53 protein-coding genes and 2 pseudogenes (2 of these 55 cut by a window edge) are annotated in these 56,209 nt (G+C 62.9%); 35 read left to right on the top strand and 20 right to left on the bottom strand.

Annotation, left to right across the window (positions count from 1 at the left end):
• Both BJ994_RS14450 and BJ994_RS14445 read right to left on the bottom strand, forming a co-directional pair.
• Positions 1 to 1,119, bottom strand: partial view of a glycerate kinase gene (locus BJ994_RS14450; RefSeq protein ID WP_167995136.1) — the 5' portion only. The gene continues 3 nt to the left of window position 1, outside the view; only the first 1,119 of its 1,122 coding nucleotides appear in the window; the start codon lies at positions 1,117 to 1,119; its stop codon lies off the left edge, out of view.
• Entirely contained in the window at positions 1,116 to 2,123 is a 1,008-nt protein-coding gene (locus BJ994_RS14445; protein WP_167995135.1) for a substrate-binding domain-containing protein, read from the bottom strand. Before BJ994_RS14445 ends, BJ994_RS14450 begins: the two co-directional genes overlap by 4 nt.
• Before the next feature lie 196 nt (positions 2,124 to 2,319).
• Here BJ994_RS14445 and BJ994_RS14440 point away from each other — a divergent pair, with 196 nt between their 5' ends.
• The 9 genes from BJ994_RS14440 to BJ994_RS14400 all read left to right on the top strand — a co-directional run bounded on the left by BJ994_RS14440 (position 2,320) and on the right by BJ994_RS14400 (position 12,575).
• Positions 2,320 to 3,456: a Gfo/Idh/MocA family protein gene (locus BJ994_RS14440; RefSeq protein ID WP_167996042.1), complete on the top strand. Its 1,137-nt coding sequence runs from the start codon at positions 2,320 to 2,322 to the stop codon at positions 3,454 to 3,456.
• On the top strand, positions 3,453 to 4,667 hold the full coding sequence (locus BJ994_RS14435; protein ID WP_167995134.1) for a dihydrodipicolinate synthase family protein: 1,215 nt from the start codon (positions 3,453 to 3,455) through the stop codon (positions 4,665 to 4,667). The genes BJ994_RS14440 and BJ994_RS14435 overlap by 4 nt, the downstream gene beginning before the upstream one ends.
• Positions 4,664 to 5,539, top strand: coding sequence for a sugar phosphate isomerase/epimerase family protein (locus BJ994_RS14430; RefSeq protein ID WP_167995133.1), 876 nt, complete (start codon positions 4,664 to 4,666; stop codon positions 5,537 to 5,539). The genes BJ994_RS14435 and BJ994_RS14430 overlap by 4 nt, the downstream gene beginning before the upstream one ends.
• A gap of 171 nt (positions 5,540 to 5,710) precedes the next feature.
• On the top strand, positions 5,711 to 6,232 hold the full coding sequence (locus BJ994_RS14425; protein ID WP_167995132.1) for a mycothiol transferase: 522 nt from the start codon (positions 5,711 to 5,713) through the stop codon (positions 6,230 to 6,232).
• Between the two features lie 257 nt (positions 6,233 to 6,489).
• Positions 6,490 to 7,521: an ABC transporter permease gene (locus BJ994_RS14420; protein WP_167995130.1), complete on the top strand. Its 1,032-nt coding sequence runs from the start codon at positions 6,490 to 6,492 to the stop codon at positions 7,519 to 7,521.
• Positions 7,522 to 7,551: 30 nt separating this feature from the next.
• Positions 7,552 to 8,475, top strand: coding sequence for a carbohydrate ABC transporter permease (locus tag BJ994_RS14415; protein WP_167995129.1), 924 nt, complete (start codon positions 7,552 to 7,554; stop codon positions 8,473 to 8,475).
• 71 nt (positions 8,476 to 8,546) lie between these two features.
• Positions 8,547 to 10,208 carry a type 2 periplasmic-binding domain-containing protein gene (locus tag BJ994_RS14410; RefSeq protein ID WP_167995128.1) on the top strand — a complete coding sequence of 554 codons (1,662 nt, stop codon included), beginning with the start codon at positions 8,547 to 8,549 and terminating at the stop codon, positions 10,206 to 10,208.
• A 121-nt stretch (positions 10,209 to 10,329) separates the two neighbouring features.
• Positions 10,330 to 11,367, top strand: coding sequence for a LacI family DNA-binding transcriptional regulator (locus BJ994_RS14405; protein WP_167995127.1), 1,038 nt, complete (start codon positions 10,330 to 10,332; stop codon positions 11,365 to 11,367).
• Between the two features lie 23 nt (positions 11,368 to 11,390).
• Complete coding sequence (locus tag BJ994_RS14400; protein ID WP_167995126.1) at positions 11,391 to 12,575, top strand: Gfo/Idh/MocA family oxidoreductase; 1,185 nt, start codon at positions 11,391 to 11,393, stop codon at positions 12,573 to 12,575.
• A gap of 4 nt (positions 12,576 to 12,579) precedes the next feature.
• On the opposite strand, the gene BJ994_RS14395 is transcribed toward BJ994_RS14400, so the two are convergent.
• Positions 12,580 to 13,224, bottom strand: coding sequence for an alpha-ketoglutarate-dependent dioxygenase AlkB family protein (locus BJ994_RS14395; RefSeq protein WP_167995125.1), 645 nt, complete (start codon positions 13,222 to 13,224; stop codon positions 12,580 to 12,582).
• A gap of 88 nt (positions 13,225 to 13,312) precedes the next feature.
• Here BJ994_RS14395 and BJ994_RS14390 point away from each other — a divergent pair, with 88 nt between their 5' ends.
• From BJ994_RS14390 to BJ994_RS18575, 8 genes and pseudogenes are all read left to right on the top strand, one after another.
• Positions 13,313 to 13,717, top strand: a complete 405-nt coding sequence (locus tag BJ994_RS14390; RefSeq protein ID WP_167995124.1) for a VOC family protein — start codon at positions 13,313 to 13,315, stop codon at positions 13,715 to 13,717.
• A gap of 168 nt (positions 13,718 to 13,885) precedes the next feature.
• Positions 13,886 to 14,710, top strand: a complete 825-nt coding sequence (locus tag BJ994_RS14385; RefSeq protein ID WP_167995123.1) for an N-acyl homoserine lactonase family protein — start codon at positions 13,886 to 13,888, stop codon at positions 14,708 to 14,710.
• On the top strand, positions 14,707 to 15,564 hold the full coding sequence (locus BJ994_RS14380) for an SDR family NAD(P)-dependent oxidoreductase (RefSeq protein WP_342450387.1): 858 nt from the start codon (positions 14,707 to 14,709) through the stop codon (positions 15,562 to 15,564). Before BJ994_RS14385 ends, BJ994_RS14380 begins: the two co-directional genes overlap by 4 nt.
• Positions 15,561 to 16,493: an NAD(P)-dependent oxidoreductase gene (locus tag BJ994_RS14375; RefSeq protein WP_167995121.1), complete on the top strand. Its 933-nt coding sequence runs from the start codon at positions 15,561 to 15,563 to the stop codon at positions 16,491 to 16,493. The genes BJ994_RS14380 and BJ994_RS14375 overlap by 4 nt, the downstream gene beginning before the upstream one ends.
• Positions 16,490 to 16,894, top strand: coding sequence for a cupin domain-containing protein (locus BJ994_RS14370; RefSeq protein ID WP_167995120.1), 405 nt, complete (start codon positions 16,490 to 16,492; stop codon positions 16,892 to 16,894). The genes BJ994_RS14375 and BJ994_RS14370 overlap by 4 nt, the downstream gene beginning before the upstream one ends.
• Before the next feature lie 2 nt (positions 16,895 to 16,896).
• Positions 16,897 to 17,301 carry a 4-carboxymuconolactone decarboxylase gene (gene pcaC, locus BJ994_RS14365; protein ID WP_167995119.1) on the top strand — a complete coding sequence of 135 codons (405 nt, stop codon included), beginning with the start codon at positions 16,897 to 16,899 and terminating at the stop codon, positions 17,299 to 17,301.
• Positions 17,298 to 18,194 (top strand): NAD(P)-dependent oxidoreductase, encoded by an 897-nt coding sequence (locus BJ994_RS14360; RefSeq protein WP_167995118.1) that lies wholly within the window; start codon positions 17,298 to 17,300, stop codon positions 18,192 to 18,194. The genes pcaC and BJ994_RS14360 overlap by 4 nt, the downstream gene beginning before the upstream one ends.
• 157 nt (positions 18,195 to 18,351) lie before the next feature.
• Positions 18,352 to 18,879: pseudogene (locus BJ994_RS18575) on the top strand (aldehyde dehydrogenase family protein); the annotation flags it as partial.
• Positions 18,880 to 19,105: 226 nt separating this feature from the next.
• On the opposite strand, the pseudogene BJ994_RS18220 reads toward BJ994_RS18575, so the two are convergent.
• The 7 genes and pseudogenes from BJ994_RS18220 to BJ994_RS14315 all read right to left on the bottom strand — a co-directional run.
• Positions 19,106 to 19,505: pseudogene (locus BJ994_RS18220) on the bottom strand (IS1634 family transposase); the annotation flags it as partial.
• Positions 19,506 to 20,205: 700 nt separating this feature from the next.
• Positions 20,206 to 22,164 carry a TRAP transporter permease gene (locus BJ994_RS14350; protein ID WP_167995117.1) on the bottom strand — a complete coding sequence of 653 codons (1,959 nt, stop codon included), beginning with the start codon at positions 22,162 to 22,164 and terminating at the stop codon, positions 20,206 to 20,208.
• A gap of 131 nt (positions 22,165 to 22,295) precedes the next feature.
• The gene (locus BJ994_RS14345) at positions 22,296 to 23,297 is read right to left on the bottom strand and encodes a TAXI family TRAP transporter solute-binding subunit (RefSeq protein WP_167995116.1); all 1,002 of its coding nucleotides are present in this window, start codon (positions 23,295 to 23,297) and stop codon (positions 22,296 to 22,298) included.
• An 888-nt stretch (positions 23,298 to 24,185) separates the two neighbouring features.
• Positions 24,186 to 24,899: a GntR family transcriptional regulator gene (locus BJ994_RS14335; RefSeq protein ID WP_167995115.1), complete on the bottom strand. Its 714-nt coding sequence runs from the start codon at positions 24,897 to 24,899 to the stop codon at positions 24,186 to 24,188.
• 214 nt (positions 24,900 to 25,113) lie between these two features.
• Positions 25,114 to 25,875 (bottom strand): metallophosphoesterase family protein, encoded by a 762-nt coding sequence (locus BJ994_RS14330; protein WP_342450385.1) that lies wholly within the window; start codon positions 25,873 to 25,875, stop codon positions 25,114 to 25,116.
• A gap of 4 nt (positions 25,876 to 25,879) precedes the next feature.
• Positions 25,880 to 26,605, bottom strand: a complete 726-nt coding sequence (locus BJ994_RS14325; protein ID WP_167996039.1) for an MBL fold metallo-hydrolase — start codon at positions 26,603 to 26,605, stop codon at positions 25,880 to 25,882.
• Positions 26,606 to 26,662: 57 nt separating this feature from the next.
• Positions 26,663 to 27,556: a phosphoribosyltransferase gene (locus tag BJ994_RS14315; RefSeq protein WP_209066895.1), complete on the bottom strand. Its 894-nt coding sequence runs from the start codon at positions 27,554 to 27,556 to the stop codon at positions 26,663 to 26,665.
• A gap of 114 nt (positions 27,557 to 27,670) precedes the next feature.
• On the opposite strand from BJ994_RS14315, the gene BJ994_RS14310 reads away from it, so the two are divergent.
• From BJ994_RS14310 to BJ994_RS14300, 3 genes are read left to right on the top strand one after another with little or no spacing between them, the layout of a single operon-like run.
• The gene (locus tag BJ994_RS14310) at positions 27,671 to 27,889 is read left to right on the top strand and encodes a hypothetical protein (protein WP_167995113.1); all 219 of its coding nucleotides are present in this window, start codon (positions 27,671 to 27,673) and stop codon (positions 27,887 to 27,889) included.
• Entirely contained in the window at positions 27,890 to 29,029 is a 1,140-nt protein-coding gene (locus BJ994_RS14305; RefSeq protein WP_167995112.1) for a baeRF2 domain-containing protein, read from the top strand.
• Positions 29,029 to 30,804, top strand: a complete 1,776-nt coding sequence (locus tag BJ994_RS14300; protein WP_167995111.1) for a thiamine pyrophosphate-requiring protein — start codon at positions 29,029 to 29,031, stop codon at positions 30,802 to 30,804. Before BJ994_RS14305 ends, BJ994_RS14300 begins: the two co-directional genes overlap by 1 nt.
• Before the next feature lie 94 nt (positions 30,805 to 30,898).
• Here the strand turns inward: BJ994_RS14300 and BJ994_RS14295 are convergent, their stop codons facing one another.
• On the bottom strand, positions 30,899 to 31,705 hold the full coding sequence (locus BJ994_RS14295) for a phosphatase PAP2 family protein (RefSeq protein ID WP_167995110.1): 807 nt from the start codon (positions 31,703 to 31,705) through the stop codon (positions 30,899 to 30,901).
• A gap of 76 nt (positions 31,706 to 31,781) precedes the next feature.
• On the opposite strand from BJ994_RS14295, the gene BJ994_RS14290 reads away from it, so the two are divergent.
• From BJ994_RS14290 to BJ994_RS14275, 4 genes are read left to right on the top strand one after another with little or no spacing between them, the layout of a single operon-like run.
• Complete coding sequence (locus tag BJ994_RS14290; RefSeq protein ID WP_167995109.1) at positions 31,782 to 32,576, top strand: ABC-2 family transporter protein; 795 nt, start codon at positions 31,782 to 31,784, stop codon at positions 32,574 to 32,576.
• Positions 32,569 to 33,384 carry an ABC-2 family transporter protein gene (locus tag BJ994_RS14285; RefSeq protein WP_167995108.1) on the top strand — a complete coding sequence of 272 codons (816 nt, stop codon included), beginning with the start codon at positions 32,569 to 32,571 and terminating at the stop codon, positions 33,382 to 33,384. Before BJ994_RS14290 ends, BJ994_RS14285 begins: the two co-directional genes overlap by 8 nt.
• Position 33,385: 1 nt before the next feature.
• On the top strand, positions 33,386 to 34,363 hold the full coding sequence (locus BJ994_RS14280; protein WP_167995107.1) for an ABC transporter ATP-binding protein: 978 nt from the start codon (positions 33,386 to 33,388) through the stop codon (positions 34,361 to 34,363).
• 23 nt (positions 34,364 to 34,386) lie between these two features.
• The gene (locus BJ994_RS14275; RefSeq protein WP_167995106.1) at positions 34,387 to 35,022 is read left to right on the top strand and encodes a pyridoxine/pyridoxamine 5'-phosphate oxidase; all 636 of its coding nucleotides are present in this window, start codon (positions 34,387 to 34,389) and stop codon (positions 35,020 to 35,022) included.
• 73 nt (positions 35,023 to 35,095) lie between these two features.
• On the opposite strand, the gene BJ994_RS14270 is transcribed toward BJ994_RS14275, so the two are convergent.
• Positions 35,096 to 35,929 (bottom strand): aldo/keto reductase, encoded by an 834-nt coding sequence (locus BJ994_RS14270; protein ID WP_167995105.1) that lies wholly within the window; start codon positions 35,927 to 35,929, stop codon positions 35,096 to 35,098.
• 138 nt (positions 35,930 to 36,067) lie between these two features.
• Between BJ994_RS14270 and BJ994_RS14265 the strand changes: the two genes are divergently transcribed.
• Entirely contained in the window at positions 36,068 to 37,141 is a 1,074-nt protein-coding gene (locus BJ994_RS14265; protein ID WP_483413537.1) for a DNA polymerase IV, read from the top strand.
• A gap of 132 nt (positions 37,142 to 37,273) precedes the next feature.
• On the opposite strand, the gene putP is transcribed toward BJ994_RS14265, so the two are convergent.
• The gene (putP, locus tag BJ994_RS14260; protein ID WP_167995103.1) at positions 37,274 to 38,773 is read right to left on the bottom strand and encodes a sodium/proline symporter PutP; all 1,500 of its coding nucleotides are present in this window, start codon (positions 38,771 to 38,773) and stop codon (positions 37,274 to 37,276) included.
• 134 nt (positions 38,774 to 38,907) lie between these two features.
• Between putP and BJ994_RS14255 the strand changes: the two genes are divergently transcribed.
• Entirely contained in the window at positions 38,908 to 39,459 is a 552-nt protein-coding gene (locus BJ994_RS14255) for an acyl-CoA thioesterase (RefSeq protein WP_167995102.1), read from the top strand.
• Positions 39,460 to 39,567: 108 nt separating this feature from the next.
• On the opposite strand, the gene BJ994_RS14250 is transcribed toward BJ994_RS14255, so the two are convergent.
• Both BJ994_RS14250 and BJ994_RS14245 read right to left on the bottom strand, forming a co-directional pair.
• The gene (locus BJ994_RS14250) at positions 39,568 to 39,720 is read right to left on the bottom strand and encodes a hypothetical protein (RefSeq protein ID WP_167995101.1); all 153 of its coding nucleotides are present in this window, start codon (positions 39,718 to 39,720) and stop codon (positions 39,568 to 39,570) included.
• Positions 39,721 to 39,807: 87 nt separating this feature from the next.
• Positions 39,808 to 41,718 carry an acyl-CoA dehydrogenase family protein gene (locus BJ994_RS14245; protein WP_167995100.1) on the bottom strand — a complete coding sequence of 637 codons (1,911 nt, stop codon included), beginning with the start codon at positions 41,716 to 41,718 and terminating at the stop codon, positions 39,808 to 39,810.
• A gap of 160 nt (positions 41,719 to 41,878) precedes the next feature.
• On the opposite strand from BJ994_RS14245, the gene BJ994_RS14240 reads away from it, so the two are divergent.
• The 3 genes from BJ994_RS14240 (at position 41,879) to malQ (ending at position 45,046) form a co-directional block, all read left to right on the top strand.
• On the top strand, positions 41,879 to 42,295 hold the full coding sequence (locus BJ994_RS14240) for a hypothetical protein (RefSeq protein WP_167995099.1): 417 nt from the start codon (positions 41,879 to 41,881) through the stop codon (positions 42,293 to 42,295).
• Between the two features lie 211 nt (positions 42,296 to 42,506).
• Positions 42,507 to 42,875, top strand: a complete 369-nt coding sequence (locus BJ994_RS14235) for a hypothetical protein (RefSeq protein WP_167995098.1) — start codon at positions 42,507 to 42,509, stop codon at positions 42,873 to 42,875.
• A gap of 107 nt (positions 42,876 to 42,982) precedes the next feature.
• The gene (gene malQ / locus BJ994_RS14230; protein ID WP_245192304.1) at positions 42,983 to 45,046 is read left to right on the top strand and encodes a 4-alpha-glucanotransferase; all 2,064 of its coding nucleotides are present in this window, start codon (positions 42,983 to 42,985) and stop codon (positions 45,044 to 45,046) included.
• A gap of 121 nt (positions 45,047 to 45,167) precedes the next feature.
• Here malQ and BJ994_RS14225 read toward each other — a convergent pair whose 3' ends face one another.
• Positions 45,168 to 45,491, bottom strand: a complete 324-nt coding sequence (locus BJ994_RS14225; RefSeq protein ID WP_167995096.1) for a hypothetical protein — start codon at positions 45,489 to 45,491, stop codon at positions 45,168 to 45,170.
• Between the two features lie 178 nt (positions 45,492 to 45,669).
• On the bottom strand, positions 45,670 to 47,160 hold the full coding sequence (locus BJ994_RS14220) for a glyceraldehyde-3-phosphate dehydrogenase (protein WP_342450384.1): 1,491 nt from the start codon (positions 47,158 to 47,160) through the stop codon (positions 45,670 to 45,672).
• 309 nt (positions 47,161 to 47,469) lie between these two features.
• Here BJ994_RS14220 and BJ994_RS14215 point away from each other — a divergent pair, with 309 nt between their 5' ends.
• The 4 genes from BJ994_RS14215 to BJ994_RS14200 all read left to right on the top strand — a co-directional run bounded on the left by BJ994_RS14215 (position 47,470) and on the right by BJ994_RS14200 (position 51,863).
• The gene (locus BJ994_RS14215; RefSeq protein ID WP_167995095.1) at positions 47,470 to 48,816 is read left to right on the top strand and encodes a histidine kinase; all 1,347 of its coding nucleotides are present in this window, start codon (positions 47,470 to 47,472) and stop codon (positions 48,814 to 48,816) included.
• Positions 48,817 to 48,916: 100 nt separating this feature from the next.
• Positions 48,917 to 49,609, top strand: coding sequence for a response regulator (locus BJ994_RS14210; protein WP_167995093.1), 693 nt, complete (start codon positions 48,917 to 48,919; stop codon positions 49,607 to 49,609).
• Positions 49,610 to 49,740: 131 nt separating this feature from the next.
• Positions 49,741 to 50,622 (top strand): ABC transporter ATP-binding protein, encoded by an 882-nt coding sequence (locus BJ994_RS14205; RefSeq protein WP_167995091.1) that lies wholly within the window; start codon positions 49,741 to 49,743, stop codon positions 50,620 to 50,622.
• Positions 50,619 to 51,863: an ABC transporter permease gene (locus BJ994_RS14200; RefSeq protein WP_342450383.1), complete on the top strand. Its 1,245-nt coding sequence runs from the start codon at positions 50,619 to 50,621 to the stop codon at positions 51,861 to 51,863. Before BJ994_RS14205 ends, BJ994_RS14200 begins: the two co-directional genes overlap by 4 nt.
• Positions 51,864 to 51,981: 118 nt before the next feature.
• On the opposite strand, the gene BJ994_RS14195 is transcribed toward BJ994_RS14200, so the two are convergent.
• The gene (locus tag BJ994_RS14195; protein ID WP_167995089.1) at positions 51,982 to 52,551 is read right to left on the bottom strand and encodes a hypothetical protein; all 570 of its coding nucleotides are present in this window, start codon (positions 52,549 to 52,551) and stop codon (positions 51,982 to 51,984) included.
• Positions 52,552 to 52,724: 173 nt separating this feature from the next.
• On the opposite strand from BJ994_RS14195, the gene BJ994_RS14190 reads away from it, so the two are divergent.
• Both BJ994_RS14190 and BJ994_RS14185 read left to right on the top strand, forming a co-directional pair.
• Complete coding sequence (locus BJ994_RS14190; RefSeq protein ID WP_209066893.1) at positions 52,725 to 53,204, top strand: antitoxin; 480 nt, start codon at positions 52,725 to 52,727, stop codon at positions 53,202 to 53,204.
• An 18-nt stretch (positions 53,205 to 53,222) separates the two neighbouring features.
• Positions 53,223 to 53,723 (top strand): DNA alkylation repair protein, encoded by a 501-nt coding sequence (locus BJ994_RS14185; protein ID WP_167995086.1) that lies wholly within the window; start codon positions 53,223 to 53,225, stop codon positions 53,721 to 53,723.
• Between the two features lie 46 nt (positions 53,724 to 53,769).
• On the opposite strand, the gene BJ994_RS14180 is transcribed toward BJ994_RS14185, so the two are convergent.
• On the bottom strand, positions 53,770 to 55,467 hold the full coding sequence (locus BJ994_RS14180; RefSeq protein WP_167995084.1) for an HNH endonuclease signature motif containing protein: 1,698 nt from the start codon (positions 55,465 to 55,467) through the stop codon (positions 53,770 to 53,772).
• Positions 55,468 to 55,864: 397 nt separating this feature from the next.
• Positions 55,865 to 56,209: the 3' end of a ribonuclease Z gene (locus tag BJ994_RS14175; protein ID WP_167995082.1), read on the bottom strand. Its footprint extends 549 nt past the window's final position; 345 of the gene's 894 nt are visible here — the last part of the coding sequence; its start codon lies beyond the right edge, outside the window; it ends in the stop codon at positions 55,865 to 55,867.

Raw genomic sequence — 56,209 nt, 5'->3', positions numbered from 1 at the left:
GGAACAGGAGAGGTAAGCCCTCATTACTTCCTCGGCGGCGACGCCCGTATACAGCGCGGCCTCCGCCATGGCAGCATCCACGGACGGCGCGGTCGCGGCCAGACTGCGGGAATGCAGTACCCCATGCCCCGCCAGTGCCTCTTCGCTGAGCGTGATGCGGCCGGCGACCGCAAGGACGGGAAGATTCCGGCGCCGGGCGCGGTCGGCCAGTCCCAGGGGAGCCTTGCCGAATTCCGACTGCGCATCCAGTGAACCTTCGCCCGTGACAACGAGATCGCAGCCCTCAAGCTTCTCCTCGAGTCCCGTAAGGTCCGCAACCAGATCGAAGCCGGGCTCCAGGGAAGCACCGGTACAGGCCACGAAGGCAGACGGGAATCCGCCCGCTGCCCCCGCTCCGGGCTGCTGCACATCCACCCCTGTCGCTTCCCGCAATACGCGAGCCCACTGGACGAGGGCCGCGTCAAGTGCCTCCTGCATCTGCGCATCCGCGCCCTTCTGGGCACCGAAGATGTAGGCGGCGCCGTCCGGCCCATGCAGCGGGTTCTGCACGTCGACGGCGATGCGCAGGCGAACGTCCTTCAACCGAGAATCGAGTCCCTCAAGGTCCAGCCGGGACGCGCGGGCCAGCGCCAGGCCGCCCAAGGGTCGCGCGGCGCCGTCGTCGTCAAGAATGCGCGCGCCCAGGGCGCGAAGAGCACCCGAGCCGCCGTCGGTCATCGCCGAACCTCCTACACCCAGCACAATCTCGGTGACTCCCGCGTCCAGGGCGGCGGCGATCAGTTCCCCGCTCCCGTAGCAGTGGGCGTCGCCTGCGGTCTGAGTGGTCGGCGAGACGAACTCAAGCCCGCTGGCACGGGCGGTCTCGATGACGGCCGTTGACCCCGTGAGTGCCCACGGTGCGGTAAGCGAGTCCGAGAGCGGTCCGCGGACAACCGTTTCGCGGCGCTCGCCGCCGGCTGCAAGGACTGCCTCAAGGGTGCCTTCGCCGCCGTCGGCGATGGGCTGCGTGGTGATCTCGGCGTCCGGAAGCGCGCGGCGGATGCCGGCGGCCATCGCCTCGGCGGCTTCGGCGCCGGTGAGGGTGCCCTTGAACTTGTCGGGGGCGATCAGAATCCTCATGCGTGCGCTCCTGCGGATTGGCGAATGATGACGGCGCCGCGGATGGTTTCCGGGGCGGGATGGTCGGGATCGAGCGCGAGGTTTGCGGCGTCCTCACCCAGCTGTTCCAGGGGAAGGCGGACCGTGGTGAGGGCGGGGAAGTAGTCGCGCAGGGTCGGGATGTCGTCGAAGCCGGTGACGAGGGCGTCCTCCGGCACAGACACCCCGACAGCGCGCAGCCCGGCGATCGCGCCGATCGCCATGACGTCATTGACGGCCAGCATGCAGACGCCGCGCTCGCCGGCGATTTCCTTCCAGCAGCGCTGTGCAGCGTCGAAGCCGCCCTCGCGGGTGAAGGCGGATTCGACGACGGCGGCGGCCTCCAGCCCAGCCTCTGCGAGCGCGTCGGTGAAGCCCTTGGCGCGGTCCCGTGCGGTATTCAGTTCGCCAGGCCCGGCCAGGATGGCGAACCGCCGGATCCCGCGGGAGACCAGTTCGGCGACGAGGGCGGCGGCGCCGTCGGCATTTCCCACCGGGACCGTCAGCCCGGCCCTGGGAGAGCCGCCGATGGTGACCACGCGTCCGCCGTTCGCTTCGTAGCGCTCGAGTTCGCGCTCAAGCTCGGGGTCCGGCGTCGTGCGCCTTGAACCCGCGAGGATGATCGCGTCGGTGCGGTGGGAGGCAAAGGCGCTGACGGCGTCGCGCTCGGCTCCCTCGGAAGGGTCGGTGCTGGCCAGCAGCACCTGGCGCCGGTAGTTTCGCGCCGCATGCTGGACGCCGCGCGCTATGGAGGAGAAGTAGGGGTCCGAGATGTCATGGACCACCAGGCCCACGAGACCCGTTGAGGAGCGAGCCAGCGCCTGGGCCTGGGCGTTCGGAACGTAGCCGAGTTCAAGGGCGGCGGCGCGCACGCGTTCGGCGATCTCCTCGGCCGGACGGCGTGAGGATCCGTTGAGGACGCGCGATGCCGTAGCGAGGGAAACCCCGGCATGCCGGGCGACACCCGAGAGGGTTACAGCGGCCACGTTGCTCCTTTGCTTCTCCCGTGAGTGTGGAGATAATCGCTCTTCCAGGTCCGCAAAGGGTGATTATCCCGACACTCAACGGAAGTTGGGTCTTGACGTACTCCTCGTCCCACTCTAAAGTGGAAAGCGCTTTCCAACAACTTTACTGATCCTTCCGGGAGTGAACGTGACAGAGACCAAGACCATCCGCATCGCGATGAATGGCATCACCGGCCGCATGGGCTACCGCCAGCACCTGCTGCGCTCCATCCTGCCCATCCGCGAACAGGGTGGAGTCACCCTCGCTGACGGCACCAAGGTGCAGGTTGAGCCCATCCTCGTAGGCCGCAACGAAGCGAAGATCCGCGACCTGGCCCAGCAGCACAAGGTGGAGCACTGGACCACTGACCTGGACGGGATCATCAATGACCCGAGCGTCGACGTCGTCTTCGACGCCTCGATGACCTCGCTCCGCGCTGCCACCCTGAAGAAGGCGATGGCCGCCGGCAAGCATGTCTACACCGAGAAGCCCACGGCCGAGACGCTGGAGGAAGCCGTTGAGCTGGCACGCATCGCGCGGGAGGCCGGCGTCACGGCGGGCGTTGTGCACGACAAGCTGTACCTGCCCGGCCTCGTGAAGCTGCGCCGCCTGGTGGACGAAGGCTTCTTCGGCCGCATCCTTTCGCTCCGCGGCGAATTCGGCTACTGGGTCTTCGAAGGTGAGCACCAGGAGGCGCAGCGCCCGTCCTGGAACTACCGCAAGGAAGACGGCGGCGGCATGACCACTGACATGTTCTGCCACTGGAACTACGTGCTTGAGGGCATCATCGGCACCGTCAAGACCGTCAACGCCAACACAGTCACCCACATCCCCACCCGCTGGGACGAGCAGGGTAAGGAATACAAGGCGACGGCCGACGACGCCGCGTACGGCATTTTCGAGCTCGAGACTCCCGCTGGCGACGCGGTCCTGGCGCAGATCAACTCCTCCTGGGCGGTCCGCGTCTACCGCGACGAACTGGTCGAATTCCAGATCGACGGAACCCACGGCTCAGCAGTCGCGGGCCTCAACAAGTGCGTCGCCCAGCAGCGCGCCCACACCCCGAAGCCAGTCTGGAACCCGGACCTGCCCGTCACCGAGTCCTTCCGCGACCAGTGGCAGGAAGTCCCCGCGAACGCTGAGCTGGACAACGGCTTCAAGCTGCAGTGGGAAGAGTTCCTCCGCGACGTCTCCGCCGGCCGCGAGCACCGCTTCGGCCTCCTCTCGGCTGCCCGCGGCGTGCAGCTGGCCGAACTGGGCCTGCAGTCCTCCGCGGAGCGCCGTACCCTGGACATCCCGGAGATCACGCTATGACCTCGCTCTACCTTCCTACTCTCGATGGTTCGCTTGAGCGTTACGAGCTTGCCGCTGCTGTTGAATGGGCAAAGCCGACCGCGCCCCTCACGGCCCGTCACGCTTACGCCGCGGCGCACGTAATCCCGCAAGTGACCGCAGACAACACCCCGGGTGCGCCCGCCGTCCTCGACTGGGACACCACGCTCAACTACCGTCGGGAGCTCTGGTCCTACGGGCTCGGCGTCGCCGACGCCATGGATACCGCCCAACGCGGCATGGGACTGGACTGGGCTGCCACGCAGGAACTGATCCGTCGTTCAGGGGCTGAGGCGGCCGCCGTCGTCGGCTCGAATGCTGACGCGACGCTCGGCAAGTCCGTGCGGGACCTACTTGCCTGCGGCGCCGGCACGGACCAGCTGGACCTGGCTTCACTGCCGTCTGGGCGCGCCGGGCTGAACGCCGTCGTCGAGGCCTACCGCGAGCAGATCAAAGTGGTGTCCGACGCCGGGGCGAAGGTCATCCTGATGGCTTCGCGGGCGCTCGCAGCGGTGGCACAGGGTCCCGCGGATTACCAGTACGTGTACGGGCTGCTCCTTGCCGAGGCCGACGAGCCGGTGATCCTGCACTGGCTTGGGACCATGTTCGACCCGGCGCTTGAGGGCTACTGGGGTTCGTCCGAGGTTTCCACGGCCACCGACATCTTCCTCGACCTGATCCGCAGCCAGCCGGAGAAGGTGGACGGCGTGAAGGTGTCGCTGCTGGATGCGGCGCACGAAACTGCGTTGCGGGCAGCGCTTCCCGCCAGTGTCCGCCTGTATACCGGTGACGATTTCAACTACCCCGAACTGATCCACGGCGACGGGACACACTACTCGGATGCGCTGCTGGGCATCTTCGCGGCGATCTATCCTGCCGCGTCGGCTGCGTTGCAGGCGTACGACGACGGCGACAACGCCCGCGGGCGAGCCATCCTCGACTCGACACGGGAACTCGGGAAGCACATCTTCAGCGCGCCGACGTTCTACTACAAGACCGGCGTCGCGTTCCTGTCCTGGGTCAACGGATACCAGCCCGGCTTCCAGATGGTGGGCGGCCTGCATTCCGGCCGGTCGGTCCTGCATCTGACCGAGACATTCCGTCTAGCGGACAAGGCGGGGCTCCTCCTCGATCCCGAGCTGGCCGCCCGCCGGTTCGAGGGGCTGCTGGCCAGCTACGGGGTGGATGCATGAGCCGCCTCTCGCTGAACACGGCGACCACGAAGAACATCACGCTAGCCGAGGCGGTTTCTCTTTCCGCGGAGGCTGGACTGCAGCACATCGGCGTCTGGCGTGACCGGGTCGCTGAGGCCGGTCTGGACAAGGCGGCGCGGCTTGTCTCCGATGCTGGTCTGTCCGTGTCCAGCCTGTGCCGGGGTGGGTTCCTTACGGCTGCCGACGACGCCGGTCAGGCCGCGGCGCTTGCCGACAACACGCAGGCGATCGTCGAAGCTGCAACGCTCGGGACCCGCGAACTGATCATGGTGGTGGGCGGTCTGCCTGCAGCCGGGTTGCTGACCGGTGGTCCCGCCGTCGATCCTTCCGCTCCCGGAGCGAAGGACGTCGCCGCTGCCCGCCAGCGGGTTGCGGACCGCATTTCGGAACTGGTGCCCGTTGCGCAGGAGCACGATGTGCGGCTGGTCCTTGAGCCGCTGCACCCGATGTATGCGGCGGATCGGGCGGTGCTTTCGACGCTGGGCCAGGCACTGGATCTGGCGGCGCCGTTCCCGTCGGCGACTGTCGGCGTCGTCGTCGATACCTTCCATGTGTGGTGGGATCCGGCGCTGGAGTCCTCGATTCAGCGGGCCGGCGCCGAGGGGCGCATCGCGTCCTACCAGGTGTGCGACTGGAACCTGCCGATCGCAGCCGATGCGCTGCTCTCCCGCGGGTATATGGGCGATGGCTATATCGACTTCGAGGCTGTGACCCGCATGGTCGCTGCTACCGGTTACGCCGGGCCGGTTGAGGTGGAGATCTTCAACCAGTCGATCTGGGATTCGGCGGCTTCGTCCGTGCTGGCGACGGTGAAGTCCCGCTATGAGACGTTGGTGGAGCCGCACCTGTAGGTCAGTCGTCCCGTTCGAGGCGTTGAGGTGAGCAAACTGGAGATCGGTGAGGGACATACTGCTCACCGGTCTCCAGTTTGCTCCCGACCGTGTCCAGGTTGCGCACCGATGCTCCAGCGTCTCCCGCAGGCCACACTCCCGCCGGACATGACGCCCCGTTAGGCTGACCCTATGAGCGGAAGCGAAGTACTCGAGGAAGCATTCGGCCGGATCTCCGATGCGGTGGCTCAGGCGCTGGACGGGCTCGGCGCCGGTCAGCTCGCCTACCGGCCCACGCTTCCGGAGGGGTCGGGGCAAGCCGGCAACAGCGTTGGCTGGCTCATCTGGCATCTGATCCGGGTGCAGGACAATCATCTGGCCGACGCCGCTGAACGGAACGAGTTGTGGCTCACCGAAGGTTGGGCGGAGAGATTCGACCTCGACCTCCCGCGGGAAGACACCGGGTACGGCCACACGTCCAACGACGTAGACAAGGTCCGAGTGGAATCCAGCCGCCAGCTGGTGGAGTACCACTCCGCCGTTCACGCCCGCAGCATGGAGTTCATCCGCGGGTTAAACGAGACGGACCTCAACCGGATTGTCGATGCGTCCTGGGATCCGCCTGTCACGATGCGGGTTCGGCTGGTCAGCGTGGTGGAGGACTGCCTGCAGCATGCCGGGCAGGCAGCGTACCTTCGGGGGCTGCTGCTCTAGATACTTTCTAGCCCCCTATGCAGTCCGGGCCGGGTATACGATTCCGCTGGCTTCCTGCCGGCGCACTGCGCGGCCGTAGCGGAACGGTGTGACCGATACCGTGCGCGTACCGGATCCTGCACGCAGCATAGTTTTTGTCGGCTCCAAATTACCGTCCGGTAACCCCTTGCAAGCTCATCGGATGATCGTTTACGCTCTGTTAAACGTTTAATCGTGTGCTAGAGATCACTACCCGAGCACGACCAAGGGAGAGATGGATGAATTCGACGACGAAGCAGGCGCCGGACGCGCTTCCGTCGCAGCGTCTTCCGGTTGCAGCGAAACCGAACAGGGTTCCAAATAAGAGGGGGAGCAAACAGCCTCAACCTTCCTCGCAGAGCTTCCGTAACAGGCTGCGCCGCGACAAGCAGATGCTGCTGATGATGGTCCCCGGCGTAGCCTTCCTGCTGCTCTTCTTCTACATCCCCATTCTGGGCAACGTCATCGCGTTCCAGGACTACCAACCGTTTTTGGGCATCGGGAACAGCATGTTCGTCGGCTGGCAGAACTTTTCAGACCTCTTCAACAACCCGGACTTCATTCGGGCGTTCTGGAATACGTTGTACCTCGCGGCCTGGCAGTTGGTTTTGCTCTTTCCCATTCCGCTGATCCTGGCGCTGATGGTCGATTCGTTGGTCAGCAACAGGGTGCGCAGAATCTTCCAAAGCATTGCGTACCTGCCGCATTTCCTGTCCTGGGTGCTCGTCATCGCGTTCTTCCAGCAGATGCTCGGCGGCGCAGGTTTCGTGAACAACGTCCTCCGGGATATGGGCCTTGACCCGATCCCGTTCATGTCCAACCCGGATACGTTCCCACTGCTGGTCGTTGTGCAAATGATCTGGAAGGACGCCGGATGGGCAATGATCATCTTCCTCGCTGCACTGGCGAGCATCGACGCCGCACTCTACGAAGCGGCGGCCGTGGACGGAGCAGGGCGATGGCGGCGCATGTGGCACATCACTCTGCCTGGTCTGCGTCCTGTCATCATCCTGTTGCTCATTCTGCGTATCGGAGACATTCTGTCCGTTGGTTTTGAGCAGTACATACTTCAGCGCGACGCCGTAGGGGCGGATGCAGCGGAAGTCCTGGACACCTTTGCCTATTACACGGGCGTTATTGGCGGCGGCTGGAGTTCAGGTGCGGCCGCGGGTCTGGCCAAAGGCGTTGTCGGAGCGCTGCTGATCTACGGCGCCAACAAGCTTGCCCACCGCTTCGGCGAAGACGGCATCTTTGCACGGAAGGTCGGCTAGCCTCCGGGCGGGCCAGGCGAAGGAGACACTATGGCATCTACATTGCTCAAGCGAAATGACAAGGCACTCAGTTTCGATCCGAAGCGCCCACCGTGGCAGGAACGCCCGTCCCTCCTGCAGCAGGCGATCAAGTCCCTGGTACTGATACTCTTCAGCCTTTCCATCCTGCTTCCCATCCTGCTGGTGGTATCCACATCGCTGGCGGACAACGAGCAGATTGTCGAGGCGGGCGGCTTCGTGCTGTGGCCGGAGCGGCCAAATCTTGACGCATACATAACCATCTTCAAGGGACCGTTGGTGCTCCAGTCGCTGGGAGTCAGCCTCTTCATAACTTCAGTGGGTACCGTGCTGGCCCTATTCGTCACGATCACCATGGCCTACGCAACCAGCCGCCCGGTACTGTTCGGGCGTCCCATCGTGATAGCGGTTCTCTTCACCCTGCTGTTCACACCGGGTCTCATTCCCTCCTTCCTGATGATCCGTCAGCTGGGCCTGCTGGACTCGCTGTGGTCACTGATCCTTCCCGGCGTGTTCGCTGCCTTCAATTTTGTGGTGATGCGTGCGTTCTTCATGAACATCCCGGGCGAACTGATCGAGAGCGCCCGAATCGACGGTGCCACCGACTGGCAGATCCTCTGGCGCATTGTGGTGCCGCTGTCGAAAGCGGTCATCGCCGTCGTCGGGCTCTTCTACGCCGTCTCTTTCTGGAACTCCTTCTTCAACGCGTTGCTCTACATCAATGACCAGAGCAAGTGGCCAATCCAGCTGCTTCTTCGAAACTTCGTGGTCCAGAGCAGTGGGGCAGCCGAGCAGTTGGGAATTTCGACGACGGCACCGCCGCAGTCGATACAGATGGCAGTTGTGGTGGTGGCTTTGGTGCCGATTCTCATGGTTTACCCATTCCTTCAGAGGCACTTCACCAAGGGCGTCATCACCGGCGCCGTCAAGGGCTAGCCGGCAAGGCGCGCCAGCAGGAAACAATCCCGTTCCCTCCCCTGAGGGAACAACAATAGAGAGGTAATTCAATGACGATCGCCACCTCAGGTCAGCCCGGGTTCAGTCGGCGCGGTTTTCTCGGTCTCGCCGGCCTGGCAGTGACAACCATAGGCCTGTCCGCATGCAGCGGCACCGGAGGAACCGGCAACGGCGGCGCGTCTGCGTCGGCAACAGTCAAGCTGCCCACGTTCAAGGAGTTCACCGGAACTACCCCCGCCATTGCAGGCAACTCCAAGGGACTGCAGGCCGCCTACTTCAAACTGCCTGATCCAATTCAGTCCGTGAAGTCCCCGCCCCTGAAAGGCACCGTCACCGGCTTGACGGAAACCTTTGAGGTAATGAGCCCGGCAATGGACGACAACCCGTTCTGGCAACGATTGAACGAAAAACTTGGCGGACGCCTCGAACTCCAGATCGCGCAGGACATCGGCGACGGGTACCCGGCGAAGTTCGCGACCGTTCTGGCAAGCAATGATCTGCCGGACATGATGTGGGTTCCGCCGAACCAGGGCATCCCCAATGTCGGAGCCATGCTGGAAGCCAAGTTCCAGGACCTCACGCCCTACCTGTCGGGCGATGCTGTACTTGAATACCCCAACCTCGCGGCACTGAAGCCGGACTCCTGGAAGACCGCCGTCGTCAATGGCAAGATCTGGGGGGCTCCGATTCCCAGCACTCCTTTCGGCCAGGTCTACATCGGCAACGGGGACGCCTGGGCGGAGGTGGGCGGCTTCAGCGCCGGCAGTGCCGAGGAGTTCCTCGAGAAAGCCAAGGAAATGACCCGCCCCAGCGAGCAGAAGTGGGCGCTGGCTCCCGACTACATCAACGCGCTGCACATGGTCACCGAATGGTACGGCGCGCCCAACGGCTGGGCCGTCAACAAGGACCGGACGCTCACCCATACGTTCGAAACCGACGCCTATGCGGCCGGGATCGAGTTCATGGTCAAGATGTTCGCCGAAGGGGTCATCTACCCGGATGCCGAGACGCCCGACCTGGTCGCACGGGTGGTGAACGGTTCCATTGGTGCCGTGGTGGCCAGCGGGCCGCACGACCTCCGGAGCTACCGCGCGCTCGACGACGCCGGCAAGTACGAGATCCTCGTACCGTTCAGCGCGACAAGCGGAATCACACCCACCTACGACATGGGATACGGCACGGTCGGGTTCACGCCGTTCAAAAAGGCAGAGGAGGGCAAGATCCGCGAACTGCTCTCCCTCATCAATTACCTCTCCGCTCCCTTTGGCACGTCGGAATGGCTGCAGAAGAACTATGGCACAGAGGGCGATGACTACACGCTGGACAGCACAGGCAACCCGATCCGCACGGAATCAGGGACGGTCAACGCTCCCGGACTTGTCTCGGCACTCAACATCATGTCCAGTCCCGAGAATGTCATCTTCAATCCCGGATACGACGACGACACCCGCTACATCAGCGAGACCGAGCAGAAACTCCTCGAAATGGCGTGGCGCAACCCCACCAATGGTTCCTACTCGGATACCAACGCGAGGGTAGGTGCGAAAATAACTACCCAGGTCAGGGACAAGGTGGTCGACATCATCACCGGGCGTTCCAAGCTCGACGAACTCCAGGGCGCGATCAAGCGGTGGAGGAGCGAAGGCGGCGACAAGATGCGCGAAGAATACCAAGCTGCGCTGAGCCCGGAGGCGCCGGTCTTCTCAAGTTAGCTTCAAACGAGTTCTCCCGCGGGTTTTCCCTTGCGGTGGTGCTGACCGTTCAGCATCACCGCGGGAGGAAGCTCAGGGACAATGTGGTGAAGGTTTGGTTTGGAAGAGCATAGGGGAAGCAATGGCAAAGACTACCGGTCCGGGAACCCGGCCAACCATCCGTATGGTGGCCGAACTTGCCGGCGTCTCAACTGCAACGGTCTCCTATGTGCTGTCCGGCCGCCGCGGGGATACCGGTCCCGGTGTTTCCGACCCGACTGCCGAGAAGGTGAAGGCGGCAGCCCGCCAACTCGGCTACCGTCCCAACCAGGCTGCACGCGCCATTCGGATGGGGAAGACGGACACCGTCATTCTCTCGCTCACGATGCTCTCCGACCCCTGGTCGCAATCGGTGATCAAGGCTGTGCAAAGGGCTGCGGAACCGCTGGGGATTACTCCGATGATCCTTGGTGACGCGAACTGGGTGAAGATTCTCGATACGCATAGTGCTGATGCGGTCTTTGTGGATGGGGTGAAAGAGGAACACCGTTCCGAGCCGCGCCGCCTGGCCGCCCGCGGGACCAGGCTGGTGGTTTTCGACGAGCAAATCGAACCGGAGGGGTTCGACGTCATCCGCTCCATCGCCAGACCAGGGTGCGACCTGGCCATGGCACACCTGTTGAAAGGGCACCGCAGGATTGGATGTTTGACGCCGTCAGCTGCTGCACCCGGAGGGCCCCGCTATGTGGCCTATACGTCGGCCCTCGCCCAGGCAGAAGTGCCGTTTCGTGAGGAGTACGTCGGGTGTTTTGACGGGTCGGCCACAGACGCGTATTTTGCCGCTGCGAGACTTCTTAGCCTGCCTGAACGGCCGACAGCCATCTACGCCACGTCAGACTACGTGGCTGTGAGTGCGATCAGCGCCGCGCAGCGACTCGGACTGACCGTGGGTGAGGACATCGACATCATCGGCGTGGGTAACTCCGCAGTGGATGAGCGCATGGCACCCTCGCTGACGACCGTCGGCCCGGCCGGCTTCTTCGACAGCATCGCACGTTTACTCCTCGACCGCGCGGTGGGCACGCCCAGGGTAGAGGAGCCCGGTGTACTTGAGTTTCCATGGCAGCTGTTCGTCGGTGAATCAGCTCCGGATCGTAACCCGTTCACGCGTCTTAGCTAGAACTACAGAAGGGATCTCCAACCGTGGAGAAGGACTTGAAAGTCGGCATCGTAGGCTTCGGGCTGCGTGCCTCGCTGGTGGAACAAACACATCGACCTGGACGGGGTTCGGAGGTGACTATCGTCTGCGACACCAGCGAACGGGGTCGCCAGGACGCGGCCAAGCGTATTCCAACTGCCCGGATAACGGGCGACCTCGACACGTTGCTGACAAGTGGTGTTGACGCCGTACTGGTGCTGACTCCTGATAACCAGCACGCCGCCGTCGCTGTCCGCACGCTGAAGGCTGGCATTCCCACCTTCTGCGAGAAGCCGCTGGACATCACGGTCGAGGCCGCTGACTTGATACTGCAGACCGCCTTCGAAACCGGAACACGCTTGTACGTTGGCCACAACATGCGTCATATGCCGGTGATCGCCCAGATGCGCGAACTCATCGAGGATGGCCGGATTGGCGAGGTCAAGGCGATCTGGTGCCGGCACTTTGTTGGCGCCGGGGGTGACTTCTATTTCAAGGACTGGCATGCGGAGCGTGCCAACGTGACGTCGCTCTTGCTGCAGAAAGGGGCACACGACATCGACGTCATCCACTGGCTTGCGGGCGCCTATACCCAAAGGGTTTCGGCTGTCGGAGACCTGGCAGTCTACGGAGACGTACCCAACCGGCGTGACAACAAGGGCAGGCGTATGCGCGATTGGTATTCAGTTGACAATTGGCCGCCCGGCGAGCAGACGGACCTCGCGGAGACCATCGACGTTGAAGACATTTCCATGATGAACATGGTTCTGGACAACGGGGTCCTTGCCTCATACCAGCAGTGCCACTTCACACCGGACTACTGGCGCAACTACACGATCATCGGCACCCGCGGCAGGATGGAGAATTTCGGCGACGGAGTGGGCGGGACAATCAACCTGTGGACAACGCGTGGCTCAGGTTTTCCCCAGCCCGACGAGGTGATCGAGATCGAGGACGGCAACGGAGGTCATGGTGGAGCGGACCCTCTCCTGATCGAGGAGTTCCTGAACTTCGCAGTTCACGGTGGTACAACGCGGACCAACCCGGTTGCCGCCCGGCAGGCGGTTGCGGCCGGCGTGCTCGCCACGGAGTCACTGCGGGGCGACGGTTCGGCGCGGGAGGTCCCGCCGCTCCCGAACGATCTGATGGAGTACTTCGAAACGGGGCAGCGCGATCTCGTGAGGGACTGACACTTCAGAGCCCCGTTACCCGCAGCGTGATGTTGAGCCGGCCGTTCAGTTCCAGCGACGGCTCGGCTGTGCCCGGATAGGTCTTCATCACCCCGTGGTACGCGAGCCTCGACGCACCCCCGAACACGAACAGGTCACCGGATTCAAGCCGAACGTCTGTCCACGGCTTGTTCCGGGTCTCCGTGTTCCCGAACCGGAAGAGGCAGCTGTCGCCGATGCTCAGCGACACAACCGGCGCCAGCGATTTCTCCTCACGGTCCTGATGCATCCCCATCTTCGCTGTCGAATCGTAGAAGTTGATGAGCGCGGCGTCGGGCTCGTAGCTGTCGTCGCGCTCGCCGTAGGCGGCTGTCACGGCGTCGCGTCCCAACCCGGCCAGCCACGAAGGGAACTCGGCGACTGTGCCGCCGCCGACGTCGTCGGCTGTTTTGCTGTACCGGTACGGCATCCAGTGCCAGCCCAGGCAGACGGTCTGGACGGACATGTGGGAGCCGTTCGGCATGCGGGTGTTCCGCATGGGGACCGGACCCGTAGCCCAGTCCCGGCAGGCGGCGATGAGTTCGCGCTGCTGGTCGGGGCTTAGCCAGTCGGGGACGTGGAAGGCGCCGGGCGCGATCTCGGTGCGTTCGCGGGGGAGAAGCTGGGCCATCTACCTATTCTCGTCCGTCGAACCCGTTGTCTGTGTCAGGGGCGGGGGATATCAGTCGCATCGACTGACAACCCCATCAGGAGGACCTATGCCTACGCGAGAGACCTTTCCCGACGGAGTGCCCTGCTGGGTGGACCTCACCAGCTCAGACACTGCGGCAGCTGCCGATTTCTACGGCGGGCTGCTTGGCTGGGGAGCGGAGGACTTGGGCCCCGGCTACGGTCACTACACGAAGTTCCTCGCGGACGGCCTCGCTGTGGGCGGGATGATTGGAAACTCGGAAGCGTCAGGTTTCCCGGACGGCTGGGTCACCTACTTCGCCACCGCAGATGTGCGGGCGCTGACCGAGAGGGCGTCGCTCGCTGAAGCGGAGATCATGAGGGCGAAATTGACAGTTCGTACGATTGTCGTACAAAATAACAAACGAGCTGCTGCAAGTCGTCGCCGCTTGAAGAGTTACGAGGAGGTAACCGGTGATCCTGAGTCAGGTTGACATGCCTCACGAGAAATTGGTGCGGGCCCAGGCGTTCCACCAGATCTGTATTGGGCTCATCGCATTGGTAGTGCTGCCTAAGTGGTTGCCTGAAAGCAGTGAGCAGAACATCGTGGCACACGATACGGCTTCGACGAGCAAACGCGCAGAGACGATTGTGTAATCAAAATGGCTGACATCTCCCTTACGGAAAAGTACCAAGTCACAATCGTGAAATTTGGAACTCGTTCGACCATAAAGAGCGACGTATACCTGAACTTCCACATATACAAAGAAGCTGACGATGCCTTGGACATGGACTACTTCTTCTGGGTTATCCAAAATCAGAACCGCACTGTCGTCGTCGACACCGGCTTTTCCCGACGCGGCGGCGAGGTCCGCGACCGTACATTCCTGATCGAGCCAGCGGCCGCAGTCGCAGCCCTTGGTATAGATGCGAAGGACGCACCACAGGTTGTGGTCACACACGCCCATTACGATCACATCGGCAACCTAGACCTGTTCCCCAACTCGGAACTCATCATGGCTCGAGCAGAACAGGATTTTTGGTTCAGCGACTTTGCGTGGCGCCTGCAATTCAAACACTCGATCGAGCCGCAGGAACTGAGCTACCTCAAGGAAGCTGCGGATGAGAAGCGCATCACCACTTTCAACGATACTTACGAAGTGGCCCCTGGTATCGACGTGATGCGCGTGGGCGGTCATACTCCCGGTCAGTCGATCGTAGTTGTTGAGACGGATGAAGGGCAGGTTGTGCTCGCTTCCGATGCTATCCACTATTACGAGGAATACGAGCGAGACCTTCCCTTCATATTCGTTAACGACCTGCGAGAGATGTACGAAGGTTTCGACACCGTACGACAGCTGATGCAGACCACAGCCAAGCACTTGGTGACCGGACATGATCCTTCGACCCTGGAACGATTCGAACCAGTCGTTGAGGGGCCGCTGGCGGGGCTGGCGGCGACCATAGGTAGGAAAGAGCAACGATGAACAGTATGCGTTTCGCCGGCAAAGTGGCCGTTGTGACGGGGGGAGGCAGCGGCTTAGGGCGGGCCAGTGCAACTAGGCTGGCGGAGGACGGAGCCCACGTCGTAGTGGTCGATATCAATGGCGCGGCTGCGGAAGAAGTCGCTCAGGCCTTACCCACCTCTTCGATCGCCATCGCTGCCGATGTCGCCGTAGAAGCAGACGTCGACAGGTATATGAGGGAAGCTGTAGACGCTTTCGGACGAGTAGACCTTCATCATCTCAACGCAGGGATTTTCGGTAAGTTCGCGAATTTGCCCGACGTCGAAGTAGACGACTTCGATAGGGTTATGAATGTCAATGTTCGCGGTCAGTTCCTAGGTCTGCGCGGCGCCTTCCGACAGTTCGCCGAGCAACACACCGTCGGGAATGTAGCAATCACAGCGTCGATAGCGAGTCTTACCGGTTCCGCAGATCTACTGGCCTATCACACCTCCAAGCACGGAGTTCTTGGCCTGGTTCATGGCGGAGCGGTCTATGGGGGCCCTCTAGGTATCAGGGTCAACGCAGTGGCCCCAGGCATCGTTCCGACCGAACTGTTCGCTGCTGCCGCAAGCTCCAGCGGTGGCAAAAATGACATGGAGCGGCGTGCTAGCACGACGCCGTTACGTAGGGCTGGAACAGTTGAAGAGATCGCCGGCGTGGTTGCCTTCCTGCTTAGCGAAGACTCCGCCTATGTCACTGGTCAGGTCATCGCCGCTGATGGTGGTGCCTCCATCGTGAATACGGTTCGGCCCAGCGGTGGTGCTGGTGCTTGGAGTACAGACAGTGTTGACAGTTCTATCTACGGCGACGCCATGCAGGAAGTGATCAAATGAGTGACCTACGTATTGGATTCATCGGTCTAGGCAACATGGGCGGTCGGATGGCGACGTGCATCACATCCACCGGGCGCGATCTTCTGGGCTATGATCCGGTTGCCTCAAATATCGATGCAGCAGGAGCTGACCCCGCTGCCAGCGCAGGAGCAGTGGCTGAGGGAGCAGACATCGTCCTGCTGTCCCTTCCGAAGAGTGCTGTCGTTGAATCGGTGATGCTTGAGAACGACGGCGTCCTTCATCACTTACGCCCCGGACAGATCGTCGTTGACCTCAGCACGTCGGCGCCCACCTCGACCCGGATGATCGCCGACAAAGTGGCGGCAACCGGCGCGAGTTACCTCGACGCGGGTATATCTGGAGGAGCAGCAGCGGCAGAGAAAGGTCAACTTGTTCTCATGGTCGGGGGTGAGGAAGAAATTCTGAAGCAAGCTCGTCCTACCTTTGAGTGTTTTGCCTCAAAAATCTTCTACACGGGCCAATCTGGGGCAGGGCACACCACTAAGCTCATCAACAACTTCCTCAACGCCATCACGCTATCCGCGACCGCCGAAGCCATGGTGGCCGGCAAAAAAGCTGGCCTGGATCTAGCTGTGCTGCTGGATGTCATTAATAACAGCTCCGGAGTCAGCTTCGCCTCGTTGAACCGATTCCCGAAGATCATCACTGGGGATTATCTCAAGGGCGGCTTGACCAATTCGCTCATGATGAAGGACGTCATGGCCTACGTCGAACTAGTTGGCGACTTGGGTGTCGCAACCCCCAACTCCGCCGGACCGCTGGCCAGCTTTGGACTCGCAAACGCTCTAGGATACGCCGATCAAATCAGTAACACGGTTGTCGATGCCATCGGTGACGTCTCCGGGAAAGTGCGCCTCTTTGACCCGCAGGAATCACCACTAGCATCCGACGAAGCCGAGGAACAATGAGAATCATCAATGGACCAGTACAGGACGGCACCGCAGGCAAAGCGGGCTCCCGATTCAGCGGAATCGCATACCCGTACCTGACGATGGTTGCCACGGACGGCGTGACAATCAATACCGTGAACTTCACACCCGGAGCACGAACTTACTGGCACGACCACGAGAACGGTCAGATACTGCAGGTGCTGGCAGGGCGAGGCCTCATCCAGACCGCCGATGATGACGCACCACGGGTCCTCAACGCGGGTGACACCGTGTGGTGCCCGCCGGGGGAGCGGCATTGGCACGGCGCGGCGGCGGACTCATTCATGACCCACACCGCAATCTCCCTAGGTGCGACGCATTGGGCGGGTCCTGTTGATGACGCCGACTACAACGAAATCGCAGAGCTTCGAAAGGAATGACCATGAATCACAACGACACCCACGCCATCACGTATGAGGAGGGACTTGCCACACGCAAGGAAGTTCTCGGCGCCGCACACGTCGACCGTTCGCTTAGCCAGGTTTCGGAGTTTAGCCGTCCGATTCAGGAGCTGGTTACCGAGTACTGCTGGGGTGCGGTCTGGAACCGGGAAGGACTCGACCGGCGAAGCCGCAGCATGATCAATCTAGCAATGCTGACTGCCCTTAACCGGTCCCACGAACTGGCGGTTCACGTGAAAGGCGCGGTCACTAACGGTGTGACAGAGCAAGAAATTCAGGAGGTGCTGATGCAGACCGCCATCTACGTCGGTGTTCCTGCCGCACTGGAATCGTTCCGCGTCGCCGAAAAGGTTCTTAGCGGTATGAAGGTGGACACGACATCATGAGCACCGTCGCCTTTATCGGTTTGGGAAATATGGGCTCGCCGATGGCCCGCAGGCTGATCGATGCCGGTTATGAGGTCCGGGGCTTCGACTTGTCGGACGATGCTCGCGCCGGATTGGTTGACGCAAGCGGGCTAGCGTTTGAATCGCCAGCTGAGGCCATAGCTGGTGCCAGCACGGTCATCCTCATGCTACCGAACTCCAATATCGTTGAATCGGTCATCACAGACACAGAGGTCACGGCAGCCATCGACGATGACACTATGGTCATCGACATGAGTTCAAGCGAACCTCTCCGTACCAAGGCGTTGGAACAACTTTTAGCCTCTGCCGGCGTTCGCCTAGTTGATGCCCCAGTGTCGGGAGGGGTGAAGGGAGCCGAAACCGGCACCCTCACGATCATGGTGGGGGCGAACGATCAGGACTTTGACCGGGCAAGCGAAGTACTGCGCCATCTCGGCACTGTCCGTCATGCGGGACAAGTAGGTGCCGGTCATGCCGCCAAAGCCCTGAACAATCTCATGTCAGCCACACACTTGTTAGTTAGCAGCGAAGCCATCCACACCGGCTGCCGGTTCGGAATTGATCCCGAGCTACTGCTGCAGATCGTCAACGGCTCCAGTGGAAGGAGTGGTTCCACTGAGAACAAGTGGCCGAACTTCATCCTCCCGGAAACGTACGACTCCGGATTCGCACTCAAGCTCATGGTCAAGGACATGAAAATAGCCGTGGAGCTAGCCAATCAAGTGGGAATAGAAGCTGCACTGGGTAATTCGGCCGTGGAACTGTGGGAACAAGCAGCCCATGCCCTTCCGGACACTGCGGACCATACTGAGATTGCACGCTGGGTGAGTGAGATGTCCAACCTAGGCTATGGCGCTCAACACCTGGACTGATCCAATTCGCGCAAGATGGGGACACGGTAGCGGTGACCAGATCCCGGGCTGAATCCAGGGCCGTGGAACCTAGTGAGCCGGGGATCAGATCGGAAGCAGAAGATGTTCACGAAGGTGCACGAGCTTCGAAACTTTCAATCGTGCAACGGCTCATCGGATGGACGGGCAGTGGTGTACCGCAGCCTCATGCATGACCTTTGGCGTCGAAGATCCGGCCACCGGAATAGTTCTTATGAATATCGCCGACGCCTCAACTGAGGACCAGTTGCCCTGGACTGCTGCAGCAACCCAGGACTCATGGGCCAGGGTGCGAGCTCGTGGGGGTCATCCTGCGCCGAGCCTTCGAACTGGTTACCGCGCGGGCCGACCACTTCGCGCTGCTGATGACGTGTAGATGGGCAAACCATTGGTGAGGCTCGCGGTGAGGTGACCTACTCCGCTGAATTCCTGCGCTGGTTCTCAGAGGAAGCGGTGCGGATATCGGGCCGCTACTCCATTCCATGTCCCTTGGCGGCAAACCCCGCCTCCTAGTGACAAAGACGCCGCTAGGACCGTGCCGGCTGTCACTCCCTGGAATTTCCCGCTTGCGATAGCTATTCGCAAGACCGCACCCGCAGTGGCGGCCGGGTGCACCATGATCCTCAAACCCGCCAGGCTTACATCCCTGACGTCGCAAATCTTGTCCACGAAACGGTGGCCCACGAATTCGCCACAAATTTGCGGCCAAGATTACTGCGATAACGACGGCTGGCGGGGCACCGAGGAAGCGTCCAAATCGGTCCACTGATCGGATCTTCGGGCCAGTCGGCCCGATCAGCACTTCTAGCGAGGAGGTGGATGCTGTGCGGCCTTGCAAACAAGACTGAATACGGATGCGTGGCGTACGTCTACACACGTGACCTGAACCGGAGCGCGTCCTCGAGAACGTTTAAATTGTTCGCCGAGAGCATCCTCGCGTCCGCGACGGACGACCATGTCCGTGACTCCATGCCGTTCATGGAAGGACGTCAGACCGGAATAGGCGTGGTGGTTTCGTTCTTTCTCCTCAAATAAGTGCGCTTCGAGTGGAAAACCGCCCGGATCGACCAGCAATCCGATCTGCGGATCGATCCGGTGTTCCTTACTCATCCCGATCTTGCGCAGGTCGTCCTTGTCCTTGTTTTCGAGATGCAGCGTCATGACGTTATAGAGCATCATCGCCGGCCGGCCCGTAGTGCGTTCGGAGTGAGCCATGCATGCGGTCGCCAGGGCATCCCGGGAGTCACGCGCAACGGAGCGTTTCAACGCGGCAGCGAGCGGATTTCGGTGCGGTGCATCGGGATCAGCTTTGGGACCCCTTCACAATCCGGGTCAGCCTCCTGAGCCGCAAACGCGTTATCACCAAGGCATCGAAGCCCAGCCGAGTATGGCGCCCGTCAGCATCTGCCAGTGCACCTCGCATTCAGTCCCGAAGACCACCGCCCAGGAGACAGCGAGCGAAGCCACGGCTGCCTCGTCTAGTTTGTTACCGACGAGATCCAGAGCGAACGCTTGTTTGGTCCTCTTGCAACCATTCACACGCGGCCTCCACCCAAAGCGACAAGCCCCTATTGTCCCGGCAGATCGATACTCCACGATCCCGCGGGATCAACTGCGCTTCTCCACGATCTGCGCGGTTGAGCCTGAAGCGGTCCTGACCTCCCGAATGGAGGAAGACACTCCAGCAAGCTACCGATTCGTACCAAACCACCTCCGCAAGCGCCTGATCTGCGTAAACTACAGAATGCCCCTTGCCTGTGCAACTCAGATCAAACAGATCGGGGTCTTTTCTGGAAGTGTAAGCTCGGTCGCTACCACATCCAGAAAGCCACTGACATCTTTCTGGCCCTACGCCACGTCGAGCAGCACCGGCCACCTCCATAATGCCGCCACGAAGCCGACGCGACTCTGCTGACGTGCGAATGGCCAGACTTGGATGCCGGCATGATTGCGGTTTCAAGATCTCGACGAGGTTCGTGCTCATAATTCAAATTCAGACTGACGATTGCGATTCCGTTGCTTTATCATTTACTGATGAATCTGTGGCACGCGCCCGCCCGCTTCTCCGCGAATGAAACAATAACGCAACTGCGACTAGCACGACACCCACCGCGATGGGTATAAAGTTCGAAGAGAGAACGAGAGAACCGCCCAGTATGAACATCACCCGCTCCCATATGAACGCATGCTTACGTACAAATCCGATTACGCCTGCACTAATGAAAACGAAACCTAACAGTGCTTTTATCGACACGCCGACAATTTCGAGAGGTTCACCTTCAAGGAGGAATGCCGGAGAATATATAAAAAGGAAGGGGACAACAAACGCTGGTAAGGCAAGGAAGCAGGCAGTAAATGCAGTTCGCATGGGTCGTGCACGAGCTATTCCTGCAGCGATGAAGGCCGTGATGCCTACGGGAGGCGTGATCGAAGACAAACATGAGAAGTAGAATATGAACATATGACTAGCCAGCAAGGGGAATCCAAGTGTGGTAAGGGCAGGGGCTGCAACGGAGGCAGCTACGATATAGGCAGCAACCGGGGGAAGTCCCATTCCTAGAACAATTGTGATAAGCATGGTGAAAATCAGGGCGAGAATAACACTGGCTCCCGCTATGCCAAGAGTCCACGATGAGAACCGAAGCCCAAGTCCAGTCAGGTTCAGAACACCAATAACTAGGCCGGCACAGGCGCAGGCTGCTCCTGCCTGGAGAACCATGTCTGCGGAATTTGCAATCGAATTGACGATTCCTTTGGGGCTCAAAGGAATCGAAGGATGCACTAAAGCTATAACGACGAGCGCAATTGTAGCATAAAAAGCCGCGTACATAACGGGGTAGTACATGAAAATAAGTACAGCTAGCATGATCACTGGGGATAGTATAAATATGCCCTTCTTCATAACTGTCGACGCTTTAGGAATATCTGCCTTATCCATGCCCTTCAGCCCAAGTCGGCTCGCCTCGAAGTGTACACACATCAAAACTGTTACGTAGAAAAGAATTGCTGGAATAATCCCTGCAATGACGATCTCCGCATATGGTATCCCAGTTATTTCCGCCATTATGAATGCCGCGGCCCCCATAATGGGAGGGGTCAGGGTCCCAGCAGTTGATGCAGCAGCCTCTACTGCTGCGGCAAAGACCCCTCGATATCCGACTTGTTTCATGAGAGGGATGGTGACTTGTCCCGTGGTCGCTACGTTGGCAGACGCACTACCTGAAACCATCCCCATTCCGCCGCTTGCAATCACGGCTACTTTAGCTGGACCACCTGTGTACCGTCCGGCGACTGAGAAAGCAAGCTGAGTGATAACGCGACTGGCACCTGTCGCATTGAGAAATGCGCCAAAAAAGACAAACATGAAGACCATCGTTGCTGCTACTTGAGCAGCTGATCCAAAAACACCGTTTGAAGTCATAAACAATGTATTGGTTATCCGGTCAAGCTCGTATCCCCTGTGCGACAAGATTCCTGGTAAAAATCCACCCCACACCGTATAGAACAGGAATATTAGTGCAATCAATGGAAGCACAAACCCTATAGCTCGCCTGCTTATCTCTAGAATAGCTACGCAAGCGATTACAGCCATGGTTTGATCAACTGTAGTCGGAACGATAGCCCGCCTTATGATGTCTTCGTAATTGATGGCCACGTATATGAACGGGGCGCTGGACACAAGTGCGGCTATCCAGTCGTACCAAGGTATAGACCTGGTTCGAGCTCGTGACATTGGACGGTAGGACAGTAGCACCAGCGGAACAATAAACGCCAGAAATATGGCGGTATGCACCATTGGAGAGGCTGTAGCGAAGATTATAAGATAGATCTGTGTCAGGGCCATGAGTACGCTCAACCCATAAAGGACCGATCGGCTGGTCCCTTCAAGATCCCTCTTGAGAGTGGTGGCTTCATCTTCCACCTGGACAGGCGCTTCTGATACTGAAGACATCAAAGTTACCTTCTATAGGAGCCCACTGAGGCGCCGACTCCCTGGTGTCAGGAGTCGAGCGCCGCGGTGGAAATGTTGTGTGACAGGTTGTCCGAAAGTCTTAGTGAACCTGGTATAAAATTCCCTGTTGCCTATTTCTGTGCAGGGATAATGCCCTCTTCTTCGAGATAGCTTCTGGCACCAGGGTGGAGGGGCATGATCGGCAGAGTAGCTCTTTCGATGAGACCTCCGTCAAGGTTTTTTTGAGTGGCGTGAGCGTTTGCGAGTCGATCCCTGTTTTCCCATATGGCTTTCGTCATGTTATAGACCAAGTCGTCGGGTAGATCTGCGCTGAGATAGTTGATGGTAGCGGCGTAAACAGTTGGAATATCTTCTTCGATGTCCGGATAAGTGCCGGCTGGTATCTCTCCTCGAGTTAACCAAGAATAATCTTCGTTGACCTTATCCAGCTCTTCGGCCGAGAACTCAATAATCCGCACGTCCATCGTGGCCATTAGTTCGGTGAGCTGAGGAGTTGGCGCACCCGAGGAGAAAACGGTTGCGTCGATTTGACCGAGGCTAAGTGCGCTTGCTGCTTCTGGGTAATCCAAGAAGTGGGGGGTGTAGTGCTCATCTCGATTCAGACCGAGGCTGCTGAAGACCTGGTCAGAAGTTACCTCACCGCCGCTTCCCTGTACGTTCACTCCGATATCTGCGCCAGCGAGATCCGGTATCGATTCGATAGGACTGTCTTCTGGCACGACCACTTGAAACGGGTACTCGTACAACGGCAACCAGCTCGTCAGGCCCTCCAGGGGATCGCCCTCATAGTCGCCCGTTCCGTTGAATGCTTCCGACCCCACTCCAGAATTCCCATGCCCAATTTCGATCTCTCCAGCACTAAGAAGAGCCACATTGTCTGCGCCGCCACCTGTGACCTCCACGTCTACCTGTACATTCTCCAGCTCTGAATTGAGAATCTCCGCATAAGCAGTAGAAATTTGATATGCCGCGCCTCCCTGTGAAGCTCCGCCATAAGAAAGATTAATTCGTCCCTCTCCGCCATCCGCAGTGCTGCCGCTTGTGCATCCCGAGATAAGGAGAACTGACAGTGGCAACGCTCCAAGTTTCGCGAAAGTAGAACTTCTGCTCATAATTACACCCTTGTATTTATCAGTGGAACGACGTCTACCCCTAAGGCGAGCGTCTGAAATTGCGTCTAGTTTGTATGACGATCATACACTAGCGAGTCGCGGACACAAGACATCGCTTGATGTTTACGAGCGTGCCTCGTGGGCACAGGCGTGCCACCCCTTAGTGGGTTGAGGGCTGCCCAATTTTAGTAACTATCGTTTCGCCGTCCCCCCAAAGACACTGCCAGCGTCGCTCACCGTGACGCTCCCTGTGTGAGGTCCTTAGCGCTTCGCTACCTGCTAGATTTTCAAACCTCGGCTGGCGAATCTCCAACGTTCGACGGTCAATTGCCATCAGTTTCTGCCCATAGGTGGCCAGCAATGGTTCGGTGCGCGCAGATTACCCCTGGGGCCGCGAGTCTTGCCCAAGCTACCCGCATCCCCGCCTCGACGGCTCGTGCTCCTAGCGCTTCGAGGAATACCGTTTCCCCAGTCCCGGAAGGTTCGCAGACGACGAGGTTCCCCCTTCGGATGACCTATTTCAAGGGCCGCAACGCTTGCCGGCTAAGGCGGGGAAGGACGACACGTTGGAGTGTCAGGCACCGACGTGGTTCACGGAAGGTATGCCTCGGCATCGGCTGACGAGCATGGACCGGAGCACGGCCGGCGGTTTCCTCGTGGAGTGAGCTTGATGACCTTCGCCAGCGCTCAATGCTGCGCGTTGCTGCTGGTGATCAGGCCCGGTGTCAGGGCGTGCGGCATCCTGTGCGAAACGTCATGGCCGCTAACATTCCGTTCAAGGGGGGCGGCCACTTGGACACATCGGTGATCCAGAAGGTGAATAGGCTATAGGTCCGTGAGCGGTGATGCAGATGCCACTGCACGACGCTGGTTGTTTCTCGTCATAAGTTAGCGGTGGTCCGCGCCGACTTGAACCTCGGAAGGGCTAAGGTGGCCCAGCGCTGTTTCGGCTGCCGCGCGAATGTGAGCAGCCATGAGTTGAGAAGCTTCCTTTGCATCCCGCCGTTCGATAGCAGCGACGATACCTTCGATTTCACTAGCCGCCTCCGTTATACGTCCGGGCGCAGACAACGAAGTGGCCCGCAGAATCTGCACTCTCGCTTGAATACCCGATAGCAGCTGCGCCAGAACAGGGCTCTCAGCGCCCTCAAGTAGTGCTCCGTAGAATCGGTCCTTGGCTTCTAATATGTTTGAGATTTCTTCGGCCGCTGAAGAACACCTAGCTAAAGCTGTTGAGGTTATCTGGAGGGCAACAACCTGCTTCTCGTCGGCTCGCTCTGTAAAGCGGGCAACGAGTATCGATTCCAGGGCCGCTCGCACCTCGTATAAATCAATGGCTTCAGCAAGTGACGGTGAACTAACGATCGCCCCTCTTTGCGGGATGACGGTCACAAGCCCTTCGGAAGCAAGTTCTCGGATAGCTTCACGAACCGTTGTTCGGGATACTCCTAAACGCTCGATTAGCTCGCGTTCAACTAATCGCTGACCGGGGTCGAAGGCTCTGTCCAGGATGGCGCGGCGCAACGTTGCGACCACTTGTTCCCGCAGGGGAGCAGCTATTCTTCCCATCTCCGGCGACCATGTGCTGTCTAGGGTACTCATCGTCTCGCTTCGACCTCCACGTTCGTATCTTTGTCATACAAATCTACCGTGCAAGCCTGCCGTCTGAGACTAGATTGTGTGCCATTTTCTAGCGACGCGTTATGCCTGTAGCAAGGGCTCGCTTGTGTGGGCCTGGGAGAATGAATAATCCGATGCGCGCGGATCAGGACGCCGAAGTCTTCGAGCCTGAACCAGGCCACCCGCATTAAAACGCTCACACTCTCAGGAGTCCCAGTTCCTCGTGGCGTCCGCGGTAGATCCCGGTCCGGAGTTCGGTGGCGTACGCCGCCAGTTCGGGCATGCGTAGTTTCTCGGCGGCCGCTATCTCGGCTTCGATGTCGTAGGGAACCCGGACAAACTGGATTCCGAACGGGTCCGAGGCCTCCCCGTCCGGAGTCCCCTCGAGGATGACGTACGATGCCATTGGCTCATCGAGGGCGTTACCGACACTGCCTGCGTTGATCAGCGTGCGGCCGTTGTTCACCTCAAGGTAGGAATCGTGGATGTCGCCGTAGCAGACCACTGACGGATCGTGTGCGTAACCGGTCAGCTCGGTGTTGCTGAACATCTGGTCGAAATCGTCCTGCGAGTGGTGAAAGTGCACCCGTGTGTACACGCTCTCGGCGGAGGCATGGAAGAGCCGGATCCACCGGCCGCTCAGGTTGAAATCGTGTGCATAGGGAAGGTCCGCGAGCCATTGGCGGTCAGAGGGCGTCAGCTCATTGCGCCACCACCACATCGCTTCGCCTCCCTGGGTGTTCTCTACGTTGGGAAGGAAGTCGTCCCAGTTGCCGCGAACGGTTACAGCGCAGCGTTCGCGGGTGAGTCGGATACATTCGGAGCCGCGCGGGCCCTTGCCTGCGACGTCGCCGAGGTTGTGAATCGTGCTGATTCCCCGCGCATCGATGTCCTTCAGCACCGCCTCGAACGCGGTGACGTTTCCGTGCAGGTCAGAGATCAGCGCGATGCGTTCCACCATGTCAGGCTAGCTGAGCGTGTTCAGGCCCGCGGAGGTACTGCAACTGCACCGCAACGGACTGCTCAGCGGCCCGGCGCACGGACGGATCGACTTCGGCGTACACCACGTCGGTCACGGCGCCGACGTCGGCATCCGGACCGAGCGCCGATAACGCCGCGCGCACCTGATCCAGCCGCTCCATCCGGTGCGCGCGATACGCACGGGCGGCCTCGCCGATGTTCGGCAGCACCGGACCATGGGCGGGAAGTACGACGGCGTCGCCCAGGGCTTCCAGCCGGTCCAGGGAATCGAGATACTCGCCGAGCGTCCCATCCGGGCACCCGAGCACGGTGGTCCCCCGGCCAAGCACGGTGTCGCCGGTGAGGACGGAACCGATGGGGCCGTCGTCGGGCAGATGGAAGCACACCGAATCGGCGGTGTGTCCGGGTGTGGCCAGCACCTCGATACGGACGCCCGCAGCGAGAAGCGTCTCGCCATCGAGCAGGGAAGCACCGCCGTGGCAATATAAAGGGTCCAACGCGCGAACCGGCGCCCCGGTCAGCTCATGGAACCGCGCGCTGGCCTCGGTGTGGTCTCGGTGATGATGCGTGATCAGGACCAGTTCAACGCGGCCGTCCGACTGCAGCGCTGCCAGGTGCGGCTCGTCCAACGGTCCCGGATCGACCACCACCACCGTCTCGGATGACGGCGCTGCCAGGAGATACGAGTTGGTCCCGTCCAGGCTCATGGGCCCCGGATTCGGGGCAAGCCGGTACCGCGTGAGTGGGCTGCTGGCGACGCTCACCTAGCGGACTGTCTCACGTACCTCGCCGAACGGGACCTCAGGGGACACCTCGGCCTGGGTGTCGGGACCGAGGTTGGTGGTCACGAGCACGCCATGCTCGCCGCCCGCAGCCGACTGCTTGAGCACGGGCAGCACGGCGGCCGCGGCGTCGTCGTCCAGCGTGGTGAGGTAGGTCTGGTACGCGTCGGGAAGATCCAGATAATCGGTCATGTTTCCCAACCTACGCCCGCGTGCGGCGGTCAACAACTGCCGAACCTCGCTGTCAGTCACCTGTGGGAATGTCCGGTAGGCACTTCCGACTGCGGGCAGGTTCGTAGCGGACCATGGACTCACCAGCGCGTCCACCAGCTCGCCCAGAGACTCTTCGGCGGACCCGAGGAACACAGGCGCAGCAGCGACGACGGCGCCGGCCTCCTGCGCGCGAAGAGCCGCGATGGCGGCGCGCATGGTCGCTCCGGTGGCAACGCCGTCGTCGACAATCACTACCGTGCGGCCTGCGACTGACAGTGGGCCCATCCCCGCACGGTACAGCCCCTCGCGCCGCGCGAGCTCTTTCTCCTCGTGGGCAGCCACGCGGGCGAATGCGGCGTCCGGCTCGTGCATCTCCTGGAGCACGTGGGCGTTACGGACGGTCTCCAGCCGCCCGCCGATCGAGGCGATCGCGCCCATCGCGAGCTCGGGAAACTCGGGGACGCCGACTTTCCGCACCATGACGACGTCGAGCGGTGCCCGGTACTCCTCCGCAACTACTGCCGCCACCGGCACTCCGCCACGCGGAAGGGCAAGGATCAGCGGACTGGAACTGGCCAGAACGGGTTTCAGCGAAGCGGCGAGGGCGTGTCCGGCATCCTCGCGGTCCGTGTAGCGCGCGGGTTCTTTTCGCCTGTTCAGCATCTTTTCCCCTGCTCAGCCGAGGGGGTCTTTTCATCGGGCTCTGAGAGTGATAGACCGTCAGTAACCTTACCAGTTGCGCATCTCAGGGGTGCGAACACCAGGAAGAGGTACGTCATGGCAGATCGCGGCAACAACAGCGGCAAAGCGGACGAGAGCGCGGACCTGGAACCAGGGCAGCAACCGCAGTACGACCCGGGAATTGACCCGGAACGTGGAATTGATCCCGATCTGGACGCAGCCCCGCAACGGTCTCTCACCGAACCCGCCCAACAAAACGCACGCAACGAAAACGCACGCAACGAAAACGAGCAGAACGAGAATGAGGAGAGTTGAGTGACAAGCACCCTGCACGCCTTCGCAGACCTCTACCGAAAGCCCGGCCCCTGGGTCACCATCTACACGGACGCGAGCACCGGAACGGTGGATTCGCTCCACGCCGATGACGTCCGTCCTGAAAAAATCGCAACGGCGCTGGAGCAAGCCGGCGCATCAAAGGAGGACCGTAAGGCGGCCGCGGAGGCGCTCCGACGCTCGGCCAAAGGGATGCCGGACCCAGTGGCGCGGCTGATCCTTGTATGCAACGGAACGGTTGAGTTGGACGAATTCCTGCCCGGGCCAACCGTGATGCCGGAGATCATCAGCGTGGGTGAGGTACCTGACCTATGTCCGCTGATCTGGCACCGGCCGGACGACTTCGCTTACGTGGTCGCCGAAGTAGGGCGCGACGGCGGCGAGATCCACCTGCGCCGGGCGAACGGCCAGTTCGACGAGAACACCATGCACGTCGAAGGCGACACCGAGAACCTGAAGAAGGTACCCACGGGCGGCTGGTCGCAGGGCAAATACCAGCACCGGACGGAGAACATCTGGAAAGCCAACGCGGCGGAGATCGCTGATGAGATTGACCGGGTGGTGCGCAGTTCACGTGCCCGCCTGCTCATTGTCGCCGGGGACATCCGGGCTCGGAACCTCGTGGCCGAACAGGTCAGTGAACAGTCCAAGGAGGTCCTCACCGTTGTCGAGAGCCACAGCCGCACGGAGGGCGCTGACAAGGGAGCCTATGCACTGGAGATTGAGAAGCGCGTGGCGGAGTGCATCGCGCACCGGCAGGGCCAGCTGATCGAGCGGCTGAACAACCAGAAGGGTCGCCCCAACCCGGAGTCGGCCGAGGGCATCGGCGCCGTCGTGAACGCGCTCCAGCAAGCACAGGTGGACACCCTGCTCCTTGAGAGCGTGGGGCTGAACGGACAGAAGCTGCTCGCCCTGGGCGCTGAACCGTGGACCGCGTTCCTCGACGGGGAAACCGCAGGCGCACCGGTGCTCGGGGAGGTGCCGGCGCCGTCGTCGTTATTACGTGCCGCCGTCCTGACCGACGCCGAGGTGGCACTGTTTCCATCCGGCGCGCTCGACGCCGGACCGGTGGCCGCACTGCTGCGCTGGCCGGTGGGACCACCCGTCCCGGTTGCCGGCTGATGGGGGACCGACTGGTCGCTGACGGGATTGTTGAACGGTTGACGGCGTGGGGCGTTGACCGGGTGTTTGGCTATAGCGGCGACGGGATCAACCCCGTGCTCGGCGCGATTCGGCGCGCGGGGAGACCGGCGTTCGTGCAGACCCGGCACGAGGAGAACGCGGCGTTCATGGCGGTGGGCCACGCGAAGTACACCGGCGGTGTGGGCGTTGTCCTGTCCACGCAGGGGCCTGGCGCCGTTCACCTGCTCAACGGACTGTACGACGCGCGGATGGACAGCGTACCCGTGGTCGCGATCGTTGGGCAGCAGAGCCAGACCGTGCTCGGTTCGGCGTACCAGCAGGAAATCGACCTGCAGAGCCTGTTCAAGGACGTCGCTTCCGGCTTCCGTCAGCAGGTGAACAGCGCCGAGCAGGCTCCCATGGTTATCGATCGCGCGTTCAAGGCCGCGCTCGCAACCCGGTCACCCGCCGTCGTCATCCTGCCGCACGACATCCAGCAGGAGCCCGCCCCGGAACTGGAGCACGAGCACGGCGTTATTCCGTCCGTTGCGCTCTGGTCGCCTGGCGTCGTGGTGCCGCAGGAGCAGGACGTGCACGACGCCGCCGCCCTCCTGAACGCCGGATCCAAGCTTGCGCTGCTGGTTGGGCAGGGCGCGCGGGACGCCCAGGAGGAGGTGGTGGCGCTCGCGGAGAAGCTGGGTGCCGCCGTCGTTACGAGCCTGCTGGGGAAGCCGTATGTCGATGAGGCGCTGCCTTATGCGGCCGGGACCATGGGGCATCTGGGTACGAGTGCATCCGGCTGGGTGATGGCGAACTGCGACACGTTGCTGATCGTGGGTTCGAATGATCCGTGGACCGAGTTCTACCCGCCGCCCGGTGCTGCGCGTGCCGTGCAGATCGACAGTGACGCCAAGGCGATCGGGAACCGGTACCCCGTCGAGGCTGCGGTGACGGGTGACGCCGCTTTCTCTCTGCGGCAGTTGCTGCCCTTGGTGTCGCAGCGCACCGGGTGGTTGGCCGACGTCGAACGTCATGTTTCCGCGTGGCGGTCGCTTTCGGAGGCGCGGGCGTTTACGGCCGCGGACCCGGTGAACCCGGAGCGGGTGGTTCGCGAGCTGAACGGGCGCCTGCCTGCGGATGCGCGGGTTGCGGTCGACGTCGGTAGTTGCGTGTACTGGTACGCACGCCAGCTGCACTTGCCGCGGGGTGTGCCGGCGCATCTCTCCAGCACGCTCGCGAGCATGGGCTGCGGGGTGCCGTACGGCCTGGCCGCGAAGCTTTCCGCGCCCGAGCGGCCGGTGGTGGTGCTCTCCGGCGACGGCGGGTTCCAGATGACGGGCGTGGCTGAGCTGATCACCGTTTCGCGGTTGTGGCGGCAGTGGGCGAACCCCGTGTTCGCGATCTGCATCCTGAACAACCGCGACCTCGCCGAGGTCAGTTGGGAGCAGCGCGAAACCGAATCCGAACCGCGTTTCGAGGACAGCCAGGAGCTGCCCGACGTCGACTACGCCGGATACGCAAAGGTGCTCGGCCTGGACGGGATGCGGGTTTCCTCAGCGGACGACGTCAGTGCCGCCTGGGAGCGCGCGCTCGCCGCCGACCGTCCGTTTGTCCTGGACTTCGTCACTGACCCGGACGTGCCGTTGCTCCCACCGTTCCCCGGCGGCAAGGCACTCGCGGAGTCCATGGAGGAAGCGCTCGCGGCAGAGGGCAACGCGCATAGGCTCTCGCTGCTGCGGGAGTACGTGCGGCTGGAGGAGGAGGCGCAGCTGTAGCTTGCTCCGGCCGGAAATCCCAGTGAGTGCGGGTGCTGACTGGGAACGAGCAGCTCCTTCCCACTGAAGCTGGGTGCTCAGTGGGATATCGGGCTCAGGTGCCCGCCGCCCTGCGTTCCCTCCGATAGTTCCGGAACGTCAGGAGCAGGCGGTGCGCCGTGATGACCAAGGCCAGCCAGGCGAGCCCGAGGGTCCAGGCGACAGCGACGTCGGTCACCCAGTGATGCCCGAGGTACACCCTTGTGAGCCCCATGATGAATGCGAACGCGACCGCAGCCGTGATGGTGAGTGCCCGGGTCCGTTTGCGCTGCTGCCTCAGTACCAGCAGATAGGCGGTGATGCCCGCGATGACGACGGCGTTCAGCGTGTGTCCGCTGGGGAACGACGGCGATATCTCGAACGGTGGCACAGCAAACTCAGTATCCGGCCGGAGCCGGCCGATGGCGTCCTTGCCGAGGACCGTCATCAGGAGGGAGCCGCCTGCCGCGATAACCATGAGGATCAGGGGTGTAAAGGAGCGCCGGATCGATGTGAGGATGACGGTCGCTGCCGTGGCGAGGATCGGCATGCCCACCGTGCCCCCGAGCGAGGTGAATGCAACGGCAGCGGCGTTGAGCCAGGGGGACCGGATGGCCAGGGCGGCGTCGAGCGCCGGCTGGTCGAGGGAGGCGATGTCCTCCTGCTCCTTCACAGCCTCATAGACTTCGGCGGACGCGAAGGTCAGTCCCACGGCCGCACCGATACCAAGCACCAGGAGGAGGATGAGCGCCCAGCGCGGACCGACCCACTGTGCCACCTGACGGATGCAGCTGACCAGGAACCTGCCAATCGGCGACCTCCACCGGGTCAGGTCGCGTGTACCGACGTAGTGGTCTTCCTTCTCCGGGTCCTGGAACGCCATCTTCTGACCTTACTGAAGTTTTTGCCTCCGATGTGCGCAGAAATCGCGGCTGAAGGGCAGGGCTAGACTTGGGCGGGTGCGCGCGTACTGGGAGTTGATGAAGTCATCTTTCCGGCGACATTCCACCTACCGGCTCGCCGCATTTGCGGGGGCCTTCACCAACTCGGTTTTCGGTCTGATCCGTGCGTCGCTGCTGCTGAGCGCCATAGCGACGGCCGGCGGCAGCATCGGCGGGTACTCGCCGGTGGAAGCCGCGACCTACGTCTGGTTGGGGCAGGCGCTGCTGGGCCCCATCGGGCTCTTCGGCAGCGCGGAGCTGTCCCGCCGCGTCAAGTCCGGCGATGTGACAGTCGACCTCCTGCGCTCGGTCAACCTGATCGGCTCCTACTGGGCACAGGACCTGGGACGTGCAGTGTTCGACTTCCTTCCGCGAGGAGTTCCGCCGCTGGTGGTTGGAGCCCTGGTCACCGGGCTGTCGCTTCCCACAAGCTTCGGCCCCTACGCGCTCGGCTTCCTCTCGATCCTCGCTGCCATCTCCCTGACCTTCATGGGTTTCTTTATCATGAATCTCCTCTCGTTCTGGGTGGTGGAAATCCGCGGTTTCTGGATGCTGTACATGGTCCTCATGAATCTCCTGTCCGGTTTCCTGGTGCCCGTGAGCTGGTTCCCGGGCTGGCTGGCGGATTTCGCCCGGGCCACACCGTTTCCGTCGATGCTGCAGACTCCCGTGGATATTCTGGCGGGAAGGGTCGACGGCGGTGAGAGCGTACTCCTCGTTGCTATCCAGTTGCTGTGGCTGGCCGCGCTCCTGGCGGTTGCCCACTTCATGGTCCGCTTCGGCTCTCGCAAGCTGGTGATCCAGGGTGGCTGAGCGCACTGTCAGTAACCGCGCGCTTCTGAAGCTCCTGGTGTCTGCCCGGCTGCGCTCGCAGGTGGCATTCCGCGGGAGCTTCGCATCCGACGTCGTCGGCCAGATGGTCCTGGGACTGACGGAGTTCGTGGAGCTGTACGCGATCGTCAACAACATCCCGTCCTTCGGCGGGATGACCTTCGCGCAGACCCTGCTGGTGTTCGGGCTGGCGTCGGTTTCCTTTGCCGTCGCGGACCTGTTGATGGGCGAGACCGATTCCATGGCCGAGACCATCCGAACCGGCAAGCTTGAGGTGCTCCTTATCCGTCCGATTCCGGTCCTGCTGCAACTGGTGACCTCGGACTTCCAGCTGCGACGGGCGGGGCGGGCGATTTTCGCGGTTCTTGCACTGACAGTGGCGCTGGTGATCACTGATATCGAATGGAATGCAGCCACAATCCTGCTGATCATCATCACCCCAGTTGCCGGCGCCATGATTTTCTGTGCGCTGTTCCTCGGCGCGGGTGCCATGCAGTTCTGGCTGCTGGACGGACGGCAATTCGCCAGCGCCTTCACCTACGGGGGACGCTACGTGGCGACCATGCCCGGTGCTGCGCTGTTCCTACCGATGCAGGTATTCTTCACGTTCGTGATCCCGGCAACGCTGGTGGCCTACGCTCCCAGCCTGATTATCCTCGGCCTGGACGGGCCAGCGGGTATTCCTGCGTGGACAGGGTGGCTGGGAGTGCCTGCTGCACTCATCCTCAGCGGATTGATGCTGTTGTTCTGGCGGTCCGCGATCAAAAAGTACACCGGAGCCGGGGGCTGACATGGCAATTATCGAGGCGGAGAACCTGAGCCGCGACTTCCAGGTATTCGAACAGGCAGGGCGGTTCCGGCGTCGTAAACGCACCGTGCACGCCGTCCGGGAAGTGAACCTCACCGTCGAGCCGGGGGAGGCGGTCGGGTACATCGGAGCGAACGGTGCCGGCAAGTCCACGACCATCAAGATGCTCACGGGCATCCTGGTTCCGAGTTCCGGCAGCGTCACGGTGTGCGGGTTCAACCCGGTTCCACAGCGGCGCGACCTCGCGCGGCGGATCGGCGTCGTCTTCGGCCAACGTTCCCAGCTCTGGTGGGATCTGCCGCTGCAGGATTCCTTCCCTATCCTGGGCGCAATGCACCGGGTCCCGACCTCCGAATGGAAGCCCCGTCTCGATGACCTGGTTGCACGGATGGACCTCGGCTCGTTCCTCACCACACCCGTGCGCCAGCTCTCGCTGGGACAGCGCATGCGCGGGGAGGTGGCGGCCGCGCTGCTGCATCGCCCGGAACTGGTGATCCTGGACGAGCCGACCATCGGACTCGACATGATCAGCAAGGAAAGCCTCCGCCAGTTCCTCGACTTCGAACGCCGCGAGCACGGGACCACGCTGCTGCTCACCACCCACGACATGAGCGACATCCAGCGGCTCTGCCGGCGGGTCCTGGTGGTCGACGACGGCGCCATCGCCTTTGATGGTGCGCTCACCGCGCTCGCGGAGATGGAGGGCGCCACCCGGACCATGGTGGTGGACCTCGTTGAACCGGTGCACGATCCGGCAGGGCTCCCGCTACCGGTCGGTGCAACCCACAGCGGCGTCGAGGCCCAGGGGATCCGGCACAACATCACGTTTGATTCGCGGCAGGTGTCTGCTGCGGCGCTCCTCGCAGCGATTTCCAGCACGGCCGAGGTTGCGGACCTGTCGCTCCACGAGCCCGACATCGAGTATCTCGTCCGGCAGCTGTACGGAAGCTCGAAGCGTTGAGCTGTCCAACGTATGGTGAGGGCATGAAAGCCCGAGACCTGCTGCGCGGACTGCCCGTTTTCCCGGACGAACTGACGCCGTTCGATCCTTCGCACGCACCGGACTCTCCGATTGACCTGTTCACGCAGTGGCTTTCCTCAGCGGTCGACGACGGCGTCCCGGCACCTCACGCCGTCACCGTTTCCACCGTCGATGAGGACGGCCACCCGGACGCACGCGTGGTCATCCTGAAGGACCTCGACGAGCGCGGATTCTCCTTCGCCACCAGCAGCGAAAGCCCGAAGGGCCGCCACCTGCAGGGCACGCCGTTTGCCGCCCTGAGTTTCTTCTGGCAGCCGGTTGGCAGGCAGGTTCGCGTCCGCGGTCCTGTGACACCCGGAAGTGCCGAGGAGAACGACGCCGACTTCCGCCGTCGTCATCCCACCGCACGTGCCCTGGTGCTTGCCGGGCGGCAAAGCGACGTGGTCGGCGGAGGTGTGGATGCCGCCGTCGAGCGGGAACTGGACGGGATCGAGGACAAGGGTTCCGCGACGTGGACGGTTTACACCGTGGCGCCGGACAGTGTCGAGTTCTGGCAGGCCGATCATGAGCGCCGCCACACCCGGCTGCGCTACATCCGCAGCGGGGAGGGCTGGCGGCGGGAGATCCTCTGGCCGTGACGGGAAGTTTCGTGCACGAATGGTGACTTCACCGCCGCGGAAGCCACCAGAGGTGCACGAAAGTTCCGGGTGGTCAGTGCCCGAATGAGTCGGAGTCGGTGATGTCGTCGTCGCCGGTGTCCAGCGCCGAGAGCGAGTCCACCTCGTCCTGGGTGAGCTCGAACCCGAACAGGTTGATGTTCTGCTTGATGCGTAGCGGGTTCGCGGACTTCGGGATGGCCACCAACCCCAACTGCAGATGCCAGCGCAGCACGATCTGCGCCGGGGTCATCCCGTACTTGTCGGCCAGCAGGTCAACGGCCGGGTCCTGCAGCAGATTGCCGCCCTTGCCCAGCGGGCTCCACGATTCCGTCACAATGCCGTGCTGCGCATGGAACTCACGTGAGTCGGCGCGTGTGTGGCGCGGGTCGAGCTGGACCTGGTTCACGTCGGGGACCAGGCCGTCGTCGAGCAGCCGCTGCAGGTGGTGCGGCTTGAAGTTCGACACGCCAATCGCCTTCAACAGCCCTTCCTCACGCAGCGAGACGAGGCCCTTGACGGCGTCAAGGTAACGGTCCTGATCCGGGTTGGGCCAGTGGACCAGCAGCAAGTCAATGTAGTCGACGCCAAGCTTCGCCGCACTCTGCTCGAAGGCCCGCCGGACGCCGTCGACGCTGTGCCACTTTTTGTTGAACTTGGTGGTGATGAAGACCTGGTCGCGCTCGATCCCCGAGCGCCTGATCCCCTCGCCCACACCGGCCTCGTTGCCGTAGTTCTCGGCCGTATCGAACAACCGGTACCCGGCTGCGACGGCCTGCTCGACGGCGGTTGCTGCCTCGTCGTCGTCGAGCGGCCAGGTGCCGAGGCCGAGGGCCGGGATGGACGCACCGCCCGGGAGGTCGATGGTGGGTGCCGCTGCGTCAGTCATGTTCTCCTCTATCGCTGATTTTCCGTGGTATCTCCCCTCAGCTTTCTAGTTGGAGCGGTGGTGCGTCAATCCCGGCGTCGATCCTGTCGTCGCGAACACAGGGTGGTGCGGTGCGTTCGGCGAGGGCAAACTTGGCTTGTGAGCGAACGCCCGTGGGTGCTGCATGTGGATCTCGACCAGTTCATCGCTGCCGTCGAAGTGCTGCGGCGGCCCGAGCTCGCGGGCAAGCCGATCATCGTCGGGGGCCGCGGTGATCCTACCGAGCGTGCGGTGGTCTCGACGGCGTCGTACGAGGCCCGGGCATTCGGTGTGGGCTCCGGGATGCCGTTGCGGATCGCTGCCCGGAAGGTTCCCGAAGCCGTGATTCTGCCTGTCGACCATGAGACCTACCTCGCCGCATCAGAGGCTGTGATGTCGGTATTGCGTTCGCAGCCGGGGGCCACTGTTCAGGTGCTGGGCTGGGATGAAGCGTTTGTCGGCGTGGAAGCCGCGGATCCGGAGGCCTACGCCAGGCAGCTGCAGGATGCTGTGCTCGAGGCTACGCGGTTGCACTGCAGCGTCGGCATCGGGGACACGCTGGTCCGGGCCAAGGTTGCGACGACGTTCGGCAAGCCCGCCGGGCTCTTCCGCCTTACGGAAGGCAACTGGCTTGAGGTCATGGGCAGCAGGCCGACCATCGAGCTGTGGGGCGTGGGTACCAAAGTCTCCCGTCGCCTGGCCGGACTGGGCATTAATACGGTTTCAGAGCTGGCCGCGGCCAACCCGGATGACCTGGTGCCGGAGTTCGGCCCGAAAATGGGGCCGTGGTACGCGCAGCTGGGCTGCGGCGACGGCGAACGAACCGTCGATGACACCCCGTGGGTTGCCCGCGGCCACAGCCGGGAGACCACCTATCAAAAGGATCTGATCGAACCCGAGCAGATTTCCGACGCCGTCACCGAGTTGGTTGCCCGTGTCCTTGAGGACGTCGCTGCCGAGGAGCGCCCGGTAATCTCGCTGACGCTGAAGGTCCGGTACGCGCCCTTCTTCACGAAGACGTATGCCAGGAAGATCGCTGAGACGTTCGACCGGGCCGAGGTGCTGGCCCGTGCCCTCGATCTCGTGGCGAAGATCGAGCCCGGCCGCCCGATCCGACTCCTCGGGCTGCGTGCTGAAATGCCGATGCCGGAGGACTCCCGGCAGGGCCACACTCCAACGCGCAGCGGCTGGTGAGATGCACGCAAAGCGGGCTGCCGCCGTCGTCGTGCCCGTTAACGCACATCGACTCTCCTCAAATGGTCCTTATTCGGGCGCAAAACGCGCTGAAAAGAACCATTTGGGGAGAGTCGATGCAACAGGGTAGAGCTACGAAACCGCTACGGGTTCCTTGCGCTCGGAGACGCCGCGGACGGCTTCGTCGAATTCGGCTTCGATCTCCGGGTTCGGCTTCCAGGTCATCCGGCTGACGACGACGGCGACAACGAGGTTCGCGAGGAACGCCGGCACAATCTCGTACATGGTCGCGGCCAGCGGCGAGTTGCCCCAGGCGAAGACGACGACGGCGCCCACCAGCATGCCGGACAGCGCGCCCGGCATGGTGAACTTGCGCCAGAAGAGCGAGAGCAGCACGGTGGGCCCGAAGGACGCACCGAAGCCGGCCCAGGCGAAGGCAACCAGCGCGAGGATGGACTCATTACGGCCAGTGGCGATGACGATCGCCACGATGGCCACCACGAGCACGCCGAGACGGCCAAGGATCACGCCCTGCTTCGGCGTGAGGTTCTTCTTCGAGACCATGTTGTAGAGGTCCTCGACCAGCGCCGAGGAGCACACCACCAACTGCGAGGAGATGGTGCTCATGATCGCTGCAAGGACGGCGGCCAGCACAATTCCCGCAACGAACGGGTGGAAGAACGCCTGCGAGAGCGCGAGGAAGACCGCTTCAGGATCCTCGAGCGTGAGCTGCGGGTTCTGCTCGAAGTACGCGATGCCCACCAGTGCGGTGAGGATGGCCCCGATTACGGTGAGGATCATCCAGCCGATGCCGATGCGGCGCCCGGCCGTGGCATCCTGCGGGCTGCGCAGCGCCATGAAGCGGACAATGATGTGCGGCTGGCCGAAGTAGCCAAGGCCCCATGCTGCGGCGGAAATGATCGCGAGGACCGAGCCGCCGGCAACGAAGTTGAGCATTGACGGGTCCACGGCGCGGATCGACTCGGTCATGCCGGTGAAGCCTCCCACGTTGACCAACCCGATGATCGGGACAATGATCAGCGCGAGCAGCATCAGGATGCCCTGTGCCACATCGGTGAAGGTGGCGCCCATGAAGCCGCCAAACAGGGTGTAGGAGATGGTCACCGCGGCGACGATCACCATGCCGAGCGTGTAGTTCGAGTTGAAGGAGGACTCGAAGAACGTCCCACCGGCAACCATGCCCGAGGACACGTAGAACGTGAAGAACACGAGGATGATGACGCCGGAAACCATCCGGAGTACCCGGGATCGGTCCTTGAGTCGGTTCTCGAGGAAGCTCGGAACGGTGATGGAGTTGTTCGAGACCTCCGTGTAGCTGCGCAGTCGCGGGGCGACAACCTTCCAGTTCACCCAGGCGCCGATGGTCAGGCCGATGGCGATCCAGACTTCAATCAGACCGGACAGGTAGATGGCACCGGGGAGTCCGAGCAACAGCCACCCCGACATGTCCGAAGCGCCGGCGCTGAGCGCTGCGACGCCCGGCTTGAGCCCGCGGCCGGCGAGCATGTAGTCATCGAGATCGGAGGTTTTCCGGTACGCATACCAGCCGATTCCCAGCATGGCGAGCATGTAGAGCGCCATCGCCAGGTATTGGTAGGTCTGATCAGTCATGAATCCCTTTCACATTTTACTTGGAACTGGCTGAGTGCAGCCGCCCACTATTCCAAGGTCCCACCCAGTTTGGCTAATAAGGTGAACTGGCTCACTTGTGGCCGGCCTATGTTACTGGCGGGTAATATAGGTGGATGCATCTGCTCTTTCGGACCCTCTGGTTACTCCTTGCATCCCGCCGCCGCTCGAAGCTGAGCATCTGGGACTCGTCATCGCTGCCGCTGCGTGTCCAGCTCACCGACATCGACATTGCGATGCACGTCAACAACGGCATGTACCTGTCCCTGATGGACCTGGGCCGCTTCGATCTCATGATCCGCAGCGGCTTCTGGAAGCTCATGCGCCAGAAGGGCTGGAGCCCCGTAGTCAACGCCGAAACCATCACGTTCCGGAAGTCACTGCAGCTTGGCCAGCGGTACACCATCGAGACGCGGATCCTCGGCTTCGATGAGCGCGCCATCTTCTTTGAGCAGCACATGGTGCACCGCGGTGAAATCTACGCCCGCGCGTACATCGCCACCCGCCTGCTCTCCTCCAGCGGGCCGGTTTCGAATGAGGAGATCTTTGAAGCATTCGGGGGGCTTCCTCCGGCGGACCTGGTGCTGCCGGAGTGGATCCATGAGTGGCGCCTGAACACGGCGCTGCCCAGCACGAAACGCCCTGCCCCGCACGGCTGGGTGCACTGAGCCGACGCCCTGAGGCGCAAAAGTGCCGGGTTTGGGCAGGATCGTGGGGGCGTCCCTACCACGATCCTGCGCAGAAGCGGCACCTTTGCGGTCAGGTGGGACCGATACCTAGTTCAGGAACGCGCTGACCACTACGAAGATCATCACGGCCGCGATCACCACGAGAATGCCCGCGATCATCAGGTTCCGGTATTTGGCGCGACCCTTCGGTGAGAGTGTGGCGTCGTCGTCGTGCTTGTCCTTGTCTGGCGTCTGACTCATGGTGCCTCCTGAAACTCGCGCATGATGCGGTCCTTCTCCATCCTAGGGACGCTGCACCGAGATGGAAAGGCTACTTACTAATTTGGATCACCGGTACTTTCGGTGCTGGTTCTCCCTGGAAGACGGTTCACCGGGAGCCGCGCTGATCCAGGGCCCAGTCCCTTCCGACTGGTCCAGCACGCCCTCCTCCAGCCACTCATAGCGGCCATCGAGGATCTTCGACGCAAGCCGGTTGTCGGCGGTGTCACTGTTCCTCCACAACTCGGTGAACAGCTCTTCCACCCGCGCCCGGGACTGCAGGCAGAACGTGTCTGCCAGTTCGATTGCCTCCCGGCGCCGGCCCTGTCCGGCGAGATAATCGGCGTGCGAGCAGGTCGCCGCCATGGCGAACAGTTCCGCTCCGATATCCACAATCCGTCCAAGAAACACCTGCCGATGCTCCAGCCGTGCCTGCCAGCGGCCCATTCCAAAGAACGTATGCCGGGCGAGCCGCCGTGACGCCCGTTCGACGTAGCGCACGTGCCGCGCCAACCGGCCGAAGTCGGAGTAGGATCGCGGGTTCAATCCCGGCCCTGCCATGAGCTTGGGGAGCCAGCCCGCGTAGAACCCGCTGGCACCGACGGCCGCGTGCGCTTTGGCGCGGAGGTCAGCGTCCGACGACGCCAGGTCGCCTGCCGCTGCAAGGTGGGCATCCACGGCCTCGCGTGCGATCAGCAGGTGCATGATTTCCGAGGATCCTTCGAAGATGCGGTTGATCCGCAGGTCACGCAACTGCTGCTCGGCCGGGACCGCCCGCTCGCCGCGGGCCTTCAGTGAGGCGGCGGACTCATAGCCCCTTCCGCCGCGGATCTGCACCAGTTCATCCGCTACCCGGTACGCCATTTCGCTGGACCAAAGCTTGGCGAGCGCAGCCTCGATGCGTACGTCCTTCTGTCCGGCGTCGGCGAGGCTGGCCGAGAGCTCGAAGACCGATTCCAAGGCGAACGCCGTCGCCCCGATGAATGCGAGCTTCTTCGCGACGGCCTCATGCTTGCCGATCGGGCGGCCCCACTGGACACGCGCGTTGGACCATTCCCGGGCGATCTTCAGCGACCATTTTCCGGCCGCCGCGCAGTTCGCCGGGATGGAGAGCCGCCCGGTGTTCAGGGTGGTCAGCGCAATGCGGAGGCCCTGCCCCTCCTTGCCCAGGCGGTTCGCCGCGGGTATCCGTACGTTCGAGAACCGGGTGACCCCGTTCTCGATACCTCTGAGTCCCATGAACGCATTCCGGTGTTCCACGGTGATCCCCGGCGCATCACCTTCAACCACGAAGGCGGAGATGCCGCCCGGTCCGTCGTCGTGCGGTGGAACCTTGGCCATCACGACCACCAGTTCCGCGATCACACCGTTGGTTGTCCAGAGCTTGTTGCCGTTGATGACGTAGGAGTCGCCGTCGCGCGTTGCGGTTGCGTTCAGACGGGCGGGATCGGAGCCGACGTCGGGCTCGGTGAGCAGGAAGGCGGAGATGGCGCCGGCTGCGCAGCGCGGAAGGTAGGCCTGCTTCTGTTCAGGCGTGCCGAACATGCGCACCGGTTCCGGAACTCCTATTGACTGGTGCGCCGACACCAGCGCGCCGAGGCTAGGGTGCACTGAGGAAAGCAGCATCAGCGCACGTCCGTAGTAGGTGAGCGAGAGGCCCAGTCCGCCGTACTCCTTGGGAATCTTGATCCCGAAGACGCCGAGGCCGGCAAGCCCACGGAGATACTCGTCCGGAATCATGGCATCGCGTTCGATCACCTGCCCGTCCATCGTGGCAGCGAAGGTGGTCAACAGCGTGAGGAACTCTTCGCCGTCGTCGTACTGGGACGATGTGGGGGAGGGCTGCGGGTGGATGAGTGAGGCATCGAACCGGCCCATGAAGAGCCCCTTGGCGAAGCTGGGGCGGTTCCACTCAGTCTCGCGGGCGGCTTCCGCGACCTGGCGCGACGTGCGCTCGTTGACGTTCTCCTGAAGTGCCATGGCAGCCCCCTTCAACGGTGGGCTCCGCGAGCCGGAGCCCGGCCATCCGTTAATGCTACTCCCGGGTAGCTTTTGCTGGAGGGGAAGCGGAAAAACGGCATCCTAGCGTTACATTCGCCCTGCGGATCCCACACCCGTTCACGATCAGGCGATCCGGCGCATGACTATCAAACGTCAACTAAAGGTTGACATGATGCCCGCGGCTGCGTCAGCATGGGGCATGCGCTCACAACTGATGACGGTCGCAATCGCGTCTGCGATCACCGCCGCAGTTGGGCTGCTCACGGCCGAGGGCTGGCCGGGCTACGTGATCGGTGCGGCGCTCGCGCTGTCACTGTGGTTGATGCTCTTCTTCGGGTCGTTCTCGGCTGCTAAGCGCGGTGTCGTCTCCCCGGTGACCTATGCCGGTGCTGCAGTGCTCGCCGTCGCGCTCGGCTACGTATTCTTCCGGCTCGGGGACAACAACGGTGCCTGGTGGGCGCCGGCGTTCGTCATGGCCGGCGCCGTCATGGCCGGGGCATCGTTTCGCGCCGCCGGAACCGGCCGCGGCTCGGGAGAGACCGACGGCCGGAGATGAAGCCGAATCCGCCGGCCTCGACGACGTCGTCGCAGCCCGGGAGCGGCTTGAGCAGGCACGCGGTGAACTGCAGACCGCCGTCACCCGTGCGCGCTCGCACGGCCAGACGTGGGCCCAGCTGGGCGCGGTGCTCGGCATCACCCGGCAGGCTGCGTTCAAGCGGTTTGGGTCCCCTCGGGACCCGCGGACAGGAGGTACCATGCACCCGGCAATGACGACCGAAGACGTGGTCGAGCTGACCGAGCGGGTCTTCCGCCTGGTCGACTCCGGCGACTACGACACCCTGTGCGGCCTGATGGCCGAGGAGACCGCCGCAGTCCTGACCCGCGACGTGGTGCTCGGCATCTGGGCCCGGGCGGTGGCCGACACCGGGAACCTGGTTGGCTGCCGCCAGACCGGCGTCCAGCTGCCCGACGGTACTCCGGCCGAGGTGGGCGAGACGCTACTGGGCTCGCTGGTCGGCCACACCGTGCTGGAGTGCGAGGCCGGGCGCTGGCTCGGCCGTGTCGCGCTCGACCCCGAGCACCGTGTGGTCGGGATGCTCGTCGTGCCGCCCGACCACGGCAAGCTGCCGTTCTAGCCGCGTCGGGGTGGCAGCGGTGACCTGTCGCTGGTCTGCGCGTCCAGGAACGGACCGCGCGACGCCGGTGTCTGATGCACCGGGTCCCTGCCGATACGCTTATGCCCATGGCCGAGCTCACTCCCCTCCAGCGTCTTGCCCAGGAACACCGTGTCGGTACCACCTTCCGCGGTTGGGATGGAACGGATCAGACTGTCAGCGACTCCACGCTGACCTCCGTGCTCACCGCACTGGGCGTGCCCTGCCGGAACGACGACGACGTCGCCTCCTCCCTTCGCGCCGCCGAAGTCGCGCCGTGGCTGCGCACGCTGCCGCCCGCCGTCGTCGTACGCCAGGGACTGCCCGTCCAGGTGCCGGTGAATGTGGCTTCGGGGGCGCAACCGCACCTGCGGGTTCGGCTTGAGGACGGGACGGATCGCAACCTGGAGGTCTCCTCCGGAGACACACACGAGGTGGACGGGAAGTCCGTCAGTCGATTCACGGTCGACGTCCCCACCGACCTTCCGCTTGGCTGGCATTCGCTCGCGGTGGAGGGCCTGGAAGAGTCGCCGTGCGCGTTGGTGGTGACGCCGCAGAGGCTCAGCACCGCGGACCGGCTGCCCCGGACGTGGGGGCTCATGGCGCAGCTGTATTCGGTGCGCTCGCGGTCCTCATGGGGTGTCGGCGACCTTGACGATCTCGCGCAGCTGGCCGAGGTAGCGGCGGACAAGGGTGCGGGCTTCGTGCTGATCAATCCGCTGCACGCCGCGGAGCCCAAGCCGCCCGTTGAGGCATCGCCCTACCTGCCGAGCACCCGTCGGTTCTTCAATCCGCTGTACCTGCGCGTGGAAAATATCCCCGAGTTCGACGGGTTGGCCAATCCGGAGGCCGTTCGGGCCCTGGCCGCGCAATTCCAGCAGGCCAACCTCAACGCTGAGCACATCGACAGGGATCCGAGCTATGCGGCGAAGTTGGAAGCACTTGAGTTGGTCTTCGCCGTGCCGCGTGCGCTGGAACGTCAGGAAGCGTTCCAGCGGTTCCGGGCGGAAGCCGGGCCCGGGCTGGAGAGTTTTGCGCTGTGGTCTGCGCTCGCCGAGACGCTGCCCGAAGGTGCGCGGGAGTGGTCCGACCCCGAGTTCCTTCAGACTCAACGGCCGGGACTGAGCAACCGGATCGAGTTTTACGAGTGGCTGCAGTGGCTGTGCGACGAGCAACTGGAAGCCGCGCAACATGCTGCCCTGAAGGCCGGCATGAACCTCGGCATCATGCACGACCTCGCGGTCGGTGTGCATCCCGCCGGCGCCGATGCGTGGGCGCTGCAGGACGTCCTGGCAAACGGCATCAGCGTGGGAGCACCGCCGGACATGTTCAACCAGCAGGGGCAGGACTGGGCTCAGCCGCCGTGGCATCCGGAACGCCTTGCCGAATCCGGGTACGCGGCGTACCGCGACATGCTGCGGACCATCCTCCGTCACGCCGGCGGCATCCGGATCGATCACATCCTTGGGCTCTTCCGCCTGTGGTGGATCCCTTCCGGCAGCATGCCCGGCGACGGCGCGTACGTTTACTACGACCACGAGGCGCTCATCGGCATCCTTGCCCTCGAGGCGGAGCGGGCGGGCGCCGTCGTCGTCGGTGAAGATCTTGGTGTGTTCGAGCCGGGCGTCCAGGAGTACCTGGCGGAGCGCGGCGTGCTCGGCACGTCGATCCTGTGGTTCGAGTACGACGACGACGCCCCTCGCCCGCCCGAAAAGTACCGTGAAGCATGCCTCACGACCGTCACAACCCACGATCTCCCACCGAGTGCGGGTTACCTTACGGGTAAGCACGTGGACCTTCGGGAGCAGCTCGGCCTGCTGGGCCGGCCTGTGGAGGAGGAGAGGGCCGCCGACCGTGATGCGCAGGAAGGCGTGCTTTCGCTGGTGCGGTCGCGGGTTTCTGCGGGTTCAGGCGACCTTCAGTCGACGGTTGAGTCGCTGCACGCTTTCATCGCGCAGACCCCGTCGGTGCTGCTCGGGATGGCGCTGACCGACGTCGTGGGGGAGGAGCGTACGCAGAACCAGCCCGGTACGTCGGCGGAAGAATACCCGAACTGGCAGGTCCCGCTTGCCGGACCGGACGGCGTCGTGCTGATCGAGGAGCTGCCTTCCCTGGCCCGGTTCGAGGCCCTGGTCCGGGCGATCGAGGGCTGATCTTGGGCGCGGTGTACCACTTACGCAAAGGCGCCGTTTCTGTGCAGGATCGTGGGGACGTCCCTACGTTCCTGCGCAAAAACGGCGCGTTTTGGTTGGTGTGCCCGGTAAGTGCTGCTCCTCAGTCGCGGGTGACGTTGAGGTGCACACCGTCGTCGTCGACCCGATCTACAGCGTCCGCGGCCTCGTAGAAGTTGTTGCCGATCCCGGTGCCGTCCACCTCCACATAGCCAAGCCGGAGGAGGCGCTCGGCGCGTTCGTCGTCGACGTCGTCGGTGCTGAAAGCGCCCGAGAGGAAGTTGACGATCCCACCCCGCTCCTGCGTTTGACCTTCGGGAGTAACTGCTTCCGGGTCGCCCATCTTGACGCTTTTCACGGTGCCGATTTTCTTGCCGCCCGCGTTGAGGACGTCCATACCTTCTCGAACTTCACTGAGGTCGTTCATGGGTGTTTCTCCTTCCGGTCCGGTGCTCGGACTCCCACCGTAAACCGCTGACTGCTCGCGTGGGAAGGGCGGGGCTAAGCGCGCGTAGGCAACGAACCCGTTGCCTACGCGCAGGTGACGCGGATTAGATTCACCGTCGTTTGCGGGAAGGGAACGGATCCGTTGGTTGGAGGCCGAGCTAGATGCTGCTCGCGAGCTCCGCCGTCGGAACCGCTTCCTTCGCCGGGAACGACGGCGCGTGTACGCCCGTCATCTCCTCCATCACGCGGACCACCTGGCAGCTGTAGCCGAACTCGTTGTCATACCAGACGTAGAGGACCAGGTTCTTGTCGTTGCAGATAGTGGCGAGGCCGTCCACTGTCCCGGCGCGGCGGGAGCCCACGAAGTCTGTGGAGACGACGTCGGGGGAGTCGATGTAGTCGATCTGCTTCCGGAGGTCGGAGTGCAGGGACATCTGCCGGAGGTAGTCGTTCACTTCCTCGACCGTGGTGCCGTTCTCAAGCGAGAGGTTCAGGATCGCGATGGACACGTCAGGGGTGGGTACGCGGATGGAGCTGCCGGTGAGTTTCCCCTGCAGTTCCGGCAGCGCCTTCGCGACGGCCTTCGCGGCACCCGTCTCAGTGATGACCATGTTCAGGGCGGCGGAGCGTCCGCGGCGGTCGCCCTTGTGGAAGTTGTCGATCAGGTTCTGGTCGTTCGTGAAGGAGTGGACGGTCTCTACGTGGCCGTGGACGACGCCGTACTCGTCATTGATCGCCTTCAGCACCGGCGTGATGGCGTTGGTGGTGCAGGACGCCGCAGTCACAATGCTGTCGTCGGCTGAGATGGTCGTGTGGTTGATGCCATGCACGATGTTCTTCAGCGCACCCTTGCCCGGAGCCGTGAGCAGTACCCGAGCCACGCCCTTGCTCTGCAGGTGCTGGCTGAGGCCTTCCTCGTCGCGCCAGCGGCCGGTGTTGTCCACTACCAGCGCATCCCGGATGCCGTACTCGGTGTAGTCGATCGTGGCCGGGTTGTCCGAGTAGATGACCTGGATCCGGACGCCGTTCGCGGTGATGGTGTTGGTTTCCTCATCCACCTGGATGCTGCCCTCGAACGATCCGTGAACCGAGTCGCGGCGGAGCAGGCTGCCGCGCTTCATGAGGTCATTCGAGGCACCCTTCCGCACCACGATTGCCCGCAGGCACAGGCCGTGCCCGCCGCCGGCCTTCTCGATCAAAAGCCGCGCCACAAGGCGGCCAATGCGCCCGAAACCATAGAGAACGACGTCGGTACTCGTCCGGGCGTCCGCACCGCGCTTTCCGACGACGTCGGCCAGCTCCGAACGGAGGAATTCCTCGAGAGAAGGACCGCCGGCGCCCTCCTGGCTTGACTTGTACTTCTGGTTCAGGCGCGCGACGTCGATCGACGCCGCGCCGAGGTCAAGCTCAGCCAGCGTACGCAGGAGGGGAGCGGTGTCCTCCAGGAGCAGCTCTTCCTTGCTCATGCGCCGCGCGAATCGGTGGGCTTTCAGGATGCCCATGGTGGACTTGTTGATGAGGCTGCGGCCATGAATGCTGGTGACCACGTTGTTCTCGCGGTAGAGGCGGCCGATCACGGGAATCATTCCCTCGGCGAGAGCCTCACGGCTCATCCAGGTGTCGCGGGTGACGGAAGGGTTGTGATCCACGATGATCAGGTCCTCTCTCTCACCGGGTTCTCCGGTGTTTGCCGCCGGCTTCGAGGAGTTCCCGCCTGGCCGGCTGAGTGTTCAGGATAGTCCGCAACACGGGCCGAACGACGACGACGCCGGCGTGCTGGGTGCGGTTGTAGACCTAGGATATCGGCCGCTTCCGCCCTGCAAAGACGAGTAGGCCGCTTCTGTGATGAACCGCATAGCGCATCCCTCATCCCTTTGGCCTAGATCCTGCGGGGGAGCCGGAATGTCGGTGCCGCTGGCTACACTGGCGCAGGAACAACCGGAAGGGCCGTCCCGCACATGCTGAAAGTACTGAACCGGCTGACATCCGCCGACTTCGAGGAGAACCGGTGGGAGCGGCCGGGCCCTACGCGGGACCAGCTGCGCCGGGACGTGACCGGCGTCGTCGTGTTCTTCCTTGTCAGTGCGGTCACGCTCGAGCTGAGCCGCGGGTTCGGAATGCTGGCCGAGGCGGAGAATCCCATCTGGCAACAGCACCTCGTGCTCGCGCTGATGATTCTCCCGTTGGTGCTGCGGCGGCGCTTTCCGGTGGCCGTGATGCTGGTGATGTCGGCCCTGTTCATCATTTTGAGTCTCTGGATTCCCATCGTTTCCATCCAGCTCTCCTACCAGGTGGCGTATTTCGCGTCCCTCTATTCAGCGGTCGCATGGGCGAAGGACCGCCGCGTGCTGTGGCTGGGGACCGCCGTCGTCGTTGTTTCGATGACGCTGTTCCTGATCCTGACGCTAACGGTCTCGAACGCCTATGACGGCCTGCTCGAGCAGGTGCGTGACGAGGGCGAGCGGGCGCGCGGTTTCCTCGAACCGCTGACCTCGGCAGCGCTGTACAACTTCGTGGTCAACATCGCGTATTTCGGCGGCGCCATCCTTGCGGGCATGTCGTCGTGGCGCAACGCGCTGCAGCGCACCCAGTTGGGGGAGCAGGCTGAGCAGATCGCCCGCCAGTCCGCGGAACTTGCCCGCCGCGCGGTCATTGAGGAGCGACTGAGGATCGCGCGCGAGCTGCACGATGTCGTCGCTCATCACGTGTCAGTGATCGGCGTGCAGGCGGGTGCTGCCCGCCGTGTCCTGGACCGGAAGCCGGAGGTCGCCGCGGAGTCGCTTCGCACCATCGAGCAGGCCAGCCGACAAGCGGTGACGGACATGCGGAACCTCCTGGGTGTGCTGCGCTCGGACACTTTGGTTCCACACATTGACGACGACGGCGCCCGCCGCCCGGAACCCGGCCTTGCGGACATCGGGGTGCTGGTGGAGAGCCAGCAGGACCTCGGACTCGACATCTCCTTCGCCCGCGTGGAAGACGTGCCGGGGGCCCTGGACGCGGTTTCTGCGCCGCTTTCCCTCTCGCTGTACCGGACGGCGCAGGAAGCGCTGACGAACGTCCGCAGGCATTCGACGGCTTCTGGTGCGGTAATGACCCTGCGTACGGGGCAGACGGATGGGCTGCGCTGGGTCGAGCTTGAGACGGTGGACAACGGCAAGCCGCGGCACGGGCCGAACGCTACCGGATCAGGGTACGGGTTGCAGGGAATCCGGGAGCGTGTGGCGTTGCACCGCGGGACGGCGGAGATCGGTCCACGGTCCGACGGCGGTTGGCGGGTTCGGGCGAGGTTCCCGATTTCGTGAGGCAGCGACACGGTCCACGGTCCGACGGCGGTTGGCGGGTTCGGGCACGGTTCCCGCTGTCCTGACAGCTCAGGCGAAGAAACAGACAAGAATGGGTGCAATGGACACGATTCGGGTATTGCTCGCCGACGATCAGGGGCTGGTCCGCGCCGGCTTCGCCACCATGCTCTCTGTGGAGGACGACATCGAGGTGGTGGGCCAGGTGACCAACGGCCAGGAGGCGGTGGACTTCGCTGCGGCCAACAACGTTGACGTCATCCTCATGGATGTCCAGATGCCTGTGCTCGACGGGATCCGCGCAACCGAGCTGATCACCGGCGCAGGGCGGGGAAAGGTCATTATCCTCACCACCTTTGAGCGCGACGATTACCTCTTCGACGCCATCCGCGGCGGCGCCAGCGGGTTCCTGCTCAAGAACGCCGAACCGGAGGATCTCATCGCCGCGGTGCACGCCGTCGCTGGGGGATATGCGCTGCTGGCACCGGAAGTCACCGTGCGGGTGATCGAGCGGTTCGCCAAACAACTGCACGGCAACGCACCGCCCGAGAAACCCCTCACCGCAGAACAACAACATCAACGGAAGCTTCTTGATTCGCTAACCCAGCGCGAGAAGGAGGTCCTCGTCTGCATGGCGTCGGGACTCAGCAACGCCGAACTGGCGAAGAAGCTGTTCCTCGCCGAGGCTACCGTGAAGTCCCACGTATCCTCACTGCTGGCCAAAATCCAGGTCCGAGACCGGGTGCAGGCTGTGGTCTTTGCGTACGAGAGTGGCCTCATCCGTCCGGGTGAGTGATTTGCTCCGGGCCTATCGGGGGTTGCTGGCTCATCCGTCCGGGGGAGGAAAGGTTCACTCTTTCGACTCATCTCCTTGCGGTCCCGCCTCACTAGATTTGAGTGCAGGTAGACCAACGGGAGGAAGAACCCATGCTGCAGGTGAACAACCTGACCCGGCGTTTCGGTGAGAATACCGCCGTCGACGACGTCAGCTTTACCGTCCCTTCGGGGAAAATGACCGGCTTTGTCGGCGCCAACGGTGCCGGCAAAACCACCACCATGCGCATGATCATGGGCGTGCTCACGGCCCATACGGGCGAGGTTCTGGTGGATGGGCATCCGGTCACCGCTCAGGACCGTTCGACGTTCGGCTACATGCCGGAGGAGCGCGGCCTGTATCCGAAGCAGCCCATCCTGGACCAGCTAGTCTACCTGGGCCAGCTGCATCGGATGAGCCAGCAGGACGCCCGTGCCCGTGCGCTTGACCTGCTCGAACGCTTCCAGCTCGGCGACCGCGGGAAGGACAAACTCGAGTCGCTGTCGCTCGGCAACCAGCAGCGGGTGCAGATCGCGGCCTCGCTGCTGCACCGGCCGTCTGCGCTCATCCTCGACGAGCCGTTCTCGGGGCTGGATCCGATCGCCGTTGACTCCATGGTGGACCTGCTCCGCGAACACACAGCCCAGGGCGTGCCCGTTCTGTTCTCGAGCCATCAGCTGGATCTGGTGGACCGGTTGTGCGACAACCTGGTGGTGCTGCAGAAGGGCCGCCTCGTAGCCTCGGGGACCGGCGACCAGCTGCGCGCCACAGCGCCCCGCCGCCACCGGATCTCAATCTCACCCGACGCCGGCTGGCTGCGGGAGGAAGCAGGGGTGACGGTGATCGACGTCGCAGGCAAGGACGCCGTTGTGGAACTGGAGAACGACGACGCCGCGCAGCGCCTCCTCACCGCAGCCATGTCACGCGGCAGCGTGCACGAATTCAGCCGGATCAGGCCGAGCCTGAGCGAAATCTACCGGGAGGTATCCCAGTGAGTACCGAAACGAAGTCCCAGAAAAAGCAACAGGAGCGCGAGCAGCAGTCGTCGTCGTCGTCCGCTTCGAGTGGGCAGCCGCCGTGGCTGATCGTCACGCTGCGTGAGGTCACGGTGAAAGCCAAGGACCGCGGGTTCGCGATTTCCACGATCGTTACCGTGGCCCTCATCGTCGCCGGAGTGGTGTTCAACGCCTTTATGTCCAGCCGCGGTGAGGATTTCACTGTCGCTGTAGCCTCGGACGCCGGTCAGTCCGTGATCGCGCTCGCGGACGAGGAGGCCCAGGCTGAGGACAGCAACACCGCCTTCACCGCCGTGACGGCCGACTCCGACGACGCCGCGCTGCAGCAGGTGCAGGCCGAAGAAGCCGATGCGGCCCTGATACAGAACGACGACGGCGGCTGGACACTCACTAGCTTGAACGAGATCTCGTCCGGGCTGCGCACCGCGGTGGGTGCGTCGCTGGAAACCTACACGCTCCAGGCGAATGCTGCCGCTGCGGGCACCACCCCTGAAGCGTTGCTGGAGGGCTCCGAGCTTGAGGAGTCGCTGCTGGAGGGCAACGCCGAGAACCAGGCGCTCGCACAGGTGGCCGGGTTTGTCTTCAGCTTCCTGTTCTACATGGCGTCCATCATCTTCGGGATGGCGATCGCCAACTCGGTTGTGGAGGAGAAGCAGAACCGGGTTGTCGAAATCCTTGCCACGGCCATCCCGATCCGTCAGCTGCTGTACGGGAAGGTGCTGGGAAATACGGTGCTCGCGATGCTGCAGCTCGCCCTGTACGGCGGGGCGGCGCTGCTTGCACTGAACCTGACGGGCACGGCGGAGTTGGCCGGAAGCGTCATTCCGGCGTCGGGCTGGTTCATGGTGTTCTTCCTCTTCGGCTTCCTCATTCTCGCGGCGATGTGGGCGGTGCTGGGATCGCTGGCGAGCAGGCCGGAGGACCTCAGCAGCAGTTCGACGCCGGTGATGGCGCTAATCTTCGCGGCGCTCTTTGCGGGGCTCTTTGCGAAGGGTCAACTGCTGGTAGTGGCGTCCTATGTGCCGGTGGTGTCCTCGGTGGCGATGCCGATCCGGATGCTGAACTCGGACATCGCGCTGTGGGAGCCGCTGCTTTCGCTGGTGCTTGCCCTGGCGGCAGCCGTCGCTCTGATCTACCTCGGCGAAAAGATCTACCGCCGAGCGGTGATGCAGGGCGGCGGAGCGTTGTCGTTGCGGAAGGCGATGAAGCTGGAGCAGTAGGGCTGGATGCCGGCGGAGTAGCTCCAGGTGTGTTCGTGGGCCGGCGCGTATTCGTGGAGCGGCACAGAAACTGACCGTACGAGAATGAAAGCACGCCAGGGGTCGACGCGGGTGTCTCTTATGCCCTCGTTACATCGGAGGACGCCGAGCGCTCAGCTAACCGCTTCAACTCCTTCAGTTGCTTCCGCATCATGAACAGGTCTCCCCAGGCGAGGGCATACCGCCGGATCGGCTTCAGCGGTCCGCGAGACAGCGGAACCACCATTTCCACGATGAGGCGGGACTGTGAACCTGTGGATTCCACTTCATAGTGGACCGTGAGCCTCCCAAAAAGGGAGGTGGGTGTTCCCTCATTCATGCTCAGCGTCATCGACTTTCCCGGCACGACCGCGATGACGGTGAATATGGTCATGACGGCGTCGCCTACTGAAATGTGGACCAGGTTCGGGTCAATAGTCTGGGGGCTTCGACGTCCAAAGTTGTCGGCCCAGTCGTAACTGTAGGGCGCCCTGCGCAGTTGGGTGACCCAGGCGAAAAGCTCACCGGCTGGTGCGTGGACGTCGATGGCCCGAACCCAATGCTGTCCCGGAGCGGGAACCGGGAATTGCCGTGGGATGAGCCCTTCACCCGATTCACCCGGGTACCACCACCAAGGCGTACGTTGTGGGAGGTGTAGGTTGTTGCTCACGTTGCTCCTGCCGGCTGCAGAGCCGTCTGGGCGTCTGGATGAATTGCGATTACGCTACCTTTCCAACTGCAGGATACGGGGAGGGAACCGTTCTTCGTTCTTTGCCGGGATACTTTTTCCTTGCAGTGACGTTGGACTACCAAGAGACCGCGGAAACGAAAGAAGGAACCGTCATGGCTGGATTCGGATCGCTCGGCAAGATTGCGAAGGAACTCGCACGCAACCCCAAGGTGCGAGAGGCGCTCAACAACCCCAAGACCAGGGAAATGGGCGGCAAGGTTGTGGACCGGGTAGCCGACGCCGCGGACAAGGCGACCAAGGGCAAGCACCAGGACAAGATTCAGAACGCACGCGGCCAGGCGCAGAAGCATCTGGGGGGCCAGGACGGTACCGCCGGTCCGGCTGGCACGGTTGGTCCCGACGGCACGCCGGGTACGGCTGGTACTCCGGGTCCGGCTGGCGCCACTGGCACCCCCGGCGCCACTGGCACCCCCGGCGCCACTGGCACCCCCAACCCCACGACGCCGGCAGATCCCACGCACCCGAACGCTCCCACCGGTCCCGCGGCCACCAATGACCCCTCAAACCCGAATGATCCCGCGAACCGGGACAACCCCATCAACCGCAACGATCCCGGAACTCCCCGCGCTTGACCCCTTGAGAAACGAATCTTGAGCGACGCAGCCGACTTCATTGATGCCGCGCTGCAACGGGAGGCGTCCTGGGACCGCGCGGACGGTCTCAACGCGCTCGACGACGGACTGCGCTACTACGGCGCGTCCGTCGGCGCGGTGCGTGGAACGGTTCGTGACGCGCTCCGGAAGTACCCGAACCTGACGCACGACGACGTCGTATTCCTCAGCTCCGAACTCTGGGACTTGCCGGTCTTCGAACGGCGGCTCGCGGCCGTTGTACTTTTGCAATCCAAGGTGCGTTTGTTGCGCAACTCCGACCTCACGAGGATCGAAGGCTTCCTCCGCAGTGCTGTGGTGGAGGCTCTCATTGATCCGTTGGCAGCAGACGTCATCGAGCCATTGATCGCTCAACTTGCCGGGCATGACCGAGCGAAGGCTGACGTTGTTGTTGACCGCTGGTCAAAAGACGCCGAACCACTAATCCGACGGGCAGCACACGTTGCCAGGGCATCTGGGCAGACCAAAGCGCAGCACTGAAGGAGCTTCCTGCCCGTTTGTCCTGCCTGCCTGGTTATCCACCCACCTAGAAGGGTGGTGGTGGTTCGGGGAGGGTGGTGTAGGTTTTGCCGGCGAGTGAGGTGATGTGCATTGCTCCGGATGGGGTTGTTTGGGTGTCTGCCCAGATGCCTTCGGTTTTGAGTGTGTGGTGGAGTTTGCATCGGGGCGCGAGGTTGCTGAGTTCGGTGTTGCCGCCGTGGGCCCAGGGGGTGGTGTGGTCGATTTCTGAGGTCCAGGCGGATCGGTTGCAGCCGGGGTGGATGCAGGTTGGGTGGGTGATCCGTACCCAGTCCTGGAGGTGTTTGGGTGGGCGGTATCTGTCCCTGCCGACGCTGAGGACGGCCCCTGTTTCGGGGTGGACGAGGATTCTGGTGAAGCTGGGTGCGTGGGCTGCGAGGTTGCGGGCGGTTTCCGGGTCGATAGGCCCGTAACCGTCCAGGAACCCGTTCGTGCAACCCTCGAGGTCCGGTCCGCCGGGGCCCGGATAGTCGCCAAAGTCGTCCGCAGCGGCGCCGTCGAAGCGGTCAAGGCTTGGGACGCCGGCGAAGTCAGAGCTGCCACCAGTTTCGTCCACGCTCGCGGCACCATCGCCACCATCGATGATGGTGCAACGCCCAAGGCCTGCACCGCTCCGCCCGCTGTCCTTCGCGCGCTCCTTCAGACGGCTTTCTGCCGCACCGCCGCTGGGAGTGTTCTGCCAGTCGTGTTTCTGGTGTCCGAGGAGGGTCATGACGGGGACGGTGAGGAACACGTTCGCACCGACACCGCGGTAGCCGGTGCCGTTCTTCGGGTTTCCGGTGCAGGTGTGGGTGAGCACGTCGGTGAAGACGTCCGCACGGAGCTGATTGAGGGTGCGTGGCTCGTCCGGGCTTTGCAGGGCTCGGGCGGCGGTGTTGACCCGGTTGAAGATCCCGTGCGCTTGTTCCGCGGGCAGGTACGCGCCGAGCCAGGCCATACCGTCCCGCTCGGGCTGGATGGCGACGTCCCGGTCCTTCACGGCCCGTTTGCGGCGTTCGATGATCGATTCCGGATGCAGTTCCTCACGTAGCCGCCGGCACCGTTGTGCCAGTTTGGGACGGGTCAATCCGGCGGCGGTGTCCAGGACTTCCTCCTCGTACCCTGGCATCGCTTCGGTTGGGATGGACCCGGATTCCTGCACGATCACCTGGGCTTGGGCGGGGCTGAGAGTCCCGGATTCGAGTGCTTCCCAGGTGGCCGATAGATCCTCACACAGGGTGAGCGCTTCACTGAGCATCTGCTGCGCGGTCCGGCCCGGCACCCGCAACAAGGGTGCGATCTCCTGGGCGGCTAACGTGAAGCCCGTCCCGGGGCGGTCCAACCCGGTCCGGAAGACCTCATGCCCGTGCATCTGATGGAACACTTGGGCAAGCAATGCCGCTGACTGGGCGGCAGCCCACGAGGTGAGCCGGTCAGCAGCCCGTATCAGGTCCAGTGCGTCCGGTAGGCCCTGCAACCACGGATTCTCATCCGTGAGCATCGCGACTAACGCCTTCGGACCAGCGGTCTCCACACGTTCGCGCTTCTCCTCAGCCGAGGAGCCGCCCTCGAAATCCGCAGAACGGCCTGAATCGAACCTGTTCTCATCAAACCGCGGACCCGCACAGAACAGACCATCACAACCGGCATCGCGCGGGCATGCGCAGGTAGTCCCACTTGCTTCCCCGGCAGGGGAACCGGCTTCTGTAGTCGCTGATCCGTTCATGACTTCAGTCCATCACCTGCCACTGACAGAAATCGGCCCCGGTAGAGCGACCAGATTATGCCCACAGCGAACAAGGTTAAATCGGCTCACGAAGCGGCCAAAACCCTACAGATGCACGGTGGAACGCAATTCGACCCTGACTGTTCGGCGTAGGTCCTGCTCGATTAGCTGAGGGGAAGACGCGACGGCGAGGACGTCATCCTTCTGGCACGCGAAGTCGAAAGTGGCACGGAGGGCGGCGTTCGCGTCCACGAAAGTTGTTGCTGACTGGCTGTGCAAGGCTGGCCGAGTTTACCGGCTGAGCAAGGGAGGCAGAACGGACCGGCTGGGCCACCCTGGCCGAGTTTACCGACTGAGCAAGGGAGGCAGAACGGACCGGCCGGGCCCCCCGAGCCGATCAGGAAACACGCCGGCGCTTCGGAAACGGAATCCGGTCCAAGTCCTCGGCAGCGATTACAAGAACCTCGGAAGCGACGGCGGCCCTCGCCTGCTCCGCCAGCACCCCGACATCCGGGTAGCGGGACGAGAAGTGCGTGAGCACCAGCACGCCCACACCGCCGCGGGCTGCGAGCGCGCCAGCCTGCCCTGCGGTGAGGTGCAGGTACTGGGCGGCGAGGCCGGCGTCGTCGTCGCTGAAGGTGGACTCGGCAACCAGGAGGTCCACACCATCGGCAAGAGCCTCGGCGCCCGCACACTCGGCCGTATCCATGACAAACGCGAAGCTTTGCCCCGGACGCGGCAC

This window comes from Arthrobacter pigmenti (genome assembly GCF_011927905.1).
Classification (GTDB): Bacteria; Actinomycetota; Actinomycetes; order Actinomycetales; family Micrococcaceae; genus Arthrobacter_D; species Arthrobacter_D pigmenti.
Note: the sequence above shows the minus strand (reverse complement) of the source record. Positions and strands in the feature narration are given on the sequence as shown.

Excerpts from the sequence above, each read along its gene's own strand:
- BJ994_RS14440 (WP_167996042.1), top strand. The coding sequence starts at position 2,320 with ATGAATGGCATCACCGGCCGCATGGGCTACCGCCAGCACCTGCTGCGC.
- BJ994_RS14435 (WP_167995134.1), top strand. The coding sequence starts at position 3,453 with ATGACCTCGCTCTACCTTCCTACTCTCGATGGTTCGCTTGAGCGTTAC.
- BJ994_RS14430 (WP_167995133.1), top strand. The coding sequence starts at position 4,664 with ATGAGCCGCCTCTCGCTGAACACGGCGACCACGAAGAACATCACGCTA.
- BJ994_RS14425 (WP_167995132.1), top strand. The coding sequence starts at position 5,711 with ATGAGCGGAAGCGAAGTACTCGAGGAAGCATTCGGCCGGATCTCCGAT.
- BJ994_RS14420 (WP_167995130.1), top strand. The coding sequence starts at position 6,490 with ATGAATTCGACGACGAAGCAGGCGCCGGACGCGCTTCCGTCGCAGCGT.
- BJ994_RS14415 (WP_167995129.1), top strand. The coding sequence starts at position 7,552 with ATGGCATCTACATTGCTCAAGCGAAATGACAAGGCACTCAGTTTCGAT.
- BJ994_RS14410 (WP_167995128.1), top strand. The coding sequence starts at position 8,547 with ATGACGATCGCCACCTCAGGTCAGCCCGGGTTCAGTCGGCGCGGTTTT.
- BJ994_RS14405 (WP_167995127.1), top strand. The coding sequence starts at position 10,330 with ATGGCAAAGACTACCGGTCCGGGAACCCGGCCAACCATCCGTATGGTG.
- BJ994_RS14395 (WP_167995125.1), bottom strand. The coding sequence starts at position 13,224 with ATGGCCCAGCTTCTCCCCCGCGAACGCACCGAGATCGCGCCCGGCGCC.
- BJ994_RS14390 (WP_167995124.1), top strand. The coding sequence starts at position 13,313 with ATGCCTACGCGAGAGACCTTTCCCGACGGAGTGCCCTGCTGGGTGGAC.
- BJ994_RS14385 (WP_167995123.1), top strand. The coding sequence starts at position 13,886 with ATGGCTGACATCTCCCTTACGGAAAAGTACCAAGTCACAATCGTGAAA.
- BJ994_RS14380 (WP_342450387.1), top strand. The coding sequence starts at position 14,707 with ATGAACAGTATGCGTTTCGCCGGCAAAGTGGCCGTTGTGACGGGGGGA.
- BJ994_RS14375 (WP_167995121.1), top strand. The coding sequence starts at position 15,561 with ATGAGTGACCTACGTATTGGATTCATCGGTCTAGGCAACATGGGCGGT.
- BJ994_RS14370 (WP_167995120.1), top strand. The coding sequence starts at position 16,490 with ATGAGAATCATCAATGGACCAGTACAGGACGGCACCGCAGGCAAAGCG.
- pcaC (WP_167995119.1), top strand. The coding sequence starts at position 16,897 with ATGAATCACAACGACACCCACGCCATCACGTATGAGGAGGGACTTGCC.
- BJ994_RS14360 (WP_167995118.1), top strand. The coding sequence starts at position 17,298 with ATGAGCACCGTCGCCTTTATCGGTTTGGGAAATATGGGCTCGCCGATG.
- BJ994_RS14350 (WP_167995117.1), bottom strand. The coding sequence starts at position 22,164 with ATGTCTTCAGTATCAGAAGCGCCTGTCCAGGTGGAAGATGAAGCCACC.
- BJ994_RS14345 (WP_167995116.1), bottom strand. The coding sequence starts at position 23,297 with ATGAGCAGAAGTTCTACTTTCGCGAAACTTGGAGCGTTGCCACTGTCA.
- BJ994_RS14335 (WP_167995115.1), bottom strand. The coding sequence starts at position 24,899 with ATGAGTACCCTAGACAGCACATGGTCGCCGGAGATGGGAAGAATAGCT.
- BJ994_RS14325 (WP_167996039.1), bottom strand. The coding sequence starts at position 26,605 with ATGAGCCTGGACGGGACCAACTCGTATCTCCTGGCAGCGCCGTCATCC.
- BJ994_RS14315 (WP_209066895.1), bottom strand. The coding sequence starts at position 27,556 with ATGCTGAACAGGCGAAAAGAACCCGCGCGCTACACGGACCGCGAGGAT.
- BJ994_RS14310 (WP_167995113.1), top strand. The coding sequence starts at position 27,671 with ATGGCAGATCGCGGCAACAACAGCGGCAAAGCGGACGAGAGCGCGGAC.
- BJ994_RS14300 (WP_167995111.1), top strand. The coding sequence starts at position 29,029 with ATGGGGGACCGACTGGTCGCTGACGGGATTGTTGAACGGTTGACGGCG.
- BJ994_RS14295 (WP_167995110.1), bottom strand. The coding sequence starts at position 31,705 with ATGGCGTTCCAGGACCCGGAGAAGGAAGACCACTACGTCGGTACACGC.
- BJ994_RS14280 (WP_167995107.1), top strand. The coding sequence starts at position 33,386 with ATGGCAATTATCGAGGCGGAGAACCTGAGCCGCGACTTCCAGGTATTC.
- BJ994_RS14275 (WP_167995106.1), top strand. The coding sequence starts at position 34,387 with ATGAAAGCCCGAGACCTGCTGCGCGGACTGCCCGTTTTCCCGGACGAA.
- BJ994_RS14270 (WP_167995105.1), bottom strand. The coding sequence starts at position 35,929 with ATGACTGACGCAGCGGCACCCACCATCGACCTCCCGGGCGGTGCGTCC.
- putP (WP_167995103.1), bottom strand. The coding sequence starts at position 38,773 with ATGACTGATCAGACCTACCAATACCTGGCGATGGCGCTCTACATGCTC.
- BJ994_RS14255 (WP_167995102.1), top strand. The coding sequence starts at position 38,908 with ATGCATCTGCTCTTTCGGACCCTCTGGTTACTCCTTGCATCCCGCCGC.
- BJ994_RS14250 (WP_167995101.1), bottom strand. The coding sequence starts at position 39,720 with ATGAGTCAGACGCCAGACAAGGACAAGCACGACGACGACGCCACACTC.
- BJ994_RS14245 (WP_167995100.1), bottom strand. The coding sequence starts at position 41,718 with ATGGCACTTCAGGAGAACGTCAACGAGCGCACGTCGCGCCAGGTCGCG.
- BJ994_RS14240 (WP_167995099.1), top strand. The coding sequence starts at position 41,879 with ATGACTATCAAACGTCAACTAAAGGTTGACATGATGCCCGCGGCTGCG.
- BJ994_RS14235 (WP_167995098.1), top strand. The coding sequence starts at position 42,507 with ATGACGACCGAAGACGTGGTCGAGCTGACCGAGCGGGTCTTCCGCCTG.
- malQ (WP_245192304.1), top strand. The coding sequence starts at position 42,983 with ATGGCCGAGCTCACTCCCCTCCAGCGTCTTGCCCAGGAACACCGTGTC.
- BJ994_RS14225 (WP_167995096.1), bottom strand. The coding sequence starts at position 45,491 with ATGAACGACCTCAGTGAAGTTCGAGAAGGTATGGACGTCCTCAACGCG.
- BJ994_RS14215 (WP_167995095.1), top strand. The coding sequence starts at position 47,470 with ATGCTGAAAGTACTGAACCGGCTGACATCCGCCGACTTCGAGGAGAAC.
- BJ994_RS14210 (WP_167995093.1), top strand. The coding sequence starts at position 48,917 with ATGGACACGATTCGGGTATTGCTCGCCGACGATCAGGGGCTGGTCCGC.
- BJ994_RS14205 (WP_167995091.1), top strand. The coding sequence starts at position 49,741 with ATGCTGCAGGTGAACAACCTGACCCGGCGTTTCGGTGAGAATACCGCC.
- BJ994_RS14190 (WP_209066893.1), top strand. The coding sequence starts at position 52,725 with ATGGCTGGATTCGGATCGCTCGGCAAGATTGCGAAGGAACTCGCACGC.
- BJ994_RS14180 (WP_167995084.1), bottom strand. The coding sequence starts at position 55,467 with ATGAACGGATCAGCGACTACAGAAGCCGGTTCCCCTGCCGGGGAAGCA.